This window comes from Kribbella albertanoniae, from assembly GCF_004348455.1.
In the GTDB taxonomy this organism is placed as follows: Bacteria; Actinomycetota; Actinomycetes; order Propionibacteriales; family Kribbellaceae; genus Kribbella; species Kribbella albertanoniae.
Window position 1 is genome coordinate 1 of the sequence record NZ_SMKA01000010.1, and the last position, 57,671, is coordinate 57,671.

Consider the following 57,671-nt stretch of genomic DNA (forward strand, 5'->3'; position numbering starts at 1 on the left):
GTTCTGGGCCCGTTTCGAAGGCGTACCGGAGAGTCCCCGTGGTGTACTCCACGCGGATGCCGTCCAGGTGACCTTCGCCGAGGACGTCAGGCCGCTGAACGTGAACAACCAGCGCGGTCTCCGATTTCCCAGCGATCTCGGCGTCGACCGCGAGCCTGACCTCGCCGTCGAAAGGCCCGTTGCCGAACGCCCAGCCGGCCTTGCTGCCCGCCGACATCAGATCGGGAACGAGCAGCGCACCCCCATTTTCGAGATTACGGGCACCGATCAGCTCAACCGCAGTGATCCTGACCGGCTCCGAGCCACCGTTCTGCAGCGGACGCATAATGCCGACTGTCGCATCAACCGACTCGCCGACCGGGGCACAGAGCTTGCTCCCCAGCCCGCTGTCACCCAACGGCCCATCACCATGCCGTACGCCGAAGAACCGACCCCCTGCTGCCACCAGCAGCACCGCCAAACCCACCACAAGAATCCGCGTACGCATCTGCCCCCAGGCTTCGAAACCCCATTATCCGGGCCGAGGGCCACGACGGTTACCTGGCGCGTGTTCCGGCTATCGCCGTACCGGGGTCAGGAAGCGTTCGATCTCGTCGGCGACCGGTCCCGGGATCTCCAGTTGTGGTGAGTGGGCGCCGTCGTCCAGCAGGCGGAGGTGTGCGTTCGCGATTTTCTCCGTGTAGGCCTCGGCGACCTCGAACGGGACCACGACGTCATGTTTGCCCCACAGCACCAGCGTGCGCTGCGTGATGCCGGCGATCCGGTCCGCCAGATCGAGGTCCTCGCCGTCCCGGACGGCCTGGGTCATCGCGTTGACGTGGTCGAAGCGTTTGTCCATCTCGTTGAGCATGTGCTGAACGACGAAGCCCGGCAGCTTGGGCTTCCGGTAGTAGACCCGGTCCAGTACGGCGTCGAAATCCTCGACCGTCTTCATCCGCGCACCGAAACCCGCGTAGATCGAGCGGGTGTCCTTGCCCGCGCCCGGCGCATTCACCAGGATCAGGCTGGCTACCTGCTCCGGATACCGAAGCGCATAAGCCGCTGCCGTGTGGCCGCCCATCGAGTTACCGCCAAGGTGGAACCGATCCAGCCCCAGTACGCCGAACAACCCGCGCAAGGCCTCAACGTGCCCCCGGACGCTGTAGTCACGATCAGCGGCCTGCTCGTTGTCACCGTGCCCCGCGAGATCCGGCAGGATCACCCGAAACTTGCCCGTCAGCCGGGCAGCACTGCCCAGAAACGAGTTCTTGTCGTCAGCAAGCCCATGCAGCAACACCAACGGCTCACCAGAGCCGCCTTCGTAGTAATGGAACGTATAACCGTCAACGGCTACCCGCCGTTGGTGCACACAGCCACGCAACTGGGTGAGCCGAGTAGCAGCACTCATAACAAGCGAGGCTGGACCGAGCATGGTGGCAATCTCCCGTCACACGGATGCGCGTACCAACCACACATAGCGGACAGCATCCCGCCCCCACCAGCCCATCCGCCACACCTGCCTGAACGCCGCCCAGATCCGCCCCAAAAAGACATCTCCCAGTGCCCGGCCAACCATGGTGGCCGGCGACGAGCGGACCGGAGGCAGCGTCCTTTAGGCGAGGCCCTTGAGGAGTTGGCGGGCCATGACGATGCGTTGGACCTGGTTGGTGCCTTCGTAGATTTGGGTGATTTTGGCGGTGCAGACGGGGCGAATCGGCGATATCTGTCGATTCGCCCCGTGACCTGCAGCTTTGCCCTCGAAAGTTGGCGGCCTTGACCAGCCTTTCGCGGTGGTCCACGGAGCAGAAACGGAGCAGACAACCAGCTCGAATGTTGGCTAAGGCCGCACCCAGTCGGTACAGACGGTGCCTTTTGGGCGCAGGCCGCGGTCTGCGAGTGGGACCATCGCGCAGGCCGTCGCCATTGCAAACAGTTGGCCTAGGCCACCGGCACATCGTCAAGGCCGCGGACGAGATGGGCGACCCGACGTTCCCTCCTCGCCCCGAGCCAATGGCGAGGCCAGGCGCATGGCATTCGCAGTGTTCTACGTCCTGTTGGGATGGCTGTCGCTGATCGTCGCAAGCGGAATCCTCGCGCTGCTGATCGGCGTAGCCGCCCGAGTCTTCTTCGGTGCTGCGAACATCAGAAGTGTCTCGGTACCTCCATCCCTTTGGCATCGCCAGCGAGCCAATCTTGTGATCCCGGCGACATCGATCTGTCCACCAGTCCGCGCCACCGGTCGACGCTGATCCAGCGCAGCCTTCGTTCACGTACTGGTACACAACGGACCATCAAGGTTAGGGAAATGACTGTGAAGAAGATCAATGGCATTCTTGCGGGAATCATTGGCGGTGCGACGCTTGTCTCCGCCCTGGGTGCCGTGCCGGCACAGGCAGCCACTTCGGCCGGAGGCGAGGATCTGCCGACCAATATCCTGTCATTCTCGTCTAGCACAGGCATCAAACTACTGACGGCCGAAAAGGATCTCAACGGGGATTTCGCCGCTGGCGTGACAATCAGGGACGACGCGACGCCGGGCCGCGACGACCTGGCGACCACTCCGCTGAACCAGAAGTGGACTGCCTTCAGGGTCGGCAAAGGTCACGTCATCTGCACCCTCAGCATCGGCGGGGACCTCGCATTTGCCTGCCTGGATATCGTCAACAACTCGACCGCCTCGGGTGCAAATGTAGGTATTCGACCGTTTGACGGCTCACCGTCGCAGCAATGGCAGGTAATTGCGGCAGATCCCAAGCGACCGCGGGCCAAGTTCCTTCGGAACGTCAACAGCGGCAAAGTGATGCAGGTAGTCGGAATCGGAATCCGTCAGCAGCCGTTGGACGTCGATAACAATTCCTTCACGCAGAGCTGGTTCCCCAACGCGCTACGCTGAATGCACGCGTGGCCTTCCCTGATCAGCGAGGGAAGGCCACATAGCGCTGTACCCAATGCGCCAGCGACGGGCGATCCACTTGCTCCCATTCGCAACGCGCTGCGAAATGCAACCAGGACGAGAAACTGCCTCAGCCAACCTCTACCTCTGCCCCGCGCCCGGCCGGGCCATCGACATCTCGCTCACCTCGGTTGACGGCACCCCTCGCGCCGGTGACGCGGCTAGCCTCGGCTTCCTTGGCATCGCGTACGGATGTAGCGAACATCCCCTGTCGCGGCGCTGACGCTGGATCGTGAAGTTGCCGTCGTGCAGGACGCCGACCTTGATGGAGCGGTTGTTCCGGGCACGGCAGCGACTACCACCGTGTCATCGGCGGGCTGAACGGGCGCAGATCTTCAGACGACGCCATGCATGCAGATCCTTGTCCCCCTTCAGAACCAGTCTGTCGGGTAGCTCTGAGGTTGGACCACGACTGCAGTCGTGGTCACTGGGAACGATACTGAACTCCAGGCTCGAGGTGCGCGCAGCAGGGGCGCTGAGTCTCAAACTGTCGTGCACTGACTCGCCCCACCGATCGACCTGGCATCGAGGTGCTGATTCCGGGACCTCAACCTGGAGGGGGTGGCCGAAGGCCCTCGGAACGCTTCGGAGTGACAGGTCCTACTAATGACCACAACCCCGTTGACCAGAGCTGACACTGCGCGACCGCTCGGCGAACCCGCAGGCATCGCGACTCAGCTAATTTCGTGGTGCCCGCATCTGTGATCTTGTTGGCTAGGGGCACCGAACTGTCAGAGCCGCTGGTGTTCGTTAGCTGTAGCAAGGAGCTGGAGTGAAGGACATCGTCGTCGACCCTGGCGCCCACAATCGGGCGGCCTGGGACAAGTATGTTCAAGAGGGCAACGAGTGGTCGAGGCCGGTGAGTGCCGCGGACATCGAGGCTGCTCGCAGGGGCGACTGGTCAATCGTTCTCGTCGGGCGCAAGCCAGTCGATCGCTCGTGGCTACCGACGGACCTGAGCGGCAAGGATGTGTTGTGCCTAGCCTCGGGCGGTGGCCAGCAAGGTCCGATCCTTGCCGCCGCAGGGGCGCGGGTCACCGTGTTCGACAACTCACCACTCCAACTCGGCCAGGACCAGATGGTGGCGGCGCGCGATGGCCTCGAACTGCGCACCGTCCTGGGCGACATGCGCAACCTCAGCGCCTTCGGCGACGCAGCATTCGACGTTGTATTCCACCCGGTCTCGAATCTGTTTGCGCCCGACTTGGCACCGGTGTGGCGCGAGTGCTTCCGCGTCCTGCGGCCGGGGGGCACTCTCCTCGCGGGCTTCCTCAACCCTGATGTGTACTTGTTCGACCACGAGGCCCTCGATGAGCGCGGCGAACTGGTCGTCGTCCACACGCTGCCCTACAGCGACGTCACGCAGTACTCCCCTGAGGAACGCGCCACGAAGTTCGGCGTGGATGCCCCTCTTGAATATAGTCACAGCCTTACCGACCAGATCGGCGGGCAGCTCGCCGCGGGGTTCGTCCTGACCGGCTTCACAGAAGCACCGCACCAATCCAACGGATCCGCCAAATACATGTCACACTATTTCGCGACGCTAGCGGTCAAGCCCGGCTGACCCAGCCGCGGCGCACGCCGGCAGCCATGCACAATGAACTGTCATTCGAAGATTGGCCACAGGGTTATTTGGTATGGTGGCCGCTTCGAGGCCCAGGCAAACTCGAACTCGAACGACAGGCGGCCCCGTGGCGAACTCCGGGGCCAGTTCGCCGCCCGGCCGTGACACCCGTCGCATGTTCGACATCACCACTAGCTCTGGCGCTCCTTGCGCATCAGGGCGGCCAACCAGGTGACGCCATCCAGCACGGGAACCTGCAGCCGCTCGGCCACGCGGTACCCCATCGACAGGCGAAGGGATTCACTCGGCGGTGTGCACATGGCTTCAAACCGCTGGTACCCAGAGGCGGTTGCTGCGGTTTCTGTCACCTGCGCCAGCAGCCTGCCAAATCCGCGATGAGCCCATCTCGGGTCGACGTAGGTCGCCCGCATCGTCGCCGTGTCCGGGTCAACACTCAACCCGTGACTGCTTGTCGAGCCGGGCGGGTGGAAGGTCCCGCGGGCAGTCCATCCACTGCCGCCGACGAGTACTCCGTCGACCTCCAGGACATAATAGGTACCATCCTCGATCAGCTCTGTCTCGACGTGATACAGCTGAGTCGAGCGCCCCGCCGACAGCTGGGCAGCCGTGTAGTACTCAGGCAAGACCGCGCCGACAGCCCGCTCGGCCAGAACATGGATGGCCGGCAGATCAATCGGCCCAGCAGGCCGCACTACTAGCCGCGCTGAACTCTTCATGCCATCAGTACGTCGTCAACTAGTTGCCTGGTTCTCCGTGCGAGTTGATCATTCGCGCACCCTCTGACAGCCAACCACGGTGGCGGTGACGAATACAACCCTAGGCATAGGCGACCGGACCCGCCGCTCTAGGTATCTACTACCGATGCGCGGACCGTGGACAGGCGCTTGGCTGGGGCCGGGGGCAATTACTGGTCACTTTGTGCCTGAAGGGGCTTGTCGATATGGAAGCGGCTGCCGGTACAACAAACGCGGCAGCCAGTGTCCTCGACGGGAGCTCGCCGAGCGGAAGGAATGAGATGAAACTAGCTGGGCTCGCCGGAGCCACGTCGGGGGTTGTGGGCATCGTCGCCGGTCTGGTGATGGTCGTCTACCCAGCGAAGGTCGACAGCGATTCGTACAGCTATCCCTTTGAAGCCACAGGCTTCACCATCACCCAGGTTGCGCTGACTATCCGCGACGTGGGTCTGACGCTGCTGGTCGCCGCGCTGTGGACCGCCGTCGGGCGCTCTGTGGTCGGCCGAATCGGCGTGATGGCGAGTGCGCTCGCGATGCTGTCACTCGCGGCTCTCGAAGTCGTGTCGATCGTGGTCAAGGACGAGGACTCGGTCGGGGCCTACTACGGTATGGCGTCCTTCGCGATCGGGCTGTTCATGATCCTCGCCGGAGTCGCCGTACTGCGTGCGAAAACCTGGTCCGACTGGCGGCGTTATCTCCCGCTGGCGACGGGGATCTACGTCTTCGTCCCGATGACGCCGGGCATCCTGGCCGGGTTCGTGGTCGAGCAGCTGGTGATCGCCGGCTGGATGGCCGTCTTCGCCCTCCTGGGCTGGTCACTGGTCCGCACGTCCACCCGGAGGACAACATGACTCTGCAACTCAACGTCCCCACTTCACAGGTGACCGCCGTACGATCGGTTGCTCTGGGAGCTTTGCTGGGGCTCACTTGGGCTGCCGGTCTGCGCGGGTGGATGACCCACGTCGCCGGCGACGAATCGCGCTACACCTGGATCGGAACCTTCGTCTGCCTGCTGCTGCCAGGGTTGTTGACCGGCGGCCTGCTCGGACTGGCCCAGCATCTCCGCCAATCCGAGCAACGACCGCCCTGGGCCCGCTGGCTGATCTGTTCGCCTCTGCTGTTCCCGGTCGGCGTTCTTGCCATTCCGGGCGCCATTCCGCATCTCCTGAGGACTGGCGAAGGCAGCTCATCCATCGCCGTGGTTCTGCTCGCAATGCTCGGAGCCTATGCACTGGCCGGTCGCGGCCCGAAATGGTGGCGCATCGTCTGCGGCGTCATCGGCTTCGCCCTGGTCCCAGCCATGCTCGCGGGCACTCTGAGTACGCCGAAGAACGCCTGGGGCGGAATCCTCTTCGCCTGCATGTACGTCCTTCTCGCCCTCGCCTGCACGATCCCTCTGCACCTCCGCGAACAGTGAGTGGCCAAGCGGTCGCCAGAATGTTGGCGACCGCTTGACCCGCCCGTAGCCGAGGTCAGCGGTCGGCGGCGGCGATCTCCGCGACCACGCGGTCCGCGGACTCGAGCGCGCCGTTCATCCAGGCGATCCACAGCGAGGTATGCTCGCCGGCGAAGTGCACGCGGCTCTCCGCCCGCCGCATCGCCGGGAACATCCAGTACAGGTCGCCCGGCTGGACCCAGCCGGTGACACCGCCGGCCCAGGGATCGTCCTGCCAGACCTTGCTGGCGACCGCGAGCTCCTGGCCCTTGAACCCAGGCAGCAGATCGGTGAACTGCTCCCGCTTCGTCTCGATCCGTCGATACTCGCCCCGCGACGCGTAGTCGATCGCGTCCGTGTCGAGCATGTAGGCGTGGATCATGCCGAGCTTCGAGTCCTGCTGCTGCGAACTGGTGTTCCAGATCCGGCCGGTCGGCTGGTCGCTGGCGACCAGGTTGAGTCCGCCGAGCGGCCCGAGCGGGTCCTGGGTCCAGAAGCGGGATTTGGTCTGGAAGTAGATCCTTGCCGCCGGCACGTATTTCAGCCCGTGGATCGCATCGAGCTTGCTGTCCGAGAACCCGGCCGAGAGCTTGACCTTGCGCAACGGCGGGAACGGCATCGCGCAGACCACGCGATCGGCTTCGATCTCGCGCTGACCGCTGCGATCGCGGTAGGTGACTCGCACGCCCTGGTGCTTCGACGCGATCCGGACCACCTGGCTGCGGTACTTGATCCGCCCTCCGAGGGCCGTGGCGAACGCCTTCGGCAGCTTGTCGTTACCGCCCTTGATGCTGGTCACCTTGCTGCCCGAAGCAACTAACTCCTCGGCGAATACAGCCAAGGCGTTGATCCGTCCGAGCTGCCCTTCCTGAGCGAAGAACCAATCCACCCACCCCTGCGACGCCCCCTGCTTGCGCATGTACTGCGCGAACGTCAGCCCGTCCAGCTCGTTGGTCGAGGCGAATCCAGCCGGCCAGTTCGGAGCATGCACATCGCCCAGCTTCTCGAAGCCGGACTCGATGTACTGGTGGAAGAACCCGAACGGGTTGGCCCGCTCGGCAGCCGTCATCCCCTTGATAGGCCAGGGTTGACCGGCCGGCGGCGCCAGAAATCGCTGCCCCTCGATGAAGAACGATCGCTGACCGGCGTCGTACGGGACCAGCTCGAGACCGAAGTGCTTCACGTAGCGGTTCGTGTATTCATGCGTGTCGAAGATCCGGATCGCGCCCATCTCGGCGTGACCACCCTTCTGGAAGGGCTCCCGGACCGTGAGAACCCTGCCCCCGGGCCGATCCTGCGCCTCGAGCACCGTCACGTCGTACCCGGCCTTCATCAGCTGATACGCCGAACTGAGGCCGGCGAGCCCCGCCCCCAGCACCAGGATCCGCTTGCACCGCCCCGCCGACGCCGTACCGGCCGACGCGGTGATCGGGACCGCGGCCGCAGTCGCAACCGCCCCCGTAGTCTGCAGAAACTTCCGACGATTGATGCTTGCCATCACTAGACCTTTCCACCGCAATTCCTTGTCCTGCAGCCAGTACGGCGACTTGGTGCAAAACGGTTTGCGCGTGGTCGGCACGTGCTTGGCGGTCATGCGAACCGCCCACACCTCCAGGTGCGTACTGGTGAGAATCCGAATCAGCTGGAGGATCTTGATGGAGCTCAACTATCGAACGGCTGGAGCCGGCGCTGAGTCTGAACCAGTCCTACTCATCCATGGTGGCGCGGAGGACGCTGACTTACTCACTCCGCAGGCAGAAGCGATCGCTGCGCAGAGCCGCCGAGTCATCTGGTACGACCGCCGCGGCACGGGGCGAAGCCCGCGCACCGACTGGCCTGGTTCGGGAGCCGACCAGCACGCCGATGATGCAGCCGAGCTACTACAGCAGGTGGCTGATCGGCCTGCGCAGATCCTCGGATTCAGCTCAGGAGGGGTGATCGCGCTCGCCCTGGCTGCGCGGCACCCGGAGGTAGTAGCGGAGGCGGTCGCCTGGGAGCCACCTGTGATGACCGTTCTGCCGGACGGCCTCACCATGCACGAAGGCATCATGGCTCCGGTAGAGGCGTACCTGACGGAGCATCCCGCCGACTGGGAAGGAGCATGCGTCGTATTGCTGGCGGCGTTGAGTGACGGCGCTGCGGATCCGGAATCGCCGCAAGTACGACGATTCCTGCGGAATGCGGAAGCGATGGTGCGCGACGACGGGCAGCTGATCACTCGTCGTGAATTCACCTCACACGACCTGCGAGCTGCCCGAGTGACCATCGCCACCAGCAAGGCGACTGCGCCATTCCTGGCTGCCATCGCCCAGCGTCTGGCCACCCTGGCGAACACCGAAGTCGAGCATGTCCCGGAGGCCACCGACCATGAGGTCTACCTCACCGATCCGGAGGTGTTCGCCAGGTGGCTTCGTCCACCGCGACGGACTCAGTCCGGCCGAACCGGGTGATTGCTGCGAATCACTCCGAGGGGATCGACGCGCTGTTTGATCGTGCTCAGGCGTGCCTGCACGTCGGGCGGGTAGAGCTCGCCGCTCGGTTCGCCCGAAGCGAAGTTGGGTAGCTGACGGCCGGTGATCCACTGCGCCATCTGCGTCTGAACGGCCTCGATGCCTGCGGCAACCGGTACAGCCATCTCCGGTGCCGCTACGAAGCCACCGAACAAGAGCAGATACGGCTCCTCGATATGGCCCGCTGCCCCGTTCGCCTCGTCCGCCCGGGTGAACTCGCCGCCCAGATGACGCACCTCGAAAGCGAACAGTGGCGAAGCCGTCCCGGGCTCGGCGACCTTGAGCAACGCATCGATTGCCTCTTCGTCGAACCCAGACAGCAGCACGACCTTCAGCAGACCGGGCATCGGGTCGTCCGGCTCTTGCGCGATCGATCCCAACTCGCTCAACGGGACGACTGCTACCGAATCAGCGGCCGGCTCGGCAACGGCCCGCAGTGGCGCGAGGAGGTTCTCTGCCTCATCCCGACCACCAAGATACGTCGAGTCGACAGCAACAAACCACCGCCCGCGGACAGGCTCTGGAACGAACGGGACGTCGGGGAAGTTCAGCAGCCACGCCCACAGTGTGAGTTCGTCGGGCGCATCGGCGGTCACCTCGGCGAACGCCCTCAACACATCGCGCGCATGCTCTACCGGCCACATGAGCCGCCCACCGTAAATCTCGTCGATGAAAACGAGACCGATCTCCATCGCGACAACGATGCCGAAGTCACCGCCGCCACCGCGCAGCGCCCAGAACAACTCCGGATCCGACTCTCGGGTGACGCGGCGCAGATCTCCCTGCGGATCCACGAGTTCGACCGCACGAATGTGGTTCGCAGCCTGTCCGTAGCGGCGCCCGAACCAGCTGATACCGCCGCCGAGCGTGTATCCGACCACGGTCGTATCCCCAGAACTGCCCGGCAAACCGCTCAGAGCGGTGCCGCTGAGAGCGCTGTTCAGATCTCGCCACCGTACGCCGGCCTCGACGCGTGCGACGCCGTCCCCGAGGTTGACCTCGAGACCGGTCATCCCCCCGGTGCGCAGCAGAATCGTCCCGCTCAACGCAGGCGTGGCCCCATGACCAACTGGCTGGGCAGAGACCGCCAAGCCATGCCGGCCGGCGAACTTGACTGCGGCAACGATGTCGTCGGCACCTTTGACGTGCACCACCGCCGCCGGCCGCTGATCGGCCAGCAGATGCCAGGCCAGCCTCTCGGTGTCCCACTCCGCGTCACCTGCTACGACAACTCGCCCAGCAACCTGCCGACGCAGTACCTCGACCAATTGCGGCGCCAGAGTGGCGATTTCCTTGCTTTCCACCGGTCCCCCTCAGGAGTTCATCTCCGAGCACCCCGGTCAGGGCGCGATGCCAGTTCTACGTACTGCGCAGAACGATCCGCATCGGTAGGAACTACCCAAGCCAGGCTTCCCCCTACCTACTGCGGTGGCGCCGGGAACCGACCTGAGGCCGCTACGCGTATCGGGTGCGAAAGCTGACCGGCCGGTCGATGCCTACTGTGACCGGCCTTCGGTCACCGACCCAAGAGGGGATCTTCACCATGTCAAGAGACGTCATCAGAGCCGATCCGCCGGAGCGACGGCCGCCGGACATGGTCGCCGAATCGCCCCGACACGGCCATCGGAATCTCGGCCTCGCACTAGCGGTGATCAGCGTTGCCCAGCTGATGATGGTGCTCGACGGCACGGTCGTCAACATCGCGTTGCCACATATCCAGAAGGACCTCGGCTTCAGCAACGAATCCCTGACCTGGGTGATCACGGCCTACACGCTTGCCTTCGGCGGTCTGCTTCTTCTCGGTGGCCGGATCGGCGACGTCATCGGCCGCCGCAAGGTGTTCACGTTCGGTGTCGCGCTGTTCGGCGTCGCCTCTTTCCTCGGCGGCATCGCCCAGAACGAGACGCTGCTGCTCGCCAGCAGAATCCTGCAGGGTGTCGGTGCCGCAGCAACCTCGCCGAACGCGCTCGCCCTCATCACCACCACCTTCCCAGCTGGCAAGGAGCGCAACCGCGCCATGGGCGTGTACGCCGCAATATCGGGCGCCGGCGCGGCCATCGGTCTCATCCTCGGTGGCCTACTGACCGAGGCATCCTGGCGCTGGACCTTCTTCATCAACACCCCCATCGGCCTGATCGTGGCGCTGCTCGCCATCCGGTACCTCGGTGAGTCGGACCGCCAGCACGGCAAGTTCGATCTGTGGGGTGCCGCCACCGCAACTCTCGGCCTCACTGCACTGGTCTACGGCCTGACCAATGCCGCGCGGGAAGGTTGGGGCGACCCGGCCACCGTGGCCTTGATCGCGGGCGGCCTGGCCTTGATCGCTGTCTTCCTCGTCATCGAAGCCCGCTCGAGGCACGCACTGATGCCTCTCCGGATCCTTGCCAACAGAACCCGCGGGGTCAGCTTCCTCGCGATGCTGACCGTCGGTGCAGCCATGTTCGCAATGTTCTACTTCCTTTGTCTCTTCGTGCAGAACGTCATGGGCTACAGCGCACTGAAGACCGGCTTCGCCTTCCTGCCGTTCAGCGTCGGCATCATCGTGGCCGCGCAGGTCGCATCGACCCTGATCGCCCGGATTGATCCACGGTGGATCGCCGGCGGAGGAAGCATCCTGATGGCAACTGGCCTCTTCGGCTTCAGCAGGCTCGAGGTCGACTCCGTCTACTTGACGTTCCTGCTGCCGACCATCCTCGTCATGGCGTTCGGCATGGGGCTGATCTGGGTCACACTGACGTTGACCGCGGTCAGCGGCGTCGCGAATGAGGACTCGGGGGTCGGTTCGGCGGTCTTCAACACGGTCCAGCAGATCGGTGGTGCAGTCGGCCTAGCACTGCTGGGCAGCATCTCCACAAACGCGATCCGGGACAAGTTCACCGAACTGGGCCCCGGTCTGGCACAGGCCACACAGGCATCGCCTGACCAGGCCCAGCAGCTTCAGGCGCAGGCCACGGCTGTCGCCACCACGCACGGATTCACGACCGCATTCCTGGTGTCGGCGTACATCGCTCTCGGCGCCGCAGTGATCACACTCATCGGCCTCTCGGTCAAGCACAAGGAGCTCGGCAGGGTCTGAGCTCAGGAAGCAGCAACACGAAGGGCCCTCCCGCTGTGATACCAGCGGGAGGGCCCTTCGCAGCTGCCGACGATTCGGCTACTTCTCTTGCACCTGCCTCTGAGCGCGCTCGACCAGGTCGATCGCTAGGCCGGCGCCGCCCTGCTCCTTGTACTCCGCCGCCAACCGAGCGGCAGCCGTCCCGTAGCTGGGCTCGTCAAGCAGCGCCCGGACAGCCTTGCGGATGTTGAATTCGGAGGGCTTGGCTGACTTCAGATCGATTCCAGCGCCTGACCAGGCCACGCGTGCCGCAACCTCGGGCTTGTCCTCGGTTCGGCCGGCGATCACCAATGGCACTCCATGCCTCAGAGCATCATTCACGCCGCCGTAGCCACCATTCGTCACGACCACATCAGCGATCGGCAGAAGCCTGTCGTACGGCAGATACGACGCTATGCGAGCGTTGTCCGGCAACTTGGTCTGAAGCGATCTCCCGCCGGCAGAGCCGAGGGTGGCGACTACTAGAACGTCTTCGCCGGCCAGGGCGCGGAGCGTGGGCAGCAGCAAGTCTTCGAAGTCGGCGTTAGCGACGGTGCCCTGCGTCACGTGCACCACCGGGCGCTTGCTGCTCTCGACCTCGGGCCACCAATCAGGAGCGTCGACTGAGCTGCTTCCACCGACCAGTGCACCGATGAAATGGACCGCCGCGGGCAGATCGCTCCGTGGGTACTCCAGTCCGGGAACGCCGACCTGGAGGTGTAGCCACTGAGACGTCCAGGAGGACATCAAATCTTCGGGAGTTGGCGGCAGGCCGACCTGTTGGCGGATCTGGTTGCGGTAGGCGTTGATATCACGCATCAGCACCGTGTTCAGCAGAGCGCCCAACGCTCGGTTCCGCAATCTGCTGAGAGCAGTCGCAGACGGCCCCAGGCCTGGCCCGAAAGGCGCGGTGTCTCGGCTTGGCAACGCCAGGGGCGTGATGCCGATCGTTGCCCACGGCACGTTGTCGAGCTCTCCGGCGAGGCGCGCCCCGGTCAGGCCACCATCGCTGATGATCAGGTCCGGTCGCCGGTCGGTGATCAGTGTCCTGAGGTCGGCAACTTGACCAACCGCCGGGCTAATGAAGAGTTCTTTCATATCCCACTTCAACTTGGCTGTACCCCGTTTGGCTGCGCGGTCGGGATAGGCCTCGTCGAGCGGCCGGTCATCGCGATCGAGCTCTGGGCTCATCCCGATGAACTCGGCTCCCGCAGCCTCGACCACGTCGGCGAAGCGTTGCCCGGTGTACCACCGAATCCGATGGCCGCGCCGAGCGGCCTCACGCACCAGGGGCCGGAACGGGTTCACATGTCCAGCCAGCGGATAAGTCGCGACCAGAATTTCCATTGCATACCTTCGATTGTTCAGGGCAGCACGCTGCCGGTCAGTCTTCGAGGCCACGGGCGAGCCGCGCGCAGTGATCGAACGGAATCTGCCTCACGAGTGGGTCGGCGTGCCGATGCACGATCTGCCACCTGTCGCCGACGCGGCGAAAGACCAGCGTGACGCGAAGCGACCAATCCTGGTCCGGGAAGCCGCCGACCTCGCCGTGCTGGCGCTCGACCGCCACCAGCACCGCCAGGTCACCGGAGAAGTACGACTGCTCGAGATCGAGCACTGCCTCACCGGATGCGAAGAACCGGCTGGTCGCTGTCGCACCAGCCTCGCTGTACACGTACCCATGGGTGGTTTCGCCGCCGTACGGCGCCATCAGGGTGTAGTCGTCAGAGTGATCGAACAGCGCGAGATAGTGGTGGATGTCGCCGCGAATCCAAGCGTCCGCGGCCTCGTCCATCCGCCGCACCAACTCATCGATCGCTGAGTCTGTGATCTGAGATTCGCTTGCCATCGACGCCCCTTGGAGCAACCAACACTGCCGCGCGGATTCCTTGTCTCCGCGCCTGATACCACTCTGTACGTTCGCACCCGCGCATCCGGTTCAGGAGCATTGGCAGGGCAAGTCATCCAACGGGCGACCGCCTCGAACCGATCGACCGTCGGCGCTCGTATTTCTCAGTATGCAGATGCAAGACGCCGTAGACCTGTGGGTACCGAAGCCCGGTTACTTGAACACCGCCGCTTACGGCCTCCCTCCGAGAACGAGTTGGGAGGCGCTGGTCTCAGCCCAAGAGGACTGGCTTGTCGGCGAGGGCGGATGGGAGACATGGGCGGCCAGCACGGAGCCATGCCGAGACTCATTCGCCCGACTCATCGGCGTGCCGGCATCCGACGTGTTCAGCGCAAGCACCGTCTCAGCCGCAGTCGGCCTCCTCGCTGCCAGCGCCCCGGACAACTCCCGCGTGCTCATCCCTGACATGGAGTTCACCTCAGTCAGCTTCCCTTGGGTGGTCCACGGGCATCGAGGCATCGAAGTGGTGACTGTTCCCCTGGAGAAGCTCATCGACTCGATCGATTCGAGTATCGACATCGTCGCCTTCAGTCTCGTCCAGTCGGCTACCGGAGTGGTCACGGACCTTGCCGAGGTCGCAGCGGCCGCGGCTGCTGCCAGTGCTCTGGTGATCGTCGACGCTTCACAGGCGGTTGGCTGGCTGCCTTTCAATGCGCTGCTCGCAGATGCAGTGATCAGCACCACCTACAAGTGGCTCATGTCGCCTCGCGGTGCCACCTTCGGCTATCTGTCCCCCCGGCTACAGGAGCGCTGTCTACCGTTACATGCGGGCTGGACCAGCGGTCGGGATGTCTCAGCCTCCTTTTATGGCTTGCCGATGGACCTCACCCCGGACGCGCGGCGCTTCGACCAGTCCGCAGCATGGTTCAGCCACGTCGCGACTGCCCCAACACTCGCACTCCTCGAAGAGATCGGTATTCAGCCGATCCACGATCACGATGTGGCACTCGCCAACACCTTCCGTGCCGGGCTGGGCCTCGAGCCATCCGACTCCGCCATCGTCAGCCTGAGAGCACCAGGGGTCGATCACCGGCTGGCTGCGGCCGGGATCCGCGCCTCAGCGCGCAACGGCAGCGCTCGCCTTGCCTTCCACCTCTACACAACCCCGGCGGACGTCGACCTCGCCCTGAACGCTTTGGCCGGCCTGCACCTGCCGATCTAGCGAGCGCCTGGCAAGTCATCCAGCCGATATCGTCAGCTGGTGACCAGGTGACCCGGCGGTGTCGAACCGAGGCCGACGACAAACGCGTACAGGTAGTGACAGGAACAGTAGGACGAACGAGCGGTAAGGCAGAAACGATCATGGGTGAGGAATCAGGTTCCCTGAACCGGCACGATGGTTCAGCACCGGATAGTTCAGTCCTGCACGGATCCCCGGGATTAGAGCGGATCCTGCGCGAGAAGGCAGTCTGGGCGGTACCTCCAACTGACCTCGAGGAGCGCATTCGGAAACAGCTCGCCGCATTCCCGCCAGCCGACGACGACTCATCCGCGCTCCCGCAACGGCCACGACGCGGCTTCCTCACCCGCGGCAGGCTGACGCTGGCCGCGTCTGTAGGCCTGGTCGCTGCCGCAGGCGGCGTCGGACTGGCCGCGCTGCAAGGTGGTGGCACTGCACACAGCAATCTCGCCGGCACCCCACTCGCACCGAATGCGAGAGCCGAGGTCGGCGTCCGCGACACCTCTTCCGGCGTCGAGATCAGGCTCAAGGTCGACGGCCTACCGGGCGCACCGGCCGGCAGCTACTACCAGGGATGGGTCAAGGGCTCTCAAGGCACCATCACCATCGGCACCTTCCACCTGCGCAAGGGCTCGGACGATGTCGTGCTCTGGTCCGGGGTCGATCTGCGGACCTATCCGACGATTACGGTCACCGTCCAGTCAGAGACTGCAGGACCCGCCTCATCCGGCCGGGTAGTCCTCACCGGGCAGGCGCCTGCAGCCTTCCGCTGACGCCAACCGGACGTACAGCCGGGCTTGAATGGCGAAGGATCGCCGCGACTGCCTCCTCGATGCGGGCGGCGTCTACGCGGTGATGGAGGATGCACATCCTGATCATCATGCGCCCATCGATCCTCGTGCTGGACAGGTGGACGCGACCTTCAGCATTCACCGCGGCCAGCAAGACAGCTGTCCGCTCATCGACCGCCGCATCGTCGCCGGCCATGCGGAAGACGACAGTCGAAAGGACCGGTGGGGAGTGCACAGCGAGCTGGGGTTGCGCGACGAGAACGGCGTACACCTGCTCGGCCAGGTCGAGTTTCTCCTCCAAAGCAACACGGAAAGCCGACACTCCATGAAGATGGAGCGGTAGCCAGACACGCAGACCGCGGAAGTCGCGCGTGAGGTCGATGCTGTAGTCAGCGAAATCCGGCAGATCGCTGCCCCGAAGGTCCTGCAGGTAGGGGGCAGCGTCAGCAGCATGCGCCTGCCGGAGCAGCTCACTATCGCGAACCAGCAGGCAACCTGTCCCCATGGCCACAAACAGACTCTTGTGAGGGTCTAGGACGATAGAGTCCGCAAGCTCGATCCCACTCATCCGTTCGCGACCCCGGCCTGTCAGCTGGAAGAACCCTCCATAGGCAGCATCGACATGCAGCCAAAGATCCTGCGTGGCAGCGACGTCGGCCAGGTCCCGGATCGGATCGATCGTGCCCGCATTCGTCGTGCCGGCACTCGCCGCTACGAAGAACGGCCGCATGCCTCTCCTCTGATCTGCCGAGATGGCCGACCGAAGTGCTGTGACATCCATCCGAAGGTGTTCATCAACCGGCACGACCCGAAGGTTGTCGCGCCGGAAGCCGGCGAGCAAAGCAGCCTTGACCACGCACCCGTGGGTCTGCTCCGTGACATAGATGATCCCGCTAACTGAAGAGCCACGCAGCTTGGCTACTCGCGCGGTGATCAGCGCGGAGAGCGTAGCTGTGGAGCCGCCCGTGGTGAAGACACCCATTGCTTCCGGTGGCAGGTAGAACAAATCGGCGATCCAGCGCAGGACACTACTCTCCATTGCGACCAGGCCAGGTGCCGGAACGGCTTGACCAGTGAAGCGGCTGAGAACTCCCGCGATCAGGTCTGCCACTGCGGACGTGACCAGACCGCTGCTGGGCACGTAGGCGAGGAGCCCACCGCTGGCAACGTTGATCCCCTTGGACGCCGCACGGTCGACGGTAGCTAGGAGTTCCCCGAGCGGACGGCCGTGCTCCGGCGGTGGTCGCCGCACACCGGTACTGCGCAGCATCAACGGAACATCGACGAAATCGGTCACCGGCTCGGTGGGCAGACGATCGACCACCGCGATCAGGTACTCGGTGACCTCGTTGAGGACGCTGCGGAGGTCGCTTCCGCTCAGGTCAAAACCGGCAGGCAAATCTACTTCGTGCATAACCAAAGGACATCCGACGAACTCGGATCAATCTTCGGTAGTAGATACCTAGGATTCGGTAACTCAATACCTAGTTTCCTCTGAGATGGGATACTGAAGTGTGGACACCAGGCTGCTCGAGCGCTCGGACCAGCTGGACATGCTCCTGAAGGCGACGGCCGGCGGCGGTTCGGTCGTGCTCGTCAGCGGCGAAGCCGGTGTCGGAAAGACGGCGCTGGTCGATGCGTTCGTCTCTCGGACTAAGGCACGCATCCACCGAGGCGCGTGTGACGATCTCTTGATGCAGCCCGCCTTTGGCGGTTTGCGAGAGGCGCTGGGCGCGGGCCTGCAGGGCGGGACCAGCATGGACGAGTTGCTTGCCGTAGTCAACAAACTACTGACCCAAGTTCGGCAGACCGCGCTGGTGATCGAGGATGTTCACTGGGCGGACGACGCCACGCTGGACGTATTGCGCTACCTGACGCGTCGAGTTGCCAACTCCAATCTGGTAGTCCTGCTGACCTATCGCGATGACGGGCTCGATGTCCGCCATCCGCTCCGTCAGCTACTGAGCGCGATGGCGACCGTTCCGCAACTGCGGGTCGAACTGAAGCCGCTATCACCGGCGGCTGTCTCTGAAATGGCAGCCGGCACGAGGTGGGAGCCACACGAACTCCACGAGCTAACTGGCGGAAATCCGTTCTTCGTCACCGAGATACTGGCTGGTAACGAGGTTTTGTCAGCTCCAGTCGTTGACGTGGTCCTGGCGAGAGTCCAGAAACTCGACGATGAAGGCATCGACCTGTTAGAACAGTTGGCGGTCATGCCGACGGGGGCGACACATGCCTTCATCAACGACTCGTTCGACAGAGCCCACGACCTGCTGGTGGATGCCGAGCGGCGCGGCCTGCTGGTCGATCGGCGCGATGGCGTCGCCTTTCGGCATGAGATTGCCCGCCGGGCCGTCGAGCAGAGCATCGTGCCGTCCCGACGCCGGTTGCTAAACCAGAACGTGCTCGACTGGCTGCTGAAGCAACCGGAGCTCAGGCCGGCCGCCGTCTTGCAGTACGCCGTAGAAGCCGGTGACATCGACAAGCTGCTGCGGTTTGCCCCCCTGGCCGCAGCCGAGGCAACCAACGCTGGCGCGCATCGACAGGCCTTGATCGCCTTCGAGGCATTGATGCCCCACGTCGAAGGGCTCAGCCCTGACGAGCGGGCCCAGTGCTACGACGACCACGCTTGGGAGCTCCACCTGGCCGGCCGGTTTCTCGAGGCGATCGAGGTCGGCGAGCAAGCGATCGCCTTGCGGGAAGCAGTCGGGCACGACATCGCGCATGCGCGGTCATTGATCAGGCAGGCTCGGCATCTCTATGTTGCCGGCGAACTGCTGAAGACAACCCAGGTTGTGGAACGCGCAGTCTTCGTCGCACGGTCCGCCGGCTCGCTGGCCGAGGCCGCTGCTGCCGAAACCTTGCTCGCGATCGTGTCCGTGACAGGGCATCAGGGCGACGCAGCCACGCTTCTGGATCGCGCCTCGGAGACCTCCGCCACATCCGGGATCGTCGAACTGCAAGCAGTCTGCGCATCATTCCGGGGCGTTCACCGGACCATGCGAGGCGACGCCGGCGGCCTGGCCGACATGAGGTCGGCAGTCGATCTGGCCTCGAGCCACGGTGATTCCCAGACTGCTCTTCGCGTGCGCGTCAACCTCCTGGAGACGGCATACCTGCTGCACGACTGGCGAGACCTGGCTGAGGAGTTCGAGAAGGCAGCGGAGTTCGGCAGCAGGCACGGCTACTGGCACAACGTCTTCGTGGTCGAGGCGCACCGTGCGATGCTCGAGATTCGTCAAGGGCACTGGGCTGTTGCGGAACGTCGGCTCCAGCGACTCACCGACTCGAGCGATGGCTCCGCCCAGCCGGCGCTTTACACGATACCGACGTTGGGTCGCCTGCTGGCGAGGCGCGGCGATCCGGGCGCTGAACAGCTTCTGTCGGACATTTGGGGGCGAGCCTTGGTTCTGCATTCGCTGCCCGGATCGGTGCATGCAGCCGCTGCCTACCTGGAGTGGGCCTGGCTGAACGATCGTCAGGACGTCGCAGCTCGAATCCGTGACGCGCTGCTAAGCGAGCTCCCTGCAGCGACCGCTCCAATCTTCACGGAGCTGCGCCGCTATCTCGCACGTGCGCGAGTCCCGCTGGAGCCTGCGGTCGACGAGGCGGCACCTGAGGACGGGTTTACACTGGCGCTCCGGGGGAGATCAGCCGCAGCAGCAGACTACTGGGCCCGCCTCGGCGATCAGTACGAGCAGGCGCTGGAACTGGCCGAGTTGGATGACGACTCTGCCCGACGGGCTCTCGGCATCCTAGAAGGCCTCGGCGCCATGAAGCCAGCGGCCAGGCTCCGTGCCGTTTTGAAGTCACGCGGCGTCGAGGGGCTACCGTCAGGATTCCGGCCGCGGAACCGCGAAAACCCGGCCAATCTCACGGAACGCCAACTCGATATCGTCCGCCACCTCGTCAAGGGGATGACGAACGCGCAGATCGCCGAAGAGCTCGTCCTGTCAGTTCGCACCGTTGAGCACCACGTCGCTGCGATCCTCCAGAAGCTCGGTGCGCCGAACCGCCGAACCGCCGTCGAAATCGCCACGCGGCTCGGCATCGCTGGCTAGCTCCGATCAAACAGTGAGGGAGCTGAGATCTCATCTGGTCTCAGCGACAGGTCCAGCGTCAGTGTCGTCCGTGGACCGCCGCTCCCAGGGAGCGACCTGCCGATTCTGCGAATCACTCGTGATACCGATGGTCCTCGCAGCCGCCGCAGCTTCCTTGCGGTTGCGGACAGCGAGACGGCCAAAGACAGCAGAGACATGGTTGTCGACCGTCCGTACCGACAGTACGAGCTGCTCCGCGATCTCGGTATTCGTCAGACCGCCGCACAGCAATCGGAGCACGCCCAGCTGCCGGTCGGTCAGCCCAGCTGGATTCTGCTGAGAGTGAGGCCTCGACCGCGGGATACGGCTGACGCCGAGCCAGAGCCGCCGCCGGAGCTGCCCTCAATTCAGTAAGGATCTTCAGACCTTCGACGGTCGCACCACAGTCACCGGACTCGATGAGCTCGAGCGCTCGCTCGTACTGATCGCCGATCCTGGCCCACGCGGCAGCCGCTGCTAGCCAGTCGCCCCGAAGCCCTGCCTGGAGGCCGATCGGGCCACCATCGAGCCGTGGCACCTCGATCCCGGACCTGGCGAGGTATCGCAGCAACTCACTAAAGGCTGGAACCGCAAGCGGATGCGGCCGCGAGACGAGGTCGACATGGATGGAACGCGCCACATCCGTGCGTCCGTTGAACCAGGCCCACTCGAAATACGCAGTCGCTGCCAGCGCAACACCGGTGAGCGACCGCTGCTCGCGAGCCCGATCCCATGCGGCAGTGAGCACTCACTTCGCGTCCGAGCCTCCTGTGCATGCGAGGAGCCGCCCTGGGCCCGCGGTACTGAGCACCGCCAGTCTTCCAACGTCAGTTGAGCTGACCAGCCGGCGCAGCACCTCTTCAGCCTGTGACCACCGTCCGCGACGTCGATCCAGCCTCGCCGCTGAGCAACACGCCTGCACTAGATCCCGACCGAGCCGCTGCCACCACGTCGAGCAGAGTGCGCAGGACATCGTCCCGCTCGAGCGAGATCTCCCTTGTGGTTCCCACTGGCACCCCGTCTCCACGCGACGGCGCCCCCGAGGCACCGGCCAACTGCTCCCATAATCCCGTCAGCACGTGATCTTGTCGACAAAGTTCTGCGCTTTGAGTCGGCCATGGTGCGACTTCGGCGACAGTTGCGTCGGTGGGAGACCTGCGCCCATCAGCCTCGGTGTTCGCACCGCGGTCGTCAAAGGCGTTGCAGCCCACATCCTCACCCTCAACGGGCGGTCTTGCCTATCGATTCGAGGCCGACAGCAACAAGCCCTCCACAGTCACCTGCCTAGGTGACTGCCTCACGACGTGGCCACCTGGTCTCAGCGACGGCTCAAAGGTACGTCTGTCCAGTGGTGTCGACCCGAAGCTCGTCAGCACAGTCAAGCGCAGCGATGGATTGCTCCAGGTGACGCTCGACGGATGGCCGCTCTATCTGTTCGAGGACGACAAGGCCGACGGCAAGCTTGTCATCAAGAAGTAGGCCACGCGCCACGCAGAACAGCGTCGATGATGCGCGGCGCGTGGCGCGCCGTATCGCCATCTTGGTGGCCAATCCCCTGAGCTGCCTCCACGGCCCAGGGTTCTCGGTGTTCAAACGGAGATCCAAGGGACGTCCGCCGGACGTAAGCGTTAGCGACACCCACGAGCTTGGAGGATGCAGATGAGGCTTGCGTGGTTTGTGACGATCGGTCTATCGGCTGCAGTTGCCGCTATGAGCGCACCCCCAGCATCAGGCACCACGGACCGGGACGGCAAAGTCGCGTTCACGTCGCTCACCGGCACCGGTCCTCGGATCGCAACGGTCGGAACTGACGGCACAGGTCTAGCCGTCACAGGCGTGGCGGGTTTCGACCCTACCTGGTCCCCAGATGGCTCCTTGCTGGCGTTCAGCCGTATCACCAACGCGACGACATATCAGACCGATCTGTTCATCACGCGGGCGGACGGTACAGGCATCCGCCGGCTAACCGAATCTGGGGGTTCCGCGCCCGAGTGGTCACGAGACGGCTCAAAGATCGCCTTCAGCCGGGGACCGAAGCTTCTCGTGATAAACGCCAGCGGCACCGACGAACGCTTGGTGTATGACAACGCGGACCAAGATGCCAGCTGGTCTGCGGATAGCTCGCGGATCGCGTTCGCAGATCGCCAAGGCGGCCTGTTCACGGCGAACGTCGACGGAACGGAACTGCGGCGACTCGCGGCCGGACCGAGTGAGCGACCGGCTTTCTCCCCTAACGGCCAGAGAGTCGCCTTCGTGAATCCTGCTGTCGCACCATCGTCGATCGTCGTCGTCGCAGCCGACGGCACCGACCTGCAACGAGTTCCCATCGGAATGAGCGTTACCGATCTGGACTGGACTCCGGACGGCACGCAGTGGGTACTCCAAGGTCAGACACACCAGTCGTTCCTCTACACCGTGAACACCGACGGCACCGGCCTCCGGCGGCTGACGAGTTCGTCGACCGGCGAGTCATCTCCCGATGTCACCGATGTCAGAAAGGACGGCTGATGACCAGACGAAGTAAGGCCATGCTCACCGCTCTGATCAGCTTGAGTGCACTGATGTACGCACCAGTTACAGCTGCCGCAAATAGCGCGCCGCTGTGCCGAACCGATCTCTCCACACAAGCATCGGGAACCGTGATCAGGACCTGCCTCGAACAGCAAGGTCGCTTCCGCCGAGCTGTCTCGACGGTCTTCAACGGGAGCACCCAGCGCGTCCTGCTTGGTCGGCTCGACGCATTCATCTCGTACCCGAACTACGGCGAGTCGAAGTGCGGCCCCATCGTGGGCGAGCCAGGGCAGGTCCTAACCTGTACCACTCCCTGGGTTCCGCCAACGTTGATGCCGCACTCGGACGGCATCGTTCATACCTTCGTCACCGTGTTCCAATCACCTGGCGAGCACTTCATACACCGAGTCCCCCTCCCAACCGTGGCGCCGGCTCGCTGATGGTTCGTTCATTGCTCGGGCGACGCGTTGGCTAGAGCACCGTTCCAGGTCCAAGTCCTCGCCTTCCGTAGGAGCCCTGACGACATGTGGGCGTTCGGCCTATTGCGCCGCTCGGACGATGAAGCCTGGCAAGGTATCGCCGGCCGCGGAGAGTACGGCGAGAAGCCCTTCGAAGCAGCCATGCGTGAGACCGAGGAGGAAGCGGGCTGGCGAGCGAGCCAGGTGACACTGTTCGATCTGGACACCTTTGACTGCGTCCGAGCAGACTGCCTCGGAGCACGAACTCAGTGGCCTGCAGAGCTGTACGTTGTGCCCCAGTATTACTTCGCAATCGACGCCGGCCGCCGCATCGTCAAATCGAAGGTGGGAAGGACATATCAGATTCAGAGGACGAAACCGGCGGCGTTTCAGTCGCGATGAGTCTGTTGCAATGCTGTCACGCCCGCTCGGCGGCGTCCTTTCGTCGTTGGGCAAGGCGGGCTGGATTCATTCCGTTCCGGTCCACTTCCTGTACGTCGCCGAGGCGATTCGGATCCTTGTCGGCATCGACGCCGTGAAGACTCGCACCGTCGTACGAACCGGGCAGGCGACGCTGCGCGTCGAGGCAACCGATGGTCCTCGTCAGTGTCTCGGGCGCGGTCGACGTTCTCCAGCCTCCGCCGATGACGGATCTAGCCGCGTTGGACGAGCGCTATTCGCGCGCAGATTTCGCTTCAAGTCGGGACGATTCAGCCTTTGCCAGCGCAACAATGCTGTCGCTGCGGCCCCAACGGTGGATCGGTTGGGCCGATTGGGACGGATGGGACAAGTCGGCTGCCTCATCAGTCGGACGAGTAGACCTATCCACTCATCGCAACGGTCGGTTGACCCGGGCGGTGAACTCTGGGCGCTGCCGCCTACTCGTCACCGCAACAGCTGACGGTCGCGACCACCACACTGATCGTGGCCCTGCCTGGCAGCTCCATTGCAGCGGATCCCATCGACATCCGACATGTCTCGACATCGAGCGCCGGGCCATTGATCTCTGGCAACGGCCGCTTCCTCGTCGCCCAACTGCAGACAAGCATCAACGGGTCCCAGGAATGATTGAGCTGCATGATCAGCTCACCCGCCAGGACGAGACCATCACACCGGACGGCTTCCAGACGACCAGCCGGCCGGCAATGCCATCCAACGGGAACCTGGTCGCATGGCGCCGCGTCGGAGGCCGGCACCGGTAGCCAGACCCACGTGGTCGATCGATCGCGAAAGGGTCCACGACATTCAAATCACCGGTACGGCGAGCGACCCCGAGTCCCAGCGGATGCGAACCTGCCACACCGGTTAGCAACGACACCCCGTAGACGTCCGTGGCTCTGCATCTCGATACAGCTGAGTGCGCCTTACCTCCCAACTGTCGGAGGAGGCCGCTTGTCTTCCGGACGGGCAGCAAGGAGCAGGCGTTGGATCTGGTGACTCACCAGCGATAGACCCGCCGGCGCAGACCGCGGTTAGGGCACTGACTGCCACCCGGCACCGCTGCGGTGCAACGTAGCCGGATCAGCAACTCCTAACCCTCGGCCAAGATGATGATCGGCGACACGATGTGCTGGTCGAACCCGTCCCGGAAGGTCTGCGGATGGGACTGAACAGGACCTACCGATCGCACAGGACCTCGGTGACCCGACGTTCCGGGTGATTCGTGCACGATGTCAACACCCCTCAGGAATCTTGTCCTCGGTACGACGACAAGATCCCAGGTTCAGCTGGGCGGGGTCGGCCGTCGCTCCTCGGCGATCCAGAGTCACCGACATCGGTGAACCACCGCACATCAGGCGTGAGCAGTCTGTTGAGGCCACGATCGATCTCCGGAATCATCCCGCAGAACGGACTCCCGGCAAGGGCTCGGCTCACCGCCCGTTAGATGAGCCTTCATGAAGTCCCTTCGGACAGCTCAATCATGCGCGGCCGCCGCCGGTCCGAAAGGTGGAGGGAGGACCGGCGACGGCCGCCAGTGCGACCGACTCAATAACCGCAGCTGGGGGGTCTGCGGGAGCACAGTGCACATCCTCCGCCGCGACCGGCGGTGTAGACCGGCTCATTCCGCGGCGGCGGTGTCACAAGTACGCACTGACAAGGGCAACTGGATCAGCCGTCGCCAAGATTCGTCCGCCGACCATTCCTAAACAAGGCGTTTGCAGCCAACAGACGCAGCGATACCCCAAGGAGTCGAACCGGTATCTGGAAATGACGGACGAACCAACCAGGATCTGTCGACGTAATGACTCTTGACACCTCATACCCCGCGTGTCAACCACACCGAATTTGTCGAAGGAGATAGCAAATGTTTTCTCGTAGGTCGGTCCGGGGAGCATCAATCGTCGCCGCCGCGGCCGCACTTGGGACCGCGGCGCTTGCCATGCCGACCCAGGCTCAGGCTGCGGACTCGTTCTTCCACCTCACCAACGACAACAGCAGGCTGGTCATCGCCCCCAAGACTGTGAGCGAGGGCTCGCAACTGGTCCAGAAGACGGTCAAATCCATCAGTCAGCGTCAGTGGCGACAGGTGTTGAATTCTGACGGCTCCGTTACCTACGTGCTTCGAGCGAAGATCTTCGCTGCCAACGGTGCGGCCCTCAACGGGTGCCTCGATCTGTCGAGCGATGCCAACGCGAGCCTCCAGCGGGCAGGCGCCGTTCTTGTCGTCAGGGTGTGTGACTTTACACTGTCCCAGAAATGGCAGCGCAAATTTCAATCCGGCGACGGAACCTTCGTCCTTCAGAACAAACTGTCACTCATGAATATCGACGTGGACAACAACCGACCGAACCGGTTGGGCGCTGTCATCATCCAGAATGATGTGCCCGAAACCAGCCAAGACTGGCGCCGAACCAACTTCGTCACAGGCTGACGGCTAATCGTCGGCTGTGGACAGCGGTCAGAACGTGGCCCGCTTTGGCCGCATCCACAGTGGCGAACAAGACATGGCGCGCCACACCTGGGCGGCTTAGCGGCCGGTATGGAATGGTGTTGGCCGCGGGTCACCGGCATGATGAATCCTGATGCGACCGACCGTGGAACTGCTTGAGCGCGATCAGCCGATGGCTGACCTGATGGCTGCAGCCATCGCCGAGCACAGCTCCTTGATCTTGCTCCCTGGTGAGGCGGGTATAGGCAAGACGAGCATCGTGCACAGCTTCCTCAACCAACTGCCTGAGGAGGTAGACGCATACGTCGGAGCCTGTGACGACCTGTTGGCTCCACCAACCTTAGGACCACTGCGCGAGGCATTCCGCGGTCACGGCGGAGACCTCGAGGAGGCGCTTGCCGGCCAATCCATCGACAGAGTGTTCGACGAGCTGACCGCGATGTTCACCGGGCCAAGCCTGCACGTACTGGTCATCGAAGACGTCCACTGGGCCGACGATGTCACTGTCGACGTACTTCGGCACCTGGCCCGCCGCCTGGATCGGATTCGCGCGCTGATTCTGCTGACCTACCGTCCTGACGCGGTCGAGTCTCGAGGCGCTTTGAGAGCACTCCTCGGCGAGTCGGGTCGGCACATCACCCGAATCAAGCTCGGCCCGCTCTCGGCAGCAGGGGTTGAGACTCTCGCAGCGGGCTCGGGACACGATGCGCAGGAGGTCCATGCCCTCACCAAGGGCAATCCGTTCTACGTCACCGAGATTCTCTCCGGCCCGCTCGGCGTCGTTCCGGCCACGGTGGTCGACGCGGTGCTCGGCCGCTTTGCACAGCTGAGCGACGATGGCATACGAGCTCTCGAACTGCTCTCTGTAGTCCCGTCTCACCTGCAGTTGAGCATCGCCGAAGGGCTGCTCGGACCAGAAATCGAGGCCCTCGACGACGCCGAGCGGGTTGGCCTCGTGGTGTTGTTTCCGGACGGAATCGGGTTCCGGCACGAGATCGCACGGCGAGCCATCGAGCAGCAGCTGCCCGGCATGCGGCGGCGCGCGCTCAACGCGTCACTTGTCGACGCCCTCCTGGCGGAGTCAGATCCCGACCTTCCGCGGGTGATTCACCACGCCGTGGCCGCAAGAGACGTCCCGACGATCCTCAAGTACGGTCCAGCGGTCGCTAGGGCCGCATCAGCCGCGGGATCGCATCATGAGGCGGCAGCAACGTTCGGCGCTGTCATGCCGCACGCCGATCAGCTACCACTGGGAGAACGTGCTTCACTCCTGGACGACTACGCTTGGGAGCTTCATATCGCGCATCGATTCTTCGATGCTGTACAGGTCGGCGGCGAAGCAATCAGGTTGAGCAAGCAGGTTGGCCGGCCGGCGGAGCTCGCCGAGACACTGCTGCGAGTCTCCCGCAGCCACTACTTAGCCGGCGATACCCAGAAGGCGATGGCCGGGATCGAGCGGGCCGGCGAGCTCGCCGAGGGCGCTGGTTCGAGGGAGGCACTCGCCTCGATCTCGGCATATCGGTCGATGATCATCACCCTGGCCAGGCAGGGACATGCACCGGCCGAACTCCGCCAGGCCAGGAAGCTGGCACTCGAGGTCGGCCGCACCGATCTGGCCGCGTTGTGCCTCAACTATCTCGGTGTTACCTACGCATACGACGGAAATCCGGATGGACTGGAATGCATCCGCGACAGTCTGAAATCGGCGCTCGATTCTGGCGACCACGAATCGGCAGCTCGGGCATACACCAGCCTCGCAGCAGTGCTCTTCAGGGAAGACCGATTAGCAGAGCTCGCAAGCTGCTTAGCCGACGGCCTGACGTTCGTCGCGAACCACGGGATCTGGTCACATGCCTACGATCTCGAAGTCCATCAAGCACAGTTGGACCTTCGTCTGGGCATGATGGACGCTGCCGAGGACCGGCTCCGTCAGTTGATGGATGCTCCCGACGATCCGGGAATGTTCGCCGTCTACAGCATGCCCGTGCTCGGCCGAATTCTCGCGCGACGCGGCCTCCTCACCGACGCCGAGACGCTCCTCACCAGTGCATGGCGCCGCGCCTGGGCACAGGAATCACTGATTGGAATCCTGTACTCCGGGCTCGGTGGAGCGGAGTGGGCTTGGCTGAGCCAACGCAAAGAAGCGGCCGAGACGATCTATCTCAGAGCCATGGAGCGACCGGTTCCCGACGGCCTGAGGCACATCATGGGCGAGATCTTCTTCTATCTGAGCAAGGCAGGCTTGCAGGTCGAGCCCTTCGAAGGTTGTCCGGAGGTATACACGGCAGCCATCACGGGAGACTGGGAGCGCGCGGCCGAACTGACGGAGAACACCTACGAGCATGCCCTCTTCGAGGCAACGTCCAGTGATGTCGATCGCGCTATGGCTGCCATCTGGAAACTCGATGACCTGGGCGCAAGGCCAGCCGCCGATCTGGCCAGGGCCGACTTGAGGAGGCTCGGCGTCACCCGCCTTCCACGTCGAAGCCCGGTACACACCAGAGCCAATCCTGTCGGCCTCACAGATCGACAGCTCGATGTCCTGCGACTACTCGCCAGCGCCAGGACCAACGCCGACATCGCGACTGAGTTGGTTCTGTCCCGGCGTACTGTCGATCATCATGTATCGGCAATCCTCCGCACACTCGGAGTATCGAGCCGGCGTGAGGCGGCCAAAATCGCAGCGTCACTCGGCCTGGACTGAGAACTCCTCGGCGAAGTGATGCGGCGACTGGCAAGTCGTCCGGATATGCAGCACTGGACCAGTCGTGCAGTACAGGACAAACCGATCGACGACGGTCGCCGGCCCACCGCATTCCGGGCAGACCGGCTGCACGAGGGCCTTGCTGGCCAAGTCATCTGCCATCAGCCTCTCCGATCCGACGGTCGCGAGCTTGCAGAGACATACGCGGCCGACGTTAGATCGGTTCTCGTTCACTACGTCCCGAGGAGCGCGGCTAGCCCGCAACCACCTGTACGAAGGTCGAGCCGTATAACTGTCCCGTCAGTCGTTTCTGGAATGGCTGTAACGTGATTGCGTCACCGGTCTGCGTAAACACCAGATTCGTGAACAAGTTGACGAAATGGGTCGAGTTGCCGCTCGCGGTCACCACTTTCCAGCGCTGGCTCTTCGTCCCGTCACAGGTCCGCAGTACCACGCGAGCACCCATCGGGTCCCGTCCGTCCGGATCAACTGCCGGCGTCCTCTCACGATCCTCCTCGATATCGGCACACGTCTCGGTTGCACGATTGACGATGCTTCTGGCACCCGGCTCGAGGCTTGACACGATCGCCCACTGTCGGTCTCTCGGCGTGTTGGGGTCCCCGACCGTCGCCCCAGAGAACCGCCGATCCGGCACGAATGCCGGCACGAACGTGAGGGGCGAGTTGGACCTGCGGTCCGACGGGGCGAACTGGACCTTGTCGGCTCCCACGCCGATCTGGTAGGTCCTAAAGAAGATCGCAGTCGTCGATGCCGATGCAACTCTGGCGTCTGGGGTCGCGCCGGCTAGACCCGGAGCCGCAACTAGCGACACCGCGCACAGACCGACGACCGCGGCTGCACGTCGGGAGAGAACCTTCGATCGGAGCATGGTCGTTCCTTTGCAGAAAGTAGTCGGACTTACAGCTCAGTACGCCGCCGCTACTTCAACCGGTTCCGCAGCGCGCGCAATAGTCACCCGCTCGTTGCCCCGGTCTGTCACTGAACCGATTCCGTGGATGGTGCGTACTGATGTACGGAGGCACGGCGACCCGCGCGCATGGCCGATGACTTGGCCTCACGAGTTGTCAGGCCCCCGCAGCGCGCGGAGCGGTCGTCAGGGACTCGGGTCTCCACTGCTGCTCCCGGGCGAGGCTCCTCAAGACTCGCCCGGGAGCACCTACCAACGGAACGGGCCGGGTTCAGTCGGCTATCCCCAATTCCGAATGCCAAACGCTTGCATGATTGCCTGACTGGGACGGGATGTCTCGCTAGACTTTCGCCGGGCACTCGCTGCGCGTGTTGGACTATCGGGGCGGCTATTTCATGGGTCTGTCGGCTGGCAATCTACTGCTCGAGCGGGAACATCAGCTCGAGGTCATGACGCGCGCCTTGGCCGCAGCCACGACGGGAGACGGCCGCTGCCTGCTAATTTCAGGAGAGGCCGGCGTCGGTAAGACCAGTCTGGTTGAGCGATTCATTCAATCCGTCGGCCCGGAGGTCAGGGTTTTGAGGGGAGCCTGCGACGATCTCTACGTCACCCGTCCGCTGGGTGCCTTCCGCGACGCGATGCGTGGCATGAGCGGGCCGTTGGCAACTGCTCTTGAATCTGCTGACCAGGAAGCCATTCTGAACGGCCTCGATGCCGAGTTCAGCGGACCTGATCGCGTGGTGTTGTTGCTCGAAGACGTCCACTGGGCGGACGAGGCAACGATCGACCTGCTTCACTATCTGCTACGGCGGCTGAATCGCTGGCCACTCCTGATGCTGCTAACACTCCGGCCGGAGGATCTTTCTCGGCGGCAGGCTCTCCGCCGGCTGTTGGCCGTCGCTGTCGGCGACGCCGTGCACCGAGTCTCGCTAGACCCTTTGTCGTCCGCTGCCGTGGAGACGCTCGCTGCCGGATCCGGTTGGCGGCCACTGGACCTGGCGAAGCTGACAGGTGGAAACCCGTTCTACGTGACCGAGGTGCTGGCTGCGCCGCGTGAAGGTGTGCCGTTGTCGGTTCGCGATGTCGTCCTCGCCCGGGTAGCTCACCTTGATCCGGAGTCCATCGCCGTACTCGAACAGCTGTCGGTCATTCCGATGTCGATCGACACCGGTTTGGCTAGCGACCTACTGGGTGGCCGTCTGGAATTGGCCACCGCTGCTGAGAGCCTCGGCATGCTCGTCATACAAACCACACACGGCAGTCACACCATCGCGTTTCGGCATGAATTGGCCCGCCGCGCGGTCGAAAGCAGCCTCTCCGCGCTCCGACGTCGGCGTCTGAACCAGAGGGTTCTAGACACCATGCTGGCATCTAGGACGCAGCCTGAGCTGGCCCGGCTGGTCCACCACGCGGTTGAGGCCGGCGCCATCGACAGGATCATCGAATTCGCGCCGGCGGCTGGATACGAGGCAGCCGAGGCCGGGTCGCATGACCAGGCCCTGATGCATTTCGAACTAGCGCTGCGCCACGCCGGATCGCTCAGCGAGCACGAAGTCACTGAACTGCTCAGCGCCCACTGTTGGCAGCTGTACTTGGCTGGCCACTACTCGCAAGCAGTCTCAGTAGGCAAGGAGGCCGTCGAGCGTCTGCAGACGGCGGGAGACTCAATCAAGCTGGCAGAGGCGTTCGTCCGCCTCTCTCGTTGTCAGTACCTCGACGGTGACACCGATGGCGCGATCGAATCCGCAGACCGGGCCGTTGACGAGGCTGGGCGGACACCATCGCTCAGTGCCCAAGCAGCTGCTGTAACCGAGCAGAGCATCGTCGGAGTCTTGGCCGGCGTGGAGGGCGAGCAGGCCATCGCACGTCTGAGAGCAGCCCATGCAGTGGCCATAGAAGCTCGGCGAGATGACCTTGCGGCATTGAGCCTGAACTATCTCGGCGTCACCCTATGCAATATCGGGGACCTCGACGGGCTGCGATACCTTCACCAGAGTCTGGCTGTAGCGACGGCGGCCAAAGCACACGAAGCCACGGGCCGGGCGTACATCAATCTCAGCCAGATGCTCTACCGGCTCGAGCGCTGGGACGAGCTGACGCAGATCATCGAGACTGGCCTCGAGTACACGCACGAACATGCACTTTGGGGCAACCTGATGGATATCGAGTTGCATCGGGCAATGTTACTCGTACGCCGAGGCCAGTGGCAGGCTGCACAGTCGATCTACGCGAGAGCCCACATCGAGCTCTCCGACCCCGGACGCCAGAACCTCTATCTCCTGATGTTCGAGGCACGCCTTCTCGTCCGGAGCGGCCACCCAGAGGCTGAAGCGCGGCTGCGACTAGTTCGATCTGAGGCCGCGCGGCAGCAGTCGCCGGTAGGCATCTCGTACGCAGGCATCGCCACGCTCGAGTGGTGCTGGCTGCATGAGCACTCGGAGCAGGCAAGGCGGGCGTGGGCGGAACTCAATGACCTGAAAATCGGGCACGTTGCCATCCCGCTGCTTCGGCAGGCCAAGCGGCTCATGGACCTCATCGAGGGAGTAACTCCCGACGATTGGTCAGAAGCTGCCGAGCGTTGGCGGCGGCTCAATGCAGATTACGACGAGGCGCTCGAGCTTGCCTCCTCCGGACTCCCTGGACCGACTACGGAGGCGTACCACATCTTTGCCGGCCTCGGCGCTGACCTGGCCGCACGTCGGGTACGCAGGCGATTGCGCATGCTCGGTGTCGCGAGCCTTCCGCGCGCCCAAGCCCCAGAGACTCGAGCCAACCCCGCGGGCCTGACCTCGCGTGAGCAGCACATTGCGACACTGGTTGCGGGCGGCATGACAAACTCGGACATCGCTGACGAGCTAGTCGTCTCGGTGCGGACCGTCGACCATCATGTGGCAGCAATCCTCCGCAAGCTCTCGGTGAGCTCGCGCCGCCACGTCGCTCAACGTGCCCACGACCTCGGGATCAGCCTGGATAACGATCCGCAGTAGAGCCCGAGCTCGCCGAGCATGGCCACGACAAACGGATCGACGGTCGGCTGGTCTTGAGCTTAGGGCCTCGGGCAAGCGTTCTGCTCGAAGTCGTGACATTCATCAAAGATGTCCCCCGCAAGGATTCGCCCATGCTCATCGCTCACGGAGAGGGCTGTCGCGGCTTGACTTGTAACGGACGAGGTAAGCACGGCAACCGAACATGCGAGTACTACGCTCGAGATCGTAGCCTTGAAAGTAGGACGCATTTCTCACTCCCTTGAATTGAAACAGCAGCCATCGCCTCGATTACTGCCCAACACTCACCATGGACACGCATTGAGAAGATGAGGAACCCCTCAGTCACAGCAGCCACCGACACATTAGGAGCCTCGACGGACCACCACAGCGAAGGTAGGGAGGCTGACGGTTGGGCGTTCAGTCCACCGGTCGACCTCGGCCAGCTCTAGGGACCATGCAGCCAGTTCACCACCTGACACCAGGCCGTCCGCCACCATCTGCTGCCGGGCTGCGGCACGCTCGGCCATCATGCGATACCGCAGAAGTTCCGAGTCGCTCAGCCGCAGCGCGTAGTTTATCGAGCTCGCTCCAATCGTTGCCACACGCACCCTGCCCGAAGGCGGACCTGCCAGTTCAATGGTCAAACCCAATACGCTCGCACTGCCGACATCGGTTCGCCGGCTCTGTCGGGGTTGTCTCCCTGACCATTGATCAGGCGAGACAGACGCCAGGCACAACTGCGTGATGGGAGACCGGCGCTGCCTCATCTATGCTGTGTGCGCAGTCCGAGGCACCATTCGGTTCTCATGGAACAGGAGCCTTAGGTCGTGTTAGAGCCGATGAGTCTGTCCTGGCCAGCATCGAACGCAGAGCGCACGAAGGAAGGTGCTACAGGAGCCCAGAGCCCGACCAGGCCCCGACTGGAAAGCATCGGCCACCCCGCGCTGAACGCCGCCATTCGCCACCATCGCGCTTCCTTTAGAACCGGCTCTGCATGATCGAGCTCCTTCGTAGCGAGACGGCATTTGCCCAGTAGCGACTACGACCGGCGGGGCTATCTGGTTCTTCCGAGTTACGGCCGCGGATTGCTTCCGGACACCTCGACCGTCGTCGCGGACTCGTCCAACGCCTGCAGGCTGGTTATTCGACGCCTCCGAGGTGGGCCTGCCGCGGCGTTCCCTACAGCCAGGATCAGTCCGAGGCAGAACACGCCCGCCCAGAGGGCTCCTGTCCCAAACTGGTCGGCAACGAGACCGCCCACGGCCGGGCCGACGAACATCGCGCCGGTGAGGCCAAAGGCAAAGACGCCCAGATAGCGGGCTCGGGCATCGACCGGAGATAGCTCCACAGCCACAGCGGAGTTGGCCACGGTCATGAGCATCTCGCCAAGAGTCCAGACTGCAACAGTCAGCGCGTAGCCCCACAACGAGTCTACGAAGACAGCCGAGCCGAAACCGCAGCCGGCCAGAAGAACGGACACAGCCAACACGTGTTCACGACGAAACTGTCTGGTGACCTTCGGCAGGAAGAGCTGTCCTGCGACGATCAGAGCCATGTTCACCACGATGACCTGTCCGTACGCCGTGACGTCCAGACCGTCATCGATGACCGAGACGGGCAGGATCTTGTTCGTCTCGATCATCGCCCAGCCCAGCAGGGTCAGACCGACGAAGATCATGAAGGTCCGATCTCGGAGAACCACCCCCAGACCGATCGGCTCAGATTGCTCCACCGGCGAGCTCGGCCTGGTTTCGGGCACCTTCACGGCGAGCAGGATGCTTGAGCACAGCAAGACACCGGCGTTCACTGCGAACAAGAGCATTGGCTCCGCCCTGACCAGGAATCCGGCCAGAACGGCTGCAATACCTGAGCCCAGGTTGAACGCCCAGTAGTTCAAGTTCAAGGCGCGAACGCGATCATCCGGCCTCACCACATCGATGATCGAGGCGGTGAACGCAGGCCTGACCATTCCCTGGAAGACCCCGAGGACCATGGCGATGCCGAGGATCAACAACTGGCTCGTCGCCAAGCCGAGAGAGAACATCGCCAGCGCAGCCAGAACAGAACCGCTCAAGGTGACCGGTCGCCGGCCCCACCTGTCCGCGAGTACGCCACCAGGCAGAGCCCCCAACGCCGTACCGATTCCACCCAGACCAACGACGAGTCCGGCGTACGAGGCGTCGAAGCCGCGAACCGCCAGGAGATACACGCCGAGGTACAACTGCGCGACAGCCCCTGTGCGGTTGATCAGCGATGCCGTCCACAAGTACCAGAATGTCCGCGGCAGACCGCCTGCAGCGTCCGTCAGCCAGCGGCTCACAGGCCGACCGCGTGATCTGGAATCCTGGAGACGCGAATCCACGAATCCTCACCGCGATCACTAGTCAGCCGCCAGGCGTCGATTGCGTCAGCTCTTCTTGATGACAGGCTTGCTGTCGGGCCTGATGACAGACCAGTTGCCGCCAACTCCTTCTCCCTTGGTGTCGGTTGCCGACTTGTCTTGCTTGAAGCGGTACAGCGGCCAGCCACCAAGAGTCACCTGAACAAGCCCATCCTTGCGTTTCACTGTTCCAACAAGGGATCTGTCGATCCCAGTCGCCTGGATCGGCGAGCCATCGGTCAACGCTGCGGGCCAGGTCTCCAGGCAGTCATACAGGCACCTGACCTCCGATGGCTTGTGCGCATCGCCTTCGAACCGATATGCCGTCCAACCGTTAAGCGTGACGATCTGCGCCTGAGTTCCCTTGAACGTGGTGGTCTTCACTGCCAACGAGATTGGACCAGGCTTGACAGTTGCACCATCATCTGACGCCGGAGAAGCGGGCTCCGTGTTACCTGTGGAAGGTGCGCTGGAGGGCGACGCCCCTGTCGTCGCGCCAGATCCGGCCTCTGTCGATGCGCTACAGGCTGCCAGGCTCAACATCGCCACGACGCTCAGGGCGCGCGCTGTCTGCTTCATTTCTCAGGTCCTCTTCTTCGCTCACCGCGTTCGGCGGCGACCTATCGCAACGGAGCCGGCATGAGCATGCCGACAACTACCGCTACGACGACGGCCACCCGTTCGGTTCTTCGCGTATAGCCCTGTGTCGCTGGGGCAGCCGCTTAGAGCAGAGACACAAGACTGGCGCGACTCGTTGATCATCTGCCAAGGCTGACAGTCCCAAGCTCGACCAGGTAGCGGGTTAGTTCTAGCCTCTGGCCCACCAGTTGCTCCAGCTCCTCCGTCATTGGCTCAGCCATTCGGTTAAGGGGCAGTGACGCGAAAGCGCTTCGCAGCATCAGAGCGCTGTCGAGTCCGGTCCGCACGTCGTCTGTGGTGATGTTGCTGCATCCCTCGCTGACGAGCCCGGCGTGGTAGCGATCTATCAGGAGCTCGCGGAGTTCGGCGAGCTCGGCGACGGTCAGCTCGCCGGAGTGGGCGCGGCCGATCAGCAGCTGACCAAGGTCGTCGCCAGCGGCGACCATTCCGCCAGGCGACCAATCGATCCCGACGAAGGTGTCGGAGGCGTCGGTCGGTATGAGTAGGTTCTGCGGGCAAGCGTCGCCATGACTCATCAGGTGCGGGCGACCGGCCAACTCCTGGAGTACCTGCGGGATTCTCGACGCCAGTTCCTCCAGGTCGTGGCGAAGGTTCGAGCCAGCCAACAGCGGGTGCTCCCAGGTGGTTGGGTCGAGCAGCGGGGGCAACGCGAACTGCTCGACGAACCCGCTGACCATCATGCTGGTGAACCGGCCTGGAGTCCTGTCGATTGCTGCCGGCAGGGTGTCGTTTCTGGTCAGCCTGACGTTCAAGCGGCCGAGCAACTGCGCCGCGGCCCCGTACCGTTCGCGGTCCCACGCTGATTCCGTCGTGCGTACGTCTTCCATCACCATCACGAGATGGTCGTCGTCGAGCAGATCGACACCGTAGAGCTCTGGCAGCCGCAGCCCGGTCGGCAGCGAGTAGGTAAGTCCGTCAATGTAGACATCCGCCTCGTAGCGCCAGAGGTCGCCTCTCACGGCCAGGGTCTGGAACTCGGCTGGCAGCAACGCGAGCTGCGGCCAGAGTCGATACGACCGCAGCACCTTGACGAACAACGACTTGTCACCGAATCGCACCCGGTACAGTCCGGCGGTGGTTGGCGAGTTAGCTGCGTACCTGACCTCCTCAAGGGTCCAGTCGTGGTCGCCGAGCGCGAGCAAGCTTTGCAAGCTCGAACCCAGCCGATAGGTCAGTTCCGGATCCACAATCTCCCTCGTTTCGCCCGAGCGCCGACATATTTCAGCTGCGAACAGTCCGCCAGCGCGACACGTCGCCGTACTCGCCAGCCTCGGCCGCACTCAACTGGTGGAGTACCTGAGCCACCGCAGTACCTGTCGTTGGTACCGGCGTACGGGCGGTGAACGTGCTCCACGGCCTCAACGGCCCGGGTGTCTGCTCGCCACTTGGCAGCGGCCACTTCCACCCGTTGACATAGGCGAATGCACAGTCGACCAAGATCAAGGCCTGAGCGTCGAATTGCCCATCATCCGCCAAGCACTTGCCCGTGCCGACGTTGACGATCTGTGTGCCATCGAACGGGTGATCCGCCGGGAATGGATGTGGCCGCATTTGCCACAGCTGATACTTGCCGACGGCTCCGGGGACTGCCCTGGCCAGCTTCACTGTCGCACTGACAGGATCGGCCTCCATCACCCAGGTAGCGTTGTCACGGGAAAGTCCCTCATTGACCAGGAGCACAGCCACGCGCTCGTCCGCCGCCGTTGCGGGCACGGCACACACCATAGGTGTCAGCACAGCAAGCGATACGCCCGCCGCAACTGACCGCCACGATCTCTTCATCCTTCTCCTCAGGTCCAGATCATCGATTGCGTACCTAGCAAGCGGGTTCTTCCGCCGGTGCTGGATTGCTCCCTTCGTCCGCTAGCTGGCCGACGGGGACGGCACCTCTGACGCTGATGCTGACAGCGCCGTAGGTGAAGCCGAGGTGTTCGTTCAGGCGACGCATGTTCGCGTTGCCAGCCTGGGTCCAGGTGTAGATCTCGGTGATGCCGTGTGCCGCAGCCCATGCCATACTGGTTCGCTTGAGGGTGGAGGCGACCGATCGACCGCGCCACTCTCTCCGCACTCCCGTGTAGGCAACCTCCGCTCGATGCGGCAGATCCGAGTCCAGCATCAGGCCAGCAACGCCGACCACCTTGCCGTCAGCGACCGCGACGAACATCGCCGCAGGCTCATTGATCCACTCGCATTCCCAATCTTCGAGCGACACCTGGAGAAGACTTGGCACATCCATGTCAGGGAAGGTCGCAACCGCGACCTGCGAGTATGCGGCCTGCCACAGCTCCGGGCGGTCGGCGACTGCAACAATCTCGTACCCCTGCGGTGGGGTCGGCTGCGCCTCAACACCGATCATCCGCACCTGCTCGATCTGGCGATCCGTTTCAACGAAACCAAATCGTTCGGCGAACGCCAGTGATCCCTCGTCTCCTACCCCTGAACCGGCTCTGCTGTAGCCGTGATCCACGGCGTGATCGACCAATGCCTCGAGCAACTCAGTACCGACCCCGCGACGGCGCCACTCAGGTAGAACGCGCGGGGCGAGAAACGCCCGCTCTGCTTCCTCAGACCGGTCTGCCAAGCCGCTGCCAAACACCTGGCCCTCCGACTCCGCGAGCACGAGAAGTCGTTCGGGAGTAGCCATTTCTTGCAGGTCCGCTGTACTGGGGCAGCGTTCGTTGGGATGTACGACCATCCGCACCCAGCGCCACGCCTGATAGTCGGCGTCAGATCGCACTTCCCTGATTGTCAGCATCACTTGGCTCCGAAGGTCCGTCGCCCCTAGGCCAAGGGAAAAGTGACGGTCAACGGTGCGCTCTGGCCTGATAGTTGCCCGTCCACCCCAACCGCTCGCACGGTCAGCGAATGCGTGCTGCCGGGCTCGACACACTCGTTGTTGATGAGGTGTGCTGCGGTGAGCTGAGTGCCTACTGCGCCTGCCACGAACGACGATCCTGAGTAGAGCGAGTAGGTAACTGCTCCACTGTCCGGTACTGCATCCCACGCGATGCTCTGGAGACGACCAGCAGAGATGACTGCGCGTAGGTTTCCCGGCGTCGGGGGTGCTGGTACCGACCAAGACAGCGTGGTGAAACCGATGAGCGCTGGTTCCGAACGGTTGCCGGCCGGATCAACAGCCCGCACGCTGGCCTGGTACGACGTACCTGCGTCGAAACCGCCGAACAACTGGCTGGTCCCCAACGCGATCGCCTCCCAGCCCCCCGATGCGACGCGGACGTCGTACCGCACCGGACCCGAGTCATCGGTCGACGGCTGCCAGTCGAAGGTCACCGTTGTCGCGGTGAGCTGACTGACCTTCAGATCCGACGGCATCGTCGGCGGCCTGGTGTCCGGTTCGGCCCAAGCAGGACCAGTCGTCAGGGCCAGGCTTGTCACGGTGATGATTGCGACGAGCAGAGAGCGTGGGGCGGACATACAACCTCCAATGGCCGAACGGTGCCCGATCACCTGCAATACGCAGGCGAACCATGAAGTGGTTCACTCACTTCTTCATCAGTGCCGCGATCGCATCGTCGAGGACCTGCTTGGCGGAACCGGCGCCGCCAGACTGCCAATAGTTCTTGACAAAGAACACACGATTGCTCTGCACTGCTCTGAGGCGCTTCCACAACTCGTTGCTGGTCATAAAGCCCGTATCTGCCTGCCGCTGCTCGAGAAAGATGATGTCGGCGTCCAGCAAGTCGAGCCGCTCGAGGCTAACGGCGAACGATTGGTAGGCATCGACCTTCTGTGCGCGCTGCGCTGCGGGCCTGATGAGACCCAACTCGTCGACGACATTCGTGCCCAGGTTCCGCTTGTACATCGACACGGCTACATTGTCGTTCGTGACCTTGCCAACCGTCACTTCCAATCCGTCGACCACCTCGGGATGCTCCGTCCGGAAGTCAGCGACCTTATCGTCGTAGCTTGTGATGTAGGCCTCCGCCATGGACTGCAGATTCAGCACTCCTGCAGTGGCTCGTAAGGACGAGCGCCAGTCGTCGAATGACCTCCGCCCATCTGGAACGGTGTAGACGACAACAGGGGCAATCGCCTCGAGCTTGGTGATCACCTCGTCGGTGGTCTGATCCTTGGCCAGCAGGAACGCGTCCGGTTTGAGTGCTCCAACCGCCTCATACTTCGGCTCGAACGCCTCGCCGATGGCAGACACTCCGGCCTCGGTCGCCTTCGCGACCATGACTGGCGACAGACTGGGATCCTTCCGAAAGTACTCAAGGCCAAACGCGCCAGCAACCTCGGTCAGGTCAGCGTCCAATGCGATCAGGTTGTCGAAGGTGATCCAATCCACCACGAGGCGCTCGGGCCGGACAGGAATGCGTACAGACTTCCCTGTCGCCGATGCGACCTCGCGCACCGAGGAGGACTGTCCTTCGGACGGCTGCGCACCGGCGCCACATCCGATTGTCGTCAGGGATACCAGCAAAGCGGCTGAGACAAGCCGCGGATTGAACCCCACTACTGCTGCCTCCAATTGCGGATGGTCAGGGTGTACTCGCAACGGCCTTCTTGCCCTCGGGGCTGATCGCGTGCCAAGTCCCCTTGAGCCCCTCGCCTAGAACGTCGCCTGGCTTCTGGTCCTTGGCAAACCGATAGAGGGGCCAGCCGCCCAAGGTCGCCTGCACATCCTTGTCTCGACGAACGACAGTGCCGAGCTTGGACTGCTCGACGCCAGCGCCGGCAACGGGCGCACCGTCGCGAACGTAGACAGGCTTCCACGCAGACAGACAAGTCTTGGTGTTGCACACCGACACCGGTGGATCCGTGCCGTCCAGAGTCGACAAGTAGAGCGTGAAGCCCTCAGCATCGACCGCCGTCGGTCCGAGCTTCGTCGTGCCGCCCTTGACAACAACGGCTCTCTCCGTCCCATCGTCGCCGGGAGGAGTGGTACCGGGTGCCTCTGTCGGCGGCAAAGCACCAGTGCCGACCGATGGCTCGCCAGGCGACTCGGAACCTGGTACGGCCGATGGCGGTCCAGACGGCTCAGCCGATGGCTGCCCAGAGGGAGCGATCGTTGGTTCATCAGATGCCCCGACGGCGGGAGGCGCCACCACTGGTACAGGCGCGCTTGTCACCACGTCGCCGACGACCGGGCTGAAGCACGTCACAGCTACTGTTGCCCCGATCACCCAAAGCATAGTGGGCAGGCTTTTGAACACGTCAGGTCCTCGCTACGCCTGGTAGACAGCGCCGTTGCGCTCCACAACGGCCACAGACGGGAGTGGCTTCTTCGCGGGCCCAGCGACCCGTTCGCCACTGGCCGCGTCGAACTTGCTCTTGTGACAGGGACAGTTGATCGTTCCGCCCGTCACATCGGTCACAGCACATCCCTGATGAGTGCAGACCGCGGAGAACGCAGCGATCTTGCCGCTGCCGTCCTTGGTGAGCACAACCTTCTGCTCCTTGAGCACCACGCCACCGCCGGCCGGGATGTCCGCGACCTGGGCGAGCGGCGGATCGGTCGGCACCTCCGACCCTGCGCTCGGGCTCTCTGGCTGAGGCGACGAGACCCGCGGTTGCGGTTGCGTCGCCACTGGCGGGGCCTCCTGCTTGATCACACATCCGGTCAGTGCCGTGGTTGTCGCCACTGCACCGCCTGCCAACAGAACTGTCCGGCGCTCGACAGCGGACACTGGCTTGGTCATTCGATTTGCTCCTAGTCGCGAGATTGTCAACGCAGCGGTACGCCGGATTGCGTGAAGTACCACAATCCGGCCGTCGCCCAGGCCCCGATCAGCAGGGCGAACAGCAGGCCACCGGCAGCAGGCAAGGCCCAGCCCGGCAGCGCTTTGGACCGAAGTACGAGCATCTTGGTGGTAAAAGCGCCATAGAAGGCGCACCCAAAGAGGGAGTGGAGCGCGGCTCGGGCACCGACTGTGCTGTAGCCCAGGCTCCATAGACAGTGGTAGGCCACTGGGAGCGTGGCTAGGAAGGCGATCGACCCACTCCACCGATGCCACAGCGGCAGTACTTTAGGCATCTTTCTTGCGGCAGGCAGCCGACCCCACATCCACGCCGCCGAGACGAGTTGGAAGATGCCGAGCAGCACTCCCGCAGTGGCGAGCCACACCTTCATCGGAGTCATCTCCGTGAAGCCGATCAACAGCGCCAGCGGTCGCCCGGTGGGGACGTGTGTCCGGCCATAGATTCCAAGCGACAGCGCCACTAAGGCCCCGGCGACAGCGAACACCAGCAGCAGGCCGGCCCCAGACCTTCCAGCTGGCTGGTTAGGGCCCTTATCCGGCTCAGTCAGCGCCATCTCGATGGTTGCATCAGCATCCGCGTCCATTGCCTCGCTGCCCTCCACGACGAAACGTCATAACGTGGCTCAGTACGCAGCCCGCACCCCACCCGGTTCACACGGCGAGATCGCGGAGGCTAAGAGAGGCCGACGAGTCCTTGGACCAAGAGGTTGGGCTGCTATCCGATGACGAGACACTGGCTGCCGAGTGGAACGCTCCCCAACCCACCAATCACGCCTGGCTCCGATACCCGACAACACCCAAGCCTGACACTGCCGGGCAGCCTGGCTAGAGGGAGACTTCCAGTGTGATCTCATCACGCAGCGGGAATCCCGTAGTCGCCAACCTCCGGGATGGTCGGCTTCACCTTGCGAGACTGGTCCACGGCTCCGGCGGCAACCGCGACCATCCGCAGACCACGTCGTTGGTAGAACCGGAGGGCGTCGACGTTGTCGTTGGTAGTGACGAGCCACAACCGCCGCTCGGCGGCCTTCCGGGCGATCTCGGTCGCCGCGGCCAGCAGCGCCGCGCCGACTCCCGTCCGGCGCTCGGCTGCCTGCAGGGTAACCACCTCGAAATCGTCGCCCTGTATGCCGTAGGTGAGCAGGCCGTCGATCTCACCATTCCGCTCGACAATCAGCCCCGGCAAGGTCGTTGCGTCGAAGGTGATGCCGTGGACCACGACCGTCGTACCGCTGCCGGCCAGGTCGAGGAACTGCGCGACCGCTCGTTCATCGCCCGGAGCGATCGCGCGGACCTCGATCATGAGCGCGGGTAGCCGATTACGGCCAGGTCCTCGGCCAGGTCGGACAGGATCCGCCTGCGGTTCAGTGACGTCACGCCGGACTCGATCAGCGCGTAATCATGGCGAATCGACTCGATGTCGAGCTTCACTCGAATTGCCTCCGAGCCTGCAGTGCGTAGGTGAGCGGCATGTCCTGCCCGCCGATCCGCAGTCGGTACTTGCCGTCGTCGCCACGGGTCATCACGTCGGACCGGTGCTCCTGCGACTCTGCGACGTAGTCGGTGAGGCTCTCGATGATCAGCCCGGACCGCGCCGCCGCCGTGACGATCTCACCGAGCCCATGCGGGAAGGCGACATAGTCCTGCGACACCGAGGCGCCGCCCGCATAGCTGTCTTCCCATCGATCAACGTGTGGCGCGGCTCCGGTCAACGGCTCACCAAACACCAACGGATCTACAGAGTCGACGGCTAGCGAGATTGGATGCAGCTCAACCAACACCAGCCGTCCTCCTGGCCGAAGTGCCCGCCACGCCCCGCCGAACCACGCGTCCAGGTCACCAATCCAGCACAAAGCGCCGTACGACGCGAACACCACATCGAATTGCCCGTCCAACGACTCCGGCAGTCTCTGCGCATCTGCCTCCACGAACGTTGCCGGCAGCCCTGCACGCAGGGCCAGCTCGCGAGCCAGCGCAATCGCGGCCGGCGAGAAATCGACTCCGGTCACCCGGGCACCTCGCCGCGCCCAATCCAAAGAGTCCAACCCGAAATGGCACTGCAGATGAAGGAGGTCGACGCCGTCTACAGCCCCGACCTCGTCAATACAGATCTCGCCCAGTACCGACTTGCCAGCCAGAAAGCCTTCAACATCGTAGTAGTCACTGGTCGCCTCGGAGTGAGCGGTCACCAACTGCTCCCAAAGCGCCCTATTCAGCTCGATATCACTCACGGTGGGTCCTCCGCTCGTTCGTGAACTCAATGTAGGCATCCGATCTTGGTCAAGAGCTAGCGTCCAGCGGATCGGAGTCACGGAGGTGATCCAGCAACTCCTTGAGGCGGCGTTGTGCTCTGGCCGTCCGGCTCTTAACGGTGCCGAGGGCAACGTCCAGGACCTTGGCGATCTCGCTCTGCGAGTACCCGTCGAAATAGGCGAGCTGCAGAACCCGCCGCTCGTCCGGATGAAGCTTCTCCAGCGCTTCACGAACCTGCCAGGCCTGCCAGGCGTCCTCCAACGAGGGGTTGTCCGCCTGCAACGCCTCCGCCTCCCACGACACGTCCAGCGACAGATTCTTCGCCGAACGGTGTTCACGGCGATAGACGTCGATGGCGGCACGCCTCGTGATGGCGTAAAGCCACGGTTTCAGCTCCCGGCTCGGGTCGAACTTGGCCGCCCCTTGCCATGCCTGGACGAAGGCGCGCTGGACGGCGTCGGCCGCGTACTCACGATCGCCCAGCATGCTGAAGGCAGTCGCGAACATCGGGCCGGCGTACAGGCGGTACATGTCGGTCAGAGCAGTTTGATCGCCGCGATGAAATCTCTCACCCAGCATCGATGTATCCCCAGTAGTCGGCACTACACACCTCACGAAGCAGCTACCGGCCCGCACCGGACACCGCGATCCCTCGTCGGAACTTCGCGGCCAGGACCACCGCGGGCATCCATGCCTGCCCGACCCCAGCCCACTGTCCATGCAAGGTTGGCGGTCAGCCGCGCCCTTCAACATCGGTAGCACCTACCTATCTGAAGGCAGGACCTACCTAGATACCTGTGCCAGGTGAGCCCGTGGGGCTGCAGGGAACCGACGATGAACGGGCTTGCGTAGCGCTACCTGACAAGTAAGGGGGCAGACATGGGGCTTTGGCTAGCGCTGTGCGGTAGGTCGGTCGAGGCTGACCCAGCGATCGACCGAGCCCTGCACTTTTGTTGGGCGGACTACTCCACGACCCTTGAGGCGACCGGATGACACTTCTGATTGTCGCGGTCGCGCTCCGGCTCGCATGCATCGGTACCTACGCAATTGCGACGTACCGACGCACCGCCAGCCCTAACCTCGTCAGTTGGAGCTTCTGGATGCTGACACCGCTCATCGCCGGGGTTGCTCAGCACTTCGACGGGCGTGGCGCCGCTGCCTGGCTCAGCATTTCGTACGCGGTCGGGCCGGCACTGATCCTGGTCATTGGCCTGACCCGGGGTCACAGCTCAGTCCGTCTTACCAGAGCCGACGTCGTCTGCGCGGTCTGCGCAGGAGGTGGACTCATGCTGTGGCAGATAACGGACTCCCCACTCTGGGCCATCTGCTTCAGCATTCTCACCGACATCACTGCCGCACTGCCGACAATCATCAAGGCGTATCGGCAGCCGCTGACAGAGCCGCTCCAAGCCTACGCACTCTCGATCCTGGCTGCAGTCGTGGCCCTTGCAGGCCTCGGGGACTGGCGCCTCACGAGTATCGCCTTCGCCCTCTGCGTTCTCTGCTTGGATCTCGTCATCCTAGCCACCGCTCTCGTTCGCCGATCTGACTGGTCAAGCCAGGAACGCGACCGTGCCGGTGGACTTAGATCCAAGTCCACCGAGCCTGACGTACTGCCGCCGACACATTCCACGACCTTGGAGGCAGAGTGGCGGTTCCAGATCAGCGGTCGACGTCCGAGAACATGACGAGCTGGCGGGAGACCGTCGTACCAGGCGCAGGTGAGCCCACCGCGCTGGCTTGGGGACCAGACGGCCTGCTATCCGTAGGGTGGCACACGGCGGAGGATGGCGAGGTTGTCTATGTCTACGACCCGGCCGGGCACATCATCGGGGATCTCGAGCCTGACGGACTCGTGCACGCGCTCGCATGGTCGCCGGAGGGCAGACTAACGGTCGCCGGCGGGGATGATGGTGCGGGACGGGGCTTCGCCACCCACTATGACCCGAGCGGTCGAGTCGAGCATTGTGTTCTCCCGCCATCAATTGAGCGGATCCTGTCTGCAAGCTGGGGTGCCGACCGTCAGTTGGCGTTGGGCGGCGAGATCGTCGACACAACGGGAGGCGTCGTCTTAGTCCTCGACGAGGACTTCCATCAGGAGGCGGTCGAGATGGCGGTGTTCGGACAGGGGGTTCGGTCGATCAGTTGGTCAACGGATGGCCTCCTAGCGGCAGGTGTCCATGATCCAGGTCAGGGACGAATAGGTGTCCATCTCTGGAACCGCGGCTGCTATGGCGCTCCCGCCGGGCAATTCGAAGCCTCTTCGCCATATCCTCAGATCTCGCTTGCATGGTCGCCCGACGGCATCCTTGCCTGGGGATGGAACCAACAGGACGATGACGGACGACAGTCGGCCGTGCTCGCGACGTGGGATCTTCGGACCGGCAGTGGCCCGAATACAGCGGACAAGTACGAAGGCTGGCTCGACACGCTCGCTTGGTCCCCGGATGGCAGGCTTGCGACTGGTGGCTGGCGGTCGCAGCCACAGGGATCCGGCGTGTCCGTCAGAGAGCCCGGTGGCGTCACTCTGACTCACCTAAGAAACTTCCCAGCCCGCCTCGTGAGTTGGGCGCCGGACGAGCGACTCGCCGTCGCGAGCTCGGGAGCAGATCTGTCGATATTCCGACCAAGCACTTAGCGACCACTGCTGCCGACGCGGCGAGTCTGCCATCAGGGGACCAAGCCGTTCCCGGCGGGATAGGTCAGTCTCGCGTTCGAGCGGCCAAGCCTAGCGACGCCCGATAGGTACCCGGCCCTTTGAGATAGGTAGTCAGTACCGAAGTCTGTCCGCTCGCGCCGAAGGAGGATGCTTGAATGAGATTCAAGCATCCGAAGCGCGCCTGGACGACTGGGCTAATTGCGCTACTTACCCTGACGGCTTCCGGCGCCGGTACAGCCGCCAGCGCGGTGGCCGACGGAACGATGAACCACGGGTCGGCCACCCCTGGGCCTGTCGTTTCCAACCGCAACGCTGGTCCCGGTCAGCTCCTGAAGTCCGAGCGCCTGCCCAAGACGCTGTGGCTGCCGAACACGGCGAAGGCGTATCGGATTCACTACGGCTCCACGAGCCATGACGGGCGAAGGATCGCTGTGTCGGGGGCGGTATTCATCCCGCGGGGGAACGCGCCGAAGGCCGGTTGGCCAGTGGTCAGCTGGGCGCACGGCACGGTGGGTGTCGCAGATGTTTGCGCCAACTCGCGTTCGGGCCGTTCCCAACGTGACACCGAGTTCCTGCAGAGTTGGCTGGCCGCCGGCTATGCGATCGTCGCCACTGACTACGAGGGCTTGGGAACACACGGCGAACACGCCTACCTCAACGGCAATTCTGAGGCGTACGGCGTGATCGACATCGTGCGGGCGGCACAGCAGCTTCACGAGCCACTCAGCGAAGCCTGGCTATCAGTTGGGCAGTCGCAAGGAGCTCAGGCCACGCTCTTCACCGGCGCCACCGTACGACGCTACGCACCGGAGCTCGACTACCGAGGGAGCGTCGGCACCGCGCCGACGACTCAGTGGCGCCTCACTGCGTCAGTAGCAAAGCCATTCGATCCTGAAACACCTGCTAATCCATCAGTGCTGCTGATCCTCGCAGGCCTTCGAACGACGCACCCTGACTTCGACCCGGCCGGCTACCTCACCCCGTTTGGTCAGCAACTGCTGGCCGCAGCGATGGACACCACTTGCTTCACCGCGATCGCCCAACAGTTGGCTGGCAGGCCCAGCACGGACGTGTTCGCCGTCGACGCGGCGGAGGAAGCGCGTCTGCTGGATCTCCTGGAGAGTGACGCAGAGATTCCGATCGTCCGTCACAGCGATCCGGTGTTCCTTGGACAAGGAACGGCTGACCTTACCTCATACCCACCGGCGACCGCACTAACCGCCGAGAAGCTTCGTGCCGTCGGCAACGACGTGACCTTCAAGTTCTACCAAGGAGCCGATCACGGAGGCGTGATGGCAGCAGCCAAGGCCGACATCCTCGCCTGGGCAGCAGACCGCATGCGCTGAGCACGTTGCCTCATAGATGGCTCTGCGGCACCAGCATCCTGGCGCCGCGCGGCCATCACGTCTGATCCATGTCACCCGGAGCTGATTCCTCAGATGTTCAGTCATGTCGAGCTGAACGTCTCTGACCTCTCAAGGTCAGTGACGTTCTACCGGACGACGCTTGCCCCCTTGGGATTCCTGGAGGCAGACAGCAGTCAGGTATACGCCCGGCTCACCAATGGCCGCGATGCCGTCGTCGTACTCTGCCCGGTCGAGCCGGCCCACGCGGCCTCGGGCTATCACCGCCACGCGATCGGCCTCAGCCACTTCGCGATCGCTGTTGCCAGCAAGCAACTCGTCGACGACATGGCTGCACACCTCGATCATCTCTCCGTAGATTTGCTCGGCGACGGCCCTATCGAACTCGGCTACCGGCGCGGCTACTACACCCTCGCCTTCGAGGATCCCGACCGAATCATGATCGAGATCGTCCATCACGACCCCCATTACTTCGCTCCGACGCGGTAACAATGGGCCCCACCAGAACAGACCCAGGGCGCCACAAGTAGCACCCTTGGAGCACCCAAGTAGGGATCCAGAAGCAACAGACTCCACGGCGATGCGCGCCATGCCAACCACCGACTGACTTGATGACTCCGAGAGATGCTTGGTTGTTACTGGTCGACCTCGACGAACCACAGAGTCGTCTCAGGCACGCGGCCGCCAGCAGAACGGTTTGCTTGTCACCGCTGAGCGCGAGAGCGTGGACAAGCGCTGTGAACCCAGAGGGCGACGCGACCTCTTCACGGGTCCAGGCTCTGCCGAGGGGACTCGCACCCAACGAGCGGCTCTCCTCGAGTTCGAATTCGTCCCAGGCCTCCAGATACGACTTGTGGACCTTCACGCGCGGAGCTATCAGCGATGTCATCAAACCCCCGAATCAAATCCAGGTCATCAGCATGCCTTGCGCGCTGTCGACTCGACCTCTCGCAGGTGCGAGAGCAGCTCAGCGAGGCGACGCTGTGCCCGGGCCGTCCTGCTCTTCACTGTGCCTAGCGCGACGTTCAGGAGCCTGGCGATCTCGCTCTGGGAGAAGCCATCGAAGTAGGCGAGCTGAATCACCCGTCGCTCGTCGGGATGGAGCTTGTCCAAGGCTTCGCGGACCTGCCACGCCTGCCAGGTGTCCTCGATCGAGGCGATGGTGGCGTGTTGCATCTCGGCTTCCCAGGAAACATCCAGCGAGACATTCGCCAACGCTCGGCGCTCGCGCCTATATACGTCCACAGCGGCACGTCGGGTAATCGCGTAGAGCCAAGGCTTCAACTCACGGGCCGGGTCGAACCCACCGGCTCCTTGCCAAGCCTGGACGAACGCCCTCTGGACAGCGTCGGAAGCCAGCTCTCGGTCGCCCAGCATGTTGTACGCCGCTACATACATCAAGCGCCCGAACTGTCCGTAGAGTTCGGGCAGAGCGCTGAGGTCCCCACGATGGAATCGCTCCCCCAGCTCCGAATCCACGCTAATCAACATCTCACGCACCTCGTGGGTGGATGCCGACCGCAGTCGACAACCGCCCCTCCCTCGTAATGTGCCATCAGGTCAATACCAGAGTCGGTGCGATAGCGACTGCGGAGCATCGGTGTGCGGTACCTATCTGAAGCATCCGGATACCTATGCGTCCGCCGTACAAGCAGCAGGAACGGTCCTGGAGTGTCCAGTGGACTCGACTGGATCACCTTGCCTGGTCACAGCTCAGGCGATGGGCCTCGCTCCATCTCAAGCGGTACATCGCCAGCCGGGCGCTCGCGAGTTCGGCGGCGCCGCGGACGCGATCGGTAATCAGCCAGGGGACGAGTGAGGAGCAGCTCGTCATGTAGGCGTTGAAGGCCGTCGTGTCTCATCCTCAACGTGGCGGGCGAGAAGGCCCGCGGTAGGTCGACGGCTTGGACTCGCCGGAAGGCCTTGGCGAGGTCAGGGAGAATCTCAATGGCCCTCTGTCGTGCAGCCTCGTTCTCCGACACGACGACAACCACGGTGTCAGCGACCGCACGGGCCCCGAGGATTCGCGCCTGGTCCGCCGATAGCAGGGCGCCACACAACGGGATGCCGGCCCATCGGCCGCCGCTCAGTCGGCTGACGTTCTCAATGGCGAACGCATCCAGCGGGTCGTCAACCAGTACCGGCGACGCCTCGCCCGCCAGAAGCTCGAGTTGCTCGGCGATACCAATGACGCTTCCTGACCGGCGATGGATTTGCGTGTCCGGCGAGGTTGTGTAGTAGACCGCACCACTGCTCCGTCGTACGCCGGTGAAGCCCACGATCTGCAGGCGGTGGTCCCTTGCCGGAAGCATCAGTTGATCGCGAAAACGGTCCACTAACCTGCCGTCCGCGCCTAGGACTCCGAGACCTGCATTCCGGATTGTCGTGAGGTCGAACCCGGTCGCCCGCAGGTGATCTACCAGCCGCGACCGCGAGTCAGGCGCATACCCGACCAGCCACCTCGATTCAGTGTCCAGCTGTGCAAGCGCGCCGCCGCGTTCGAGGTAATTGCGCGGCCAGCTTTTCTTGTCTCTGAACAGTTCCCGACGATAGAACCTGGTGGCTGCGTGACTCACCTCGAGCAACTGTCGCAGCCGAGCAGCCGTTGGCACTGCATTTGGATCGGGGATCCGCGACCCCAATCCCTTCTTCCACGCCTCGATGTGATCCACGGTCCGACGTTCGCCGGACGGCGACTTCTTCAGAACCCAGCTTCGCTGATCCAGGAGTCGGTGATTGGAGCCTTGTAGCCATGGGCAACCAATTGTTCAGAACCTGAGCAACGGCACGCCGTACAAGTCTGTCTCCGGCCTTCGCGAGAAGTTGGGTGAGCGGATCTCGACGACGTACATCTCGGTCAGGAACTGGATCTTGGCACCCACCAGGTGACTCGTGTGAGCAGTGGCCGACTGGGCCTTCAGCCCGACCGATGCATGGATGTGCGGCAGGACGTTGCCGGACGCGTCGTCGTACGCGAGAGTCCCCGCACCGACCGCCTCAACGTTCTCCAGATGCACCGAACTCCAGACCGGGGCGTTGGGGTTCTCGAGCTTCTCGCAGGTGCCGACGAGTTGGACCTCGCGCATGCCGGCAATGAACATCGGGATGAAGCCCTGGCGTACTTCGTGCTGGACGCAGAACTCAGCCAGTGCGGTGTAGAAGTCGTCGCCGTGGTCGAAGTGGACCGCGAAGGTTCGGCCCATGGTCAGTTCAGCGGCGCGCAAAGTCGTCTCCTTCGAGTAGGTCGATGTATGCAACGTAGCGAATGGCGGTGTTCAGACCGCGCGTGGACAGGAGGCGGCTGCTCGGGTGGGCGATGTCGTCGACACCGACGGCTGCCAGCTCGACGCATCGCTTTCTGAACCAGCCCCAAGGGATGTCGAGGTGGCTGGCCAGGAAGGCCAGGCGACTCACCGGAGTCGACTGAGAGGTCAGAGATTCACCGACGACCTGGTCGGCGAGTTTGCGGTAGGTGGACAGTCGCGATGGAGGCGCGCTCGCTTCGACGCACCACAGCCCAGGGCTGCCAATCCAGTTGGCCACGATCGCCTGGTTGGCCAGGACGAAGCCCTCGACCTCGGAATGCTCCGGCTCCACGCTGAGTTCGACTCGGATTCCGAAGGCCTCCATCAGCGCCATCGCGAGCAGCAGCATCACCCGCTCGTATCGCGGCGATGCCCTGACCTCGCTCTCCGGGATGCAGAACCCGCGACGCAGGTTCGTGAATCTGCGCGAGGTACGTCGGAGGTAGTCGAACTTGTGCGTCCAGAGCAGCCAGTTCGCAGCTTCCTCACCGCGCTGCTCCCGAGTCCAGAACAGCGGTTCGTCCTCGATCTGGTCCAGGTGCCGCAAGACGTGACGCGAGCAGAATCGCGATCCCAGCCACTGGCTCGCGAGAGGATTGAGCGTCGGGACCTCCTCCACCGCGGCCTGGGAAGCCAGCGACTTCTCGTGATGCGCGACGTACGCCTGACTTCGCACGAGCTGAGCATCATCGGCAAGCAACGACGTGTCGGCATTCATGGTTGCCCAGATGATGCCGACCGTCATGTCGTCGACGATGTTCGCCAGAGGCACGGCCTGCTGACCTGTACGACGCTCTGCCCGGTCGACGAAGCGCCGGCCGTCGGCCACGTACTGGCGGCTGTCCTGATCGACCGCGACCACAAGCGCACGCCGATCCGGCCGCCTGAGAGCAGTCAGAGCCTCCTCATCCGGATCGATCAGGAGCACATCACGACCGACGCGATCGGCGGCCCAGTAGTGACCAGCAATCTCAACCCCGAGGTACGACCGGCCGGCCGGAACCTTCACACACTCGGTCGTACCCGATGCAGTCCGTGGCTGCGCCAGTGTCAGCAGGTCCACGGGTTTCAGCGCTACCGGAGCCACCTTGACCGGAGGATGGAAACCCAAGTCTTGTGGGCGCGCCACCCCGAAGACCTTGCAGAATGCGTTCCGGACATCCGAGCGCGGCCAGTAGTAAAAGCCGCACTCGTAGTCGGAGATGTTCTTCGCCGCCACCAGCGCCTCGCGACCAGTAGCGTGCAGAACAGCCTCGTTGATCTTGTCCGCCACCATCTGCTGCGTCATCGACCCACGCGCCTTCCGCAGGGTCTGGTTCGGCTTCCGCTTAGCGTCGGTCACGGTCCACTCCGGTCAGCACCGGCAACTCGTAATGATCCCGATCAGTCCGTACGGCGTCACGCCGGTCAACACCGACGTACGCCGTGGCCAGCGCGTAGCCGCCAGGCCGATCCAGGAGCTGAATCCGGACACCCGCCACGAAGGCTCGCGGAGCACCGCGGCGACGCCCGACGATGACCAACCGGCCGCCTCCGAGCCGACCGGTGTGCTCATGGATCCAGCGCTCAGCCAGGCTGCGGACGGTCGCCTTCGGCGGTCGGCTGAAGACGTTCGTCCCCGATGCAACCACCGTCCAGCGCCCGTCGCTCTCGCGCGTCGCGATCTCGAACGCGTACATCCTTCTGCCTCGCATGACCCCTCCTAGGGTTCTTGCAAGCAGGATGTACCGGGAGCGCCGTACAGCATCACCACACACTCGGACATCTCCGGGATGTCCTCATTGCGCTCAAAATGTCCTGAAATGTCTTAGGTTAGACCTCGTGGCTAACGAACGACTGCGAGCAGCGATGGCTGAGCACGGCCTCACCCATCATGCACTGGCCGAGGAGCTCGGAGTCAACGTCAAAACCGTCGAGCGCTGGGTCGGCGAAGGCAAGCTTCCCTTCGCGCGCAATCGGCACGCCCTGGCCATCCGGCTCGGCCACGCCGAGTCGTACCTGTGGCCGGACGCACTCACCCGCGATCGGGCAGCCGCCGTTTCCGAGAGCGAGGTCGTCAAGGTCTACCCACGCCGATCCGACGTGTCCGGCGATGAGTGGCGCCAGCTCTTCGACTCGGGCACGAATGAGCTCGGAGTGCTCGTCTACGCTGGACTCTTCCTCGCCGAGGACGCCGGCTTCCAGCGGATCATCCGGAAGAAGGCCAAGGCCGGCGCCCGGATCAGAATCCTCCTAGGCGACCCCTCAGCACCCAACGTCACCGAACGCGGTCGAGAAGAAGGCATCGGCGACACGCTCGGAGCCAAGATCCGGAACACCATTGCCGTGTACGGCGACGTTCCCAAACTGGCCGGCGTCGAGTTCCGAATGCATCGCACCGTGCTCTACAACTCGATCTACCGCGCCGACGACCGGCTGTTCGTGAACACCCACATCTACGGCCTGCCCGCGGCCCAGGCCCCGGTCTGGCACCTGCGAAGGATCCCCGGCGGCGAACTGGCGAACCACTACCTCGAGAGCTTCGAGCGAGTCTGGGACGAAGCAACCCCGATGACGGAGGCCTGATGTCTCGCAGAATCGACTACTACGACGACCCCAACGCTCCTGCTGCCAACAGCATGGTTCCGTCGGTCAACGTCGTCATCGAGAACGATGCTGGCGAGATCCTCCTGATCGAACGCTCCGACAACTGCAACTGGGCAGTCCCCGGCGGCGCGATCGACCTCGGTGAGTCCATGGCCCAGGCCGCCGTACGGGAGACCAAGGAAGAGACCGGCATCGACTGCGAGATCGTCGACGTCATCGGCATCTTCACCGACCCGAAGCACATCATCCTGTACACGAGCAACAACGAAGCCCGCCAGGAGTTCTCCATCCTCCTCAGAGCCCGCTCGACCGGCGGCGAGCCCACCCCCAGCAGCGAAAGCACCCGAGTCCACTGGGTAGACCGCGAGGCCCTCGAGAACCTACAGATGGACCGCTCGATGCGCCGCCGAATCAACCACTATCTCAAGCCGGGCGCGACTCTGTACTTCGATTAGTCGCCGAGCCGCCGTCGAATGTTGAACGCGGACTTCCGCAGCAGGGGCGCCGACCGAGCAACCGCCCGATGCACAACGTGAGTGCTCGAGTACCTCATCATGATCTCGCTCAGACGTTCCTCAACCTCGACGCGGCACCCATCCGGATCGGTCGTAACGTCGCAGTACGTCAAAGCGTCCAGCAGGTCCGGGTCCGGGAGCGAGAACTCGTCCGCCAAGTCAGAGATCCCGCGTTCGTCGGCCTCGACCAGCGCCCCGGTGTGATGCGCGACCAAGCGGCAGACCATGTCATCCACCACCAGCACGTCCCTCAGGTACCGCGCGCCATCCAGCGGATGGAAACCGGTCGACCGCACCACCGACGAGTACCCAATATCGTGCAGCCAAGCAGCAACCTCAACCACTGGCGTCCGCTCCCCCAGCACACCCCACAACTCATGAGCTCGCTCCCCCACACCCTGCGTGTGAGCCCACCGGCGTGGCAGCTGATCCCGGAGCAACCGCTCCGCCACCGCCTTCGCTTCCTCAACGTCGATCACCATTCGACAGTACGTCGGCGGCTCGGGACACCGTCACCACACCGACAGAAATCTTCAGACATTCTGGAACCCATCGGCAGATACCTGCTAACTCCAGCAACACCCGGGGCGGCACCAGTTCGGGGGTTACCTCGATGTATGTCCTGCTGTGGGAACTGACTGCGGCAGGGCTCGCCATGGGACTGTGGCTGATCTGGCCGTCGGCGCGGTACGGGTGCGCCACCACTCAAGGCAAGCATGACGTGCTACAGCTTTCGTGGTGTTTAAGGATGTCTGGCGTCGCCCCGCCAGTACGGCGTCGGCAGACAAGTGTAGGGAAGATCTTCGCTGTTCCTTCTGGCCCTGTCGCGGCCACCGACATCAGTGGGCTTCTGCCGCTGAAGCGGCCTGCTGCGACGCGGGCGCCCCCACTAGTAGCCTCGATACGCGAGCTTGACCGGACGCGGGTACCGCAGTCGGCTCGTTCCGGCGAGTGACGCAGTGCTTCACTGCGCCGACGAAGCTCTGCGGGTCCTACCCGATGACCGAGTCCAGGAATTGCCAAGCCTTCACGAAGGAGGCGCCGCCCGTGAGAACCGCGAGAGGGACGGACTCTGTCGCAAGGTACAGCAGCCCGCCTGCGGCGGCGCCGACCAGCATCGCGATCAGGCAGATCAGGGCGTGGCGGGTGGTCAAGACGGCTGCCTTGTCTGACTGCTTGGGCATTGGGGTGTCCTCCCTGTCGGTCGCTTCATCAGCGCACCCAGGTCCTATGCAGTCCAATCCGCAATCTGCCCCCTGTGGTCTGGAAGGCCAGAGTCGTTCAGGAAGATCAGCAGAAAAGTCCAGGTTCTGGGGACAATCCGGGACGAGGGGTGCATATAACCCTGGCGAGTGGGGCGGTTCCGCCATCTGCCGCCTCGGTCGAACTCGGGTGAGACGTCGCCCGGGGTGCCCCCTCGGACCAGGTACATGGAGCAAGCGATGACCCACTCAGCGCCACCTGAACCGGAGCACCCTGACGGGGTCATCAGCAGGCCGAGCAGTGTTCTCAGGAGTAGTACCGACACGACGGACAACGATCTGAAACCCCGCCTCGCTGACTTCGCTCCGGGATCACCCGACGCCTTCTTGGCCTTCGACTGGCGGGTGCTCGACGACCTGGCTTCTGTACCGATCGAACCGGACGAGACCGAGGCAGAGGCGGCCGCCCGTCGAGCGATCGACATCCAACTGCTGGCCTTCCTGACCGACGGCAGGCTCACCGGCGACGACCTTCAGACCTGCTACAAGAAGGTCTGCCGACGACTGTCGGCCCACGCGTATCAAGTGCTGGTCGGCTGGGCCAAGACTGGACAGATCTTCACCAAGTGCGGAACGTCGATGACGCCGATCATGCACCCGCATCCCGGTTGGTCGAACGAAGACATTGACATGGTCGTCAAGGACACCGTGATCGAAACCGCGAGGACCTTCAAGACTGCAGGCCTGCGCGCCTGGGACCCAGACGGCGGCCGTAGTCCGCAGTCATTCTTCATCGAGCACTGCACCCAGAACTTTCCTCGGATCTACAACCGGTGGCTCAAGGAACACATCATCAGCGCCGAGCTCCACCACCTGGGAGACGATGAGCCGGGATTCGACCAGCTTCCCGGGCAGGCACCGGACCCTGTCGATGTGGCGGCCTGCCACGACCAGATCGACAGAGCGATCAGCGAGCTGAAGGATCCGCAGTTGCGCGAGTTCGTCGGCCTCCAGGCAGTCGGCTACGAGCCAGCTGAGGCAAGGAACCTGGCTGGGCTGACCCGTAAAGCCGAGTCGTACCGACTGGCCAAGTACCGGCGCCACCTCGAGGGTGACAGTCCACCATCGCCCGCCTCTGCCGATTCCGACGACCGGGCTTAGGGAGAAAGACATGAACCACCGTGACGAGCAGAAGAAGACCTGCACCGTCGACCCACGGCCAGATGCCCGGCAGTCAGGTTCCGAGTTTGATCAGCTTCTGGAAGCTTCGAGTCTCGGTGCCCCCGCGGTGCTGCGGCACGAGGCGATGACACCGGATTCGTTCTTCGTAGAGCTCGATGCCGTGCTGGACGAGGACTACGCGCGGGAGACGAAGGAACAGCCATCAGCGCAGGTTCCTGAAGGCGATGTCGACGACGCTTTGCTCCGTCTCATCGAACGCGGCGCGCAGCCGGTTGACTGGCCTTCGTCAACGGATCCGAATGGGGTGAGCTCTCGACCAACGTGGACCTACCCCAGCGGAAGCTACTCACTCGGCACGTGCCTGCTCCCAGACCATGAAACCGACTTCGCTGGCGAGCAGCTGATTCGTCTCTGGTATCTCCCCGCCGCGGAGTCGCGAGTCGTCGTCTCGTTCGTCGAGTACGGGCGGCCGAGCCAAGTACGAGCACTCCTAGCTGCGCTGCAGGTCACAAACAATGATCCCGTCCCGCGCTCTCCTGAGTCCCCCGTGGTGACCGCGAATTCCTTTGAAGCGACCTGGAATCTGAACCTCTTCTCGTATCTCCGAGAAGACGTCGCTCGCTCGATGGTGTCGTTCGGACTTGCCGACAAAGTTCGCTTCGAACCCATCATCTGGGCCTGCTTGGCCGCGACCACAACCGTGCACATCAGCGATGAAGTTGAACTTCACCTTCACCTTCACTCTTCGCGAGTGAGCGATGACCCCGCTCAAACGAAATGGTGGAACTTCTTCCGGTGCGCTCCGCGCACACCCCCGGAGCTAGTCGCCGGACCCACGCGCTTGGCTCTCGAAAGAGGCCGGCACCAAAAACGACCTCGGTGGCGAATGAGTCCTCCCGGAGCAATCCGGGCACCAGAAGCGCAGATACTTAGGGACACCGCGCTGCAACTTCCCGCTGCGTCTGGACTGGACCGCGTGTTCCGGACACTCGTTGTGCCCACGTTAGGCAGAGAAGCCGTCAAACCGCTCGCTGCAGTTGTCAAGGCCGATACCTCGGGCGTACGCAATCCGCGGCCGGAGCCAAGTCCGGACGGGATGAGACGGGCCGAGC

At 63.6% G+C, this 57,671-nt stretch carries 56 protein-coding genes (1 of these 56 running past the window's edge); 24 read left to right on the forward strand and 32 right to left on the reverse strand.

All coding sequences use genetic code 11. The features are described 5' to 3' along the window. Together E1261_RS04565 and E1261_RS04570 are read right to left on the reverse strand one after the other, a co-directional pair. On the reverse strand, window positions 1–487 hold a 487-nt coding region (locus E1261_RS04565), incomplete at its 3' end, for a hypothetical protein (protein WP_132402318.1). A gap of 69 nt (window positions 488–556) precedes the next feature. Continuing rightward, window positions 557–1,387, reverse strand: a complete 831-nt coding sequence (locus E1261_RS04570; protein ID WP_165952358.1) for an alpha/beta fold hydrolase — start codon at window positions 1,385–1,387, stop codon at window positions 557–559. A 619-nt stretch (window positions 1,388–2,006) separates the two neighbouring features. Here E1261_RS04570 and E1261_RS46240 point away from each other — a divergent pair. The 3 genes from E1261_RS46240 (at window position 2,007) to E1261_RS04585 (ending at window position 4,496) form a co-directional block, all read left to right on the forward strand. After that, on the forward strand, window positions 2,007–2,228 hold the full coding sequence (locus E1261_RS46240) for a hypothetical protein (protein WP_238176001.1): 222 nt from the start codon (window positions 2,007–2,009) through the stop codon (window positions 2,226–2,228). 56 nt (window positions 2,229–2,284) lie between these two features. Next, the gene (locus E1261_RS04580) at window positions 2,285–2,872 is read left to right on the forward strand and encodes an RICIN domain-containing protein (RefSeq protein ID WP_165952359.1); all 588 of its coding nucleotides are present in this window, start codon (window positions 2,285–2,287) and stop codon (window positions 2,870–2,872) included. A gap of 832 nt (window positions 2,873–3,704) precedes the next feature. Then, window positions 3,705–4,496, forward strand: coding sequence for a class I SAM-dependent methyltransferase (locus tag E1261_RS04585; protein WP_132402327.1), 792 nt, complete (start codon window positions 3,705–3,707; stop codon window positions 4,494–4,496). Between the two features lie 191 nt (window positions 4,497–4,687). Here E1261_RS04585 and E1261_RS04590 read toward each other — a convergent pair whose 3' ends face one another. Then, window positions 4,688–5,233 (reverse strand): GNAT family N-acetyltransferase, encoded by a 546-nt coding sequence (locus tag E1261_RS04590; RefSeq protein ID WP_132402330.1) that lies wholly within the window; start codon window positions 5,231–5,233, stop codon window positions 4,688–4,690. Window positions 5,234–5,532: 299 nt separating this feature from the next. Here E1261_RS04590 and E1261_RS04595 point away from each other — a divergent pair, with 299 nt between their 5' ends. Both E1261_RS04595 and E1261_RS04600 read left to right on the forward strand, forming a co-directional pair. Continuing rightward, window positions 5,533–6,102, forward strand: coding sequence for a hypothetical protein (locus E1261_RS04595; protein ID WP_132402332.1), 570 nt, complete (start codon window positions 5,533–5,535; stop codon window positions 6,100–6,102). Further along, a complete protein-coding gene (locus tag E1261_RS04600; protein ID WP_132402334.1) occupies window positions 6,099–6,668 on the forward strand; it encodes a hypothetical protein in 570 nt (189 codons plus the stop codon). Before E1261_RS04595 ends, E1261_RS04600 begins: the two co-directional genes overlap by 4 nt. A gap of 55 nt (window positions 6,669–6,723) precedes the next feature. Here the strand turns inward: E1261_RS04600 and E1261_RS04605 are convergent, their stop codons facing one another. Then, entirely contained in the window at window positions 6,724–8,280 is a 1,557-nt protein-coding gene (locus E1261_RS04605; protein WP_132402337.1) for a flavin monoamine oxidase family protein, read from the reverse strand. 61 nt (window positions 8,281–8,341) lie between these two features. Between E1261_RS04605 and E1261_RS04610 the strand changes: the two genes are divergently transcribed. Further along, window positions 8,342–9,136, forward strand: coding sequence for an alpha/beta fold hydrolase (locus E1261_RS04610; protein WP_165952360.1), 795 nt, complete (start codon window positions 8,342–8,344; stop codon window positions 9,134–9,136). On the opposite strand, the gene E1261_RS04615 is transcribed toward E1261_RS04610, so the two are convergent. Further along, complete coding sequence (locus E1261_RS04615) at window positions 9,115–10,500, reverse strand: FAD-binding oxidoreductase (RefSeq protein WP_132402343.1); 1,386 nt, start codon at window positions 10,498–10,500, stop codon at window positions 9,115–9,117. The genes E1261_RS04610 and E1261_RS04615 overlap by 22 nt on opposite strands. Before the next feature lie 239 nt (window positions 10,501–10,739). Between E1261_RS04615 and E1261_RS04620 the strand changes: the two genes are divergently transcribed. After that, window positions 10,740–12,272, forward strand: coding sequence for an MFS transporter (locus E1261_RS04620; RefSeq protein ID WP_132402346.1), 1,533 nt, complete (start codon window positions 10,740–10,742; stop codon window positions 12,270–12,272). 78 nt (window positions 12,273–12,350) lie between these two features. Here E1261_RS04620 and E1261_RS04625 read toward each other — a convergent pair whose 3' ends face one another. Together E1261_RS04625 and E1261_RS04630 are read right to left on the reverse strand one after the other, a co-directional pair. Next, window positions 12,351–13,691, reverse strand: a complete 1,341-nt coding sequence (locus E1261_RS04625) for a glycosyltransferase (protein WP_132402349.1) — start codon at window positions 13,689–13,691, stop codon at window positions 12,351–12,353. After that, window positions 13,675–14,139 (reverse strand): nuclear transport factor 2 family protein, encoded by a 465-nt coding sequence (locus E1261_RS04630; protein ID WP_132402352.1) that lies wholly within the window; start codon window positions 14,137–14,139, stop codon window positions 13,675–13,677. The genes E1261_RS04625 and E1261_RS04630 overlap by 17 nt, the downstream gene beginning before the upstream one ends. 175 nt (window positions 14,140–14,314) lie before the next feature. Between E1261_RS04630 and E1261_RS04635 the strand changes: the two genes are divergently transcribed. Both E1261_RS04635 and E1261_RS04640 read left to right on the forward strand, forming a co-directional pair. Further along, a complete protein-coding gene (locus E1261_RS04635; RefSeq protein WP_272948550.1) occupies window positions 14,315–15,361 on the forward strand; it encodes an aminotransferase class V-fold PLP-dependent enzyme in 1,047 nt (348 codons plus the stop codon). 140 nt (window positions 15,362–15,501) lie between these two features. Next, a complete protein-coding gene (locus E1261_RS04640) occupies window positions 15,502–16,152 on the forward strand; it encodes an anti-sigma factor (protein ID WP_132402358.1) in 651 nt (216 codons plus the stop codon). Here E1261_RS04640 and E1261_RS04645 read toward each other — a convergent pair. Then, the gene (locus E1261_RS04645) at window positions 16,121–17,584 is read right to left on the reverse strand and encodes a pyridoxal phosphate-dependent decarboxylase family protein (protein ID WP_202874304.1); all 1,464 of its coding nucleotides are present in this window, start codon (window positions 17,582–17,584) and stop codon (window positions 16,121–16,123) included. The two genes, E1261_RS04640 and E1261_RS04645, sit on opposite strands and share 32 nt — an antisense overlap. 100 nt (window positions 17,585–17,684) lie before the next feature. Here E1261_RS04645 and E1261_RS04650 point away from each other — a divergent pair, with 100 nt between their 5' ends. Then, window positions 17,685–20,234: an ATP-binding protein gene (locus E1261_RS04650; RefSeq protein ID WP_132402361.1), complete on the forward strand. Its 2,550-nt coding sequence runs from the start codon at window positions 17,685–17,687 to the stop codon at window positions 20,232–20,234. Window positions 20,235–20,264: 30 nt separating this feature from the next. On the opposite strand, the gene E1261_RS04655 is transcribed toward E1261_RS04650, so the two are convergent. Further along, window positions 20,265–20,576 carry a helix-turn-helix domain-containing protein gene (locus tag E1261_RS04655; protein WP_132402527.1) on the reverse strand — a complete coding sequence of 104 codons (312 nt, stop codon included), beginning with the start codon at window positions 20,574–20,576 and terminating at the stop codon, window positions 20,265–20,267. A gap of 822 nt (window positions 20,577–21,398) precedes the next feature. Between E1261_RS04655 and E1261_RS04660 the strand changes: the two genes are divergently transcribed. The 6 genes from E1261_RS04660 to E1261_RS04680 all read left to right on the forward strand — a co-directional run bounded on the left by E1261_RS04660 (window position 21,399) and on the right by E1261_RS04680 (window position 28,815). After that, entirely contained in the window at window positions 21,399–21,731 is a 333-nt protein-coding gene (locus E1261_RS04660; protein ID WP_132402364.1) for a COG4315 family predicted lipoprotein, read from the forward strand. Window positions 21,732–22,505: 774 nt separating this feature from the next. Then, the gene (locus E1261_RS47245; protein ID WP_238176004.1) at window positions 22,506–22,760 is read left to right on the forward strand and encodes a hypothetical protein; all 255 of its coding nucleotides are present in this window, start codon (window positions 22,506–22,508) and stop codon (window positions 22,758–22,760) included. Window positions 22,761–23,230: 470 nt separating this feature from the next. Continuing rightward, window positions 23,231–23,623 carry an NUDIX domain-containing protein gene (locus tag E1261_RS04670; RefSeq protein ID WP_338033908.1) on the forward strand — a complete coding sequence of 131 codons (393 nt, stop codon included), beginning with the start codon at window positions 23,231–23,233 and terminating at the stop codon, window positions 23,621–23,623. A 662-nt stretch (window positions 23,624–24,285) separates the two neighbouring features. Continuing rightward, on the forward strand, window positions 24,286–24,423 hold the full coding sequence (locus E1261_RS45115) for a hypothetical protein (RefSeq protein ID WP_165952362.1): 138 nt from the start codon (window positions 24,286–24,288) through the stop codon (window positions 24,421–24,423). Window positions 24,424–25,526: 1,103 nt separating this feature from the next. Continuing rightward, window positions 25,527–26,093 carry an RICIN domain-containing protein gene (locus E1261_RS04675; protein ID WP_132402372.1) on the forward strand — a complete coding sequence of 189 codons (567 nt, stop codon included), beginning with the start codon at window positions 25,527–25,529 and terminating at the stop codon, window positions 26,091–26,093. A gap of 151 nt (window positions 26,094–26,244) precedes the next feature. After that, window positions 26,245–28,815 carry an ATP-binding protein gene (locus tag E1261_RS04680; protein WP_132402375.1) on the forward strand — a complete coding sequence of 857 codons (2,571 nt, stop codon included), beginning with the start codon at window positions 26,245–26,247 and terminating at the stop codon, window positions 28,813–28,815. Here E1261_RS04680 and E1261_RS04685 read toward each other — a convergent pair. Together E1261_RS04685 and E1261_RS04690 are read right to left on the reverse strand one after the other, a co-directional pair. Beyond that, window positions 28,798–28,977, reverse strand: a complete 180-nt coding sequence (locus tag E1261_RS04685) for a hypothetical protein (RefSeq protein ID WP_132402378.1) — start codon at window positions 28,975–28,977, stop codon at window positions 28,798–28,800. The two genes, E1261_RS04680 and E1261_RS04685, sit on opposite strands and share 18 nt — an antisense overlap. Before the next feature lie 91 nt (window positions 28,978–29,068). Continuing rightward, entirely contained in the window at window positions 29,069–29,704 is a 636-nt protein-coding gene (locus E1261_RS04690; protein WP_132402381.1) for an RICIN domain-containing protein, read from the reverse strand. Window positions 29,705–30,111: 407 nt separating this feature from the next. On the opposite strand from E1261_RS04690, the gene E1261_RS04695 reads away from it, so the two are divergent. Further along, entirely contained in the window at window positions 30,112–32,730 is a 2,619-nt protein-coding gene (locus tag E1261_RS04695) for an ATP-binding protein (RefSeq protein WP_132402384.1), read from the forward strand. A gap of 1,072 nt (window positions 32,731–33,802) precedes the next feature. On the opposite strand, the gene E1261_RS04700 is transcribed toward E1261_RS04695, so the two are convergent. The 14 genes from E1261_RS04700 to E1261_RS04760 all read right to left on the reverse strand — a co-directional run bounded on the left by E1261_RS04700 (window position 33,803) and on the right by E1261_RS04760 (window position 44,325). After that, window positions 33,803–35,092, reverse strand: a complete 1,290-nt coding sequence (locus E1261_RS04700; RefSeq protein WP_132402387.1) for an MFS transporter — start codon at window positions 35,090–35,092, stop codon at window positions 33,803–33,805. Between the two features lie 45 nt (window positions 35,093–35,137). Next, window positions 35,138–35,494, reverse strand: coding sequence for a COG4315 family predicted lipoprotein (locus E1261_RS45120; RefSeq protein ID WP_165952364.1), 357 nt, complete (start codon window positions 35,492–35,494; stop codon window positions 35,138–35,140). A gap of 374 nt (window positions 35,495–35,868) precedes the next feature. After that, a complete protein-coding gene (locus tag E1261_RS04710) occupies window positions 35,869–37,050 on the reverse strand; it encodes a phosphotransferase family protein (protein ID WP_132402393.1) in 1,182 nt (393 codons plus the stop codon). Further along, on the reverse strand, window positions 36,992–37,552 hold the full coding sequence (locus E1261_RS04715) for an RICIN domain-containing protein (protein ID WP_132402396.1): 561 nt from the start codon (window positions 37,550–37,552) through the stop codon (window positions 36,992–36,994). Before E1261_RS04715 ends, E1261_RS04710 begins: the two co-directional genes overlap by 59 nt. A 34-nt stretch (window positions 37,553–37,586) precedes the next feature. Beyond that, on the reverse strand, window positions 37,587–38,525 hold the full coding sequence (locus tag E1261_RS04720; RefSeq protein WP_238176006.1) for a GNAT family N-acetyltransferase: 939 nt from the start codon (window positions 38,523–38,525) through the stop codon (window positions 37,587–37,589). Window positions 38,526–38,551: 26 nt separating this feature from the next. After that, window positions 38,552–39,205, reverse strand: coding sequence for a fibronectin type III domain-containing protein (locus tag E1261_RS04725; RefSeq protein WP_132402402.1), 654 nt, complete (start codon window positions 39,203–39,205; stop codon window positions 38,552–38,554). 67 nt (window positions 39,206–39,272) lie between these two features. Next, the gene (locus E1261_RS04730; RefSeq protein WP_132402405.1) at window positions 39,273–40,145 is read right to left on the reverse strand and encodes an ABC transporter substrate-binding protein; all 873 of its coding nucleotides are present in this window, start codon (window positions 40,143–40,145) and stop codon (window positions 39,273–39,275) included. 127 nt (window positions 40,146–40,272) lie between these two features. Next, a complete protein-coding gene (locus tag E1261_RS04735) occupies window positions 40,273–40,701 on the reverse strand; it encodes a COG4315 family predicted lipoprotein (protein ID WP_202874306.1) in 429 nt (142 codons plus the stop codon). 258 nt (window positions 40,702–40,959) lie between these two features. After that, window positions 40,960–41,433 carry a Rieske (2Fe-2S) protein gene (locus E1261_RS04740; protein ID WP_132402408.1) on the reverse strand — a complete coding sequence of 158 codons (474 nt, stop codon included), beginning with the start codon at window positions 41,431–41,433 and terminating at the stop codon, window positions 40,960–40,962. A gap of 26 nt (window positions 41,434–41,459) precedes the next feature. Then, window positions 41,460–42,095 (reverse strand): DUF6529 family protein, encoded by a 636-nt coding sequence (locus E1261_RS04745; protein WP_238176007.1) that lies wholly within the window; start codon window positions 42,093–42,095, stop codon window positions 41,460–41,462. A gap of 251 nt (window positions 42,096–42,346) precedes the next feature. Next, window positions 42,347–42,796: a GNAT family N-acetyltransferase gene (locus E1261_RS04750; RefSeq protein WP_132402411.1), complete on the reverse strand. Its 450-nt coding sequence runs from the start codon at window positions 42,794–42,796 to the stop codon at window positions 42,347–42,349. After that, window positions 42,793–42,924, reverse strand: a complete 132-nt coding sequence (locus tag E1261_RS46810; RefSeq protein ID WP_272948551.1) for a hypothetical protein — start codon at window positions 42,922–42,924, stop codon at window positions 42,793–42,795. Before E1261_RS46810 ends, E1261_RS04750 begins: the two co-directional genes overlap by 4 nt. After that, a complete protein-coding gene (locus tag E1261_RS04755; RefSeq protein ID WP_238176008.1) occupies window positions 42,921–43,805 on the reverse strand; it encodes a class I SAM-dependent methyltransferase in 885 nt (294 codons plus the stop codon). Before E1261_RS04755 ends, E1261_RS46810 begins: the two co-directional genes overlap by 4 nt. Then, window positions 43,774–44,325 carry an RNA polymerase sigma factor gene (locus E1261_RS04760; RefSeq protein WP_165952365.1) on the reverse strand — a complete coding sequence of 184 codons (552 nt, stop codon included), beginning with the start codon at window positions 44,323–44,325 and terminating at the stop codon, window positions 43,774–43,776. Before E1261_RS04760 ends, E1261_RS04755 begins: the two co-directional genes overlap by 32 nt. Window positions 44,326–44,735: 410 nt before the next feature. Here E1261_RS04760 and E1261_RS04765 point away from each other — a divergent pair, with 410 nt between their 5' ends. From E1261_RS04765 to E1261_RS04780, 3 genes are all read left to right on the forward strand, one after another. Then, on the forward strand, window positions 44,736–45,434 hold the full coding sequence (locus E1261_RS04765; protein ID WP_132402417.1) for a hypothetical protein: 699 nt from the start codon (window positions 44,736–44,738) through the stop codon (window positions 45,432–45,434). 1,219 nt (window positions 45,435–46,653) lie between these two features. Then, entirely contained in the window at window positions 46,654–47,751 is a 1,098-nt protein-coding gene (locus E1261_RS04775; protein ID WP_165952366.1) for a lipase family protein, read from the forward strand. Window positions 47,752–47,844: 93 nt separating this feature from the next. After that, window positions 47,845–48,258: a VOC family protein gene (locus E1261_RS04780; RefSeq protein WP_132402425.1), complete on the forward strand. Its 414-nt coding sequence runs from the start codon at window positions 47,845–47,847 to the stop codon at window positions 48,256–48,258. 426 nt (window positions 48,259–48,684) lie between these two features. Here E1261_RS04780 and E1261_RS04785 read toward each other — a convergent pair whose 3' ends face one another. From E1261_RS04785 to E1261_RS04805, 5 genes are all read right to left on the reverse strand, one after another. After that, on the reverse strand, window positions 48,685–49,260 hold the full coding sequence (locus tag E1261_RS04785) for an RNA polymerase sigma factor (RefSeq protein ID WP_132402428.1): 576 nt from the start codon (window positions 49,258–49,260) through the stop codon (window positions 48,685–48,687). Between the two features lie 215 nt (window positions 49,261–49,475). Then, a complete protein-coding gene (locus E1261_RS04790) occupies window positions 49,476–50,441 on the reverse strand; it encodes a hypothetical protein (RefSeq protein WP_165952367.1) in 966 nt (321 codons plus the stop codon). Between the two features lie 96 nt (window positions 50,442–50,537). After that, window positions 50,538–50,993: a PPC domain-containing DNA-binding protein gene (locus tag E1261_RS04795; RefSeq protein ID WP_132402434.1), complete on the reverse strand. Its 456-nt coding sequence runs from the start codon at window positions 50,991–50,993 to the stop codon at window positions 50,538–50,540. Next, window positions 50,980–52,416 carry an SMP-30/gluconolactonase/LRE family protein gene (locus E1261_RS04800; RefSeq protein ID WP_132402437.1) on the reverse strand — a complete coding sequence of 479 codons (1,437 nt, stop codon included), beginning with the start codon at window positions 52,414–52,416 and terminating at the stop codon, window positions 50,980–50,982. The genes E1261_RS04795 and E1261_RS04800 overlap by 14 nt, the downstream gene beginning before the upstream one ends. Then, the gene (locus tag E1261_RS04805) at window positions 52,403–52,768 is read right to left on the reverse strand and encodes a hypothetical protein (protein WP_132402440.1); all 366 of its coding nucleotides are present in this window, start codon (window positions 52,766–52,768) and stop codon (window positions 52,403–52,405) included. The genes E1261_RS04800 and E1261_RS04805 overlap by 14 nt, the downstream gene beginning before the upstream one ends. Window positions 52,769–52,895: 127 nt before the next feature. Between E1261_RS04805 and E1261_RS04810 the strand changes: the two genes are divergently transcribed. Next, entirely contained in the window at window positions 52,896–53,639 is a 744-nt protein-coding gene (locus E1261_RS04810) for a helix-turn-helix domain-containing protein (RefSeq protein ID WP_132402443.1), read from the forward strand. Beyond that, a complete protein-coding gene (locus E1261_RS04815) occupies window positions 53,639–54,115 on the forward strand; it encodes an NUDIX hydrolase (protein ID WP_132402446.1) in 477 nt (158 codons plus the stop codon). Before E1261_RS04810 ends, E1261_RS04815 begins: the two co-directional genes overlap by 1 nt. On the opposite strand, the gene E1261_RS04820 is transcribed toward E1261_RS04815, so the two are convergent. Continuing rightward, window positions 54,112–54,654, reverse strand: coding sequence for an HD domain-containing protein (locus E1261_RS04820; RefSeq protein ID WP_238176009.1), 543 nt, complete (start codon window positions 54,652–54,654; stop codon window positions 54,112–54,114). The genes E1261_RS04815 and E1261_RS04820 overlap by 4 nt on opposite strands. A 513-nt stretch (window positions 54,655–55,167) precedes the next feature. Then, window positions 55,168–55,359 (reverse strand): hypothetical protein, encoded by a 192-nt coding sequence (locus E1261_RS04825; RefSeq protein WP_132402452.1) that lies wholly within the window; start codon window positions 55,357–55,359, stop codon window positions 55,168–55,170. A gap of 258 nt (window positions 55,360–55,617) precedes the next feature. On the opposite strand from E1261_RS04825, the gene E1261_RS04830 reads away from it, so the two are divergent. Together E1261_RS04830 and E1261_RS04840 are read left to right on the forward strand one after the other, a co-directional pair. Further along, window positions 55,618–56,538: a hypothetical protein gene (locus E1261_RS04830; RefSeq protein WP_132402455.1), complete on the forward strand. Its 921-nt coding sequence runs from the start codon at window positions 55,618–55,620 to the stop codon at window positions 56,536–56,538. 1,117 nt (window positions 56,539–57,655) lie between these two features. After that, window positions 57,656–57,671, forward strand: the start of a protein-coding gene (locus E1261_RS04840; protein ID WP_132402461.1) for a sigma-70 family RNA polymerase sigma factor. 380 nt of this gene lie beyond the right edge of the window; only the first 16 of its 396 coding nucleotides appear in the window; it begins with the start codon at window positions 57,656–57,658; the stop codon falls past the right edge of the window.

Excerpts from the sequence above, each read along its gene's own strand:
- E1261_RS04830 (WP_132402455.1), top strand. The coding sequence starts at position 55,618 with ATGACCCACTCAGCGCCACCTGAACCGGAGCACCCTGACGGGGTCATC.
- E1261_RS04720 (WP_238176006.1), bottom strand. The coding sequence starts at position 38,525 with ATGCTGACAATCAGGGAAGTGCGATCTGACGCCGACTATCAGGCGTGG.
- E1261_RS04750 (WP_132402411.1), bottom strand. The coding sequence starts at position 42,796 with ATGATCGAGGTCCGCGCGATCGCTCCGGGCGATGAACGAGCGGTCGCG.
- E1261_RS45115 (WP_165952362.1), top strand. The coding sequence starts at position 24,286 with ATGATTGAGCTGCATGATCAGCTCACCCGCCAGGACGAGACCATCACA.
- E1261_RS04680 (WP_132402375.1), top strand. The coding sequence starts at position 26,245 with ATGCGACCGACCGTGGAACTGCTTGAGCGCGATCAGCCGATGGCTGAC.
- E1261_RS04635 (WP_272948550.1), top strand. The coding sequence starts at position 14,315 with ATGCAAGACGCCGTAGACCTGTGGGTACCGAAGCCCGGTTACTTGAAC.
- E1261_RS04640 (WP_132402358.1), top strand. The coding sequence starts at position 15,502 with ATGGGTGAGGAATCAGGTTCCCTGAACCGGCACGATGGTTCAGCACCG.
- E1261_RS04780 (WP_132402425.1), top strand. The coding sequence starts at position 47,845 with ATGTTCAGTCATGTCGAGCTGAACGTCTCTGACCTCTCAAGGTCAGTG.
- E1261_RS04690 (WP_132402381.1), bottom strand. The coding sequence starts at position 29,704 with ATGCTCCGATCGAAGGTTCTCTCCCGACGTGCAGCCGCGGTCGTCGGT.
- E1261_RS04600 (WP_132402334.1), top strand. The coding sequence starts at position 6,099 with ATGACTCTGCAACTCAACGTCCCCACTTCACAGGTGACCGCCGTACGA.
- E1261_RS04785 (WP_132402428.1), bottom strand. The coding sequence starts at position 49,260 with ATGTTGATTAGCGTGGATTCGGAGCTGGGGGAGCGATTCCATCGTGGG.
- E1261_RS04570 (WP_165952358.1), bottom strand. The coding sequence starts at position 1,387 with ATGAGTGCTGCTACTCGGCTCACCCAGTTGCGTGGCTGTGTGCACCAA.
- E1261_RS04610 (WP_165952360.1), top strand. The coding sequence starts at position 8,342 with ATGGAGCTCAACTATCGAACGGCTGGAGCCGGCGCTGAGTCTGAACCA.
- E1261_RS04765 (WP_132402417.1), top strand. The coding sequence starts at position 44,736 with ATGACACTTCTGATTGTCGCGGTCGCGCTCCGGCTCGCATGCATCGGT.
- E1261_RS04630 (WP_132402352.1), bottom strand. The coding sequence starts at position 14,139 with ATGGCAAGCGAATCTCAGATCACAGACTCAGCGATCGATGAGTTGGTG.
- E1261_RS04805 (WP_132402440.1), bottom strand. The coding sequence starts at position 52,768 with ATGCGAGGCAGAAGGATGTACGCGTTCGAGATCGCGACGCGCGAGAGC.
- E1261_RS04590 (WP_132402330.1), bottom strand. The coding sequence starts at position 5,233 with ATGAAGAGTTCAGCGCGGCTAGTAGTGCGGCCTGCTGGGCCGATTGAT.
- E1261_RS04675 (WP_132402372.1), top strand. The coding sequence starts at position 25,527 with ATGTTTTCTCGTAGGTCGGTCCGGGGAGCATCAATCGTCGCCGCCGCG.
- E1261_RS04620 (WP_132402346.1), top strand. The coding sequence starts at position 10,740 with ATGTCAAGAGACGTCATCAGAGCCGATCCGCCGGAGCGACGGCCGCCG.
- E1261_RS04740 (WP_132402408.1), bottom strand. The coding sequence starts at position 41,433 with ATGACCAAGCCAGTGTCCGCTGTCGAGCGCCGGACAGTTCTGTTGGCA.
- E1261_RS04605 (WP_132402337.1), bottom strand. The coding sequence starts at position 8,280 with ATGACCGCCAAGCACGTGCCGACCACGCGCAAACCGTTTTGCACCAAG.
- E1261_RS04685 (WP_132402378.1), bottom strand. The coding sequence starts at position 28,977 with ATGGCAGATGACTTGGCCAGCAAGGCCCTCGTGCAGCCGGTCTGCCCG.
- E1261_RS04715 (WP_132402396.1), bottom strand. The coding sequence starts at position 37,552 with ATGAAGAGATCGTGGCGGTCAGTTGCGGCGGGCGTATCGCTTGCTGTG.
- E1261_RS04645 (WP_202874304.1), bottom strand. The coding sequence starts at position 17,584 with ATGCACGAAGTAGATTTGCCTGCCGGTTTTGACCTGAGCGGAAGCGAC.
- E1261_RS04760 (WP_165952365.1), bottom strand. The coding sequence starts at position 44,325 with ATGCTGGGTGAGAGATTTCATCGCGGCGATCAAACTGCTCTGACCGAC.
- E1261_RS04580 (WP_165952359.1), top strand. The coding sequence starts at position 2,285 with ATGACTGTGAAGAAGATCAATGGCATTCTTGCGGGAATCATTGGCGGT.
- E1261_RS04595 (WP_132402332.1), top strand. The coding sequence starts at position 5,533 with ATGAAACTAGCTGGGCTCGCCGGAGCCACGTCGGGGGTTGTGGGCATC.
- E1261_RS04815 (WP_132402446.1), top strand. The coding sequence starts at position 53,639 with ATGTCTCGCAGAATCGACTACTACGACGACCCCAACGCTCCTGCTGCC.
- E1261_RS04825 (WP_132402452.1), bottom strand. The coding sequence starts at position 55,359 with ATGCCCAAGCAGTCAGACAAGGCAGCCGTCTTGACCACCCGCCACGCC.
- E1261_RS46240 (WP_238176001.1), top strand. The coding sequence starts at position 2,007 with ATGGCATTCGCAGTGTTCTACGTCCTGTTGGGATGGCTGTCGCTGATC.
- E1261_RS04725 (WP_132402402.1), bottom strand. The coding sequence starts at position 39,205 with ATGTCCGCCCCACGCTCTCTGCTCGTCGCAATCATCACCGTGACAAGC.